Genomic DNA, 57671 nt, shown 5'->3' with positions numbered 1-57671 from the left:
GACAGCTTGCCCTCTTCCATAGTTGGCGAGAGTGCTGGCATCAAAATATCTACAGGCATGATCGCGCCTCCCTTAGAGCAAAATGTCGGTGTAGAGCTCGGATGCATCCGGCTCCGGATCGGACTGCGCAAAATCAGCTGCATCTGCAACGATATCGCGAACGTCCTTATCGATCTTCTTCAGATCGTCCTCTGTGGACCATCCTTTTTCGATCAACCGGTTCTTCACCTGCTCAATTGGGTCATGATCGGAGCGCATCTTCTGCACTTCGTCCTTCGAACGGTATTTGGCCGGATCCGACATGGAGTGACCACGATACCGGTATGTCTGCATCTCAAGGATCATCGGGCCTTTGCCGGAACGGGCCCAGGCTGTTGCTTCCTCGCCCGCAGCGTTAACGGCACGAACATCCATACCATCAACCTGAATACCGGGAATATTGAACGAGAGACCACGCTTGGAGAAGTCAGTTTCGGCAGATGCACGAGAAACCGAGGTGCCCATCGCATAGCGATTGTTTTCAATGATGTAGACGACAGGAAGCTTCCATAGCGATGCCATGTTGAAGCTTTCATAAACCTGGCCCTGATTGGCGGCGCCGTCGCCGAAATAGGCAAGCGAGACATTGCCATTGTCGCGGTAGCGATTGGCGAATGCCAGACCTGTACCGAGCGAAACCTGTGCACCAACGATACCGTGACCGCCGTAGAAATGCTTCTCCTTGGAGAACATATGCATCGAGCCGCCCTTGCCCTTCGAAAGGCCTCCTCGTCGTCCGGTCAATTCAGCCATCACTCCCCGCGGACTCATGCCGCAGGCGAGCATGTGACCATGGTCACGATAGCCGGTGATGTTCTGGTCACCTTCCTTGAGCGACATTTGCATGCCTGTGACGACCGCTTCCTGTCCGATATAAAGGTGACAGAAGCCGCCGATAAAGCCCATGCCATAGAGTTGACCAGCCTTCTCTTCGAAGCGGCGGATCAACAACATCTGCCGGTAGGCTTCCAGCTCTTGCTCTTTGGTGAATTCGATTGGTTTTGGTGCTTTAGCAGCAGAAGTCTGCGCGGAACGCGCAGGGCTTTTTTTCGCCCTCGTGGCCATATCTCACTCCCTGTGACTTGGTCGCAAGAGAATAGCAGCAGAGACAGAACTTACAATACGCAGAATCGAATAAGTGCTATGCAAATAAGACGTTCAAAATACACAACAAAATAGCTATTAACCGGATATCAGTTAATAGCCAAATCTCCGGAACCACGCATTATCGTGACCTCATCCGGACGGGAAACGTTCAGTGCTTTGCGAGCTTGCTCGTCCAGCATATCCTTCTCAATTGTCCCATCATGCATAAGTTTAACCTGTCGTTCAAGCTCCTTGCGATTCTCGACGACAGCAGCAAGCTGAGCCTGAAGCAGCTGGGTTCGCTCCTGCAGTTTAATGGTGGAATAAAGACCATATTCGCCGTGATAGGCATGGAAGCCGAAATAGGCGAAAAACAGGGTGGCGAGCAGCGGAACAATTAAGCGCCCCCGCCTGGTTTTACGTCTCTGTTTTGTCCACATTGTCTTATCCGGATCGCTACGGAATCAGGTCACGATGGCCTGATTTGTCACACACTCATAAAACAGTGTTTTGCTTAACAGGCGATTACCAGCCACCTCAAAACCATGTTACGAAGTCCGGGCATCTTTTGACAAACATCTAATGGCGCCGGTATGAGCATTCGAAACATCAGCGCAATTGCTTTGCCGGTACTGGCAGTTCCACTCGCCATAATAGCACTAATAACAACACCAAATGAGTACACGGCGATGGGGCAATCCGGTGTGGATTGTGACGGGCCATTTGGGGTTCTCGTTTTCGCGCTGCCGGCTCTTGTTGTCTATGTACTGGGTATTGGCATTTTCGCGATATCCGGATTTCCGAAGTCGCCAGCATTGAGAATCCTGATAGCCGCACCCAGCCTGATTATTAGCGGTGCGCTTGGCATTCAGATCGCCTTGAGCATTCATGAGCTTCAAACTGATGCGTATCAGGAAACATGCGGCAGCGGGCTCTAATCCGCCCAAAAAAATGGCGGACCTGAGCCCGCCATTTAAATTCGATAGGTTCAAATATTAGATGAAGCGGAAAATGCCGCGGCCCGCATAGCTGGCCTGCGGACCAAGCTCTTCTTCAATACGGATCAACTGGTTGTACTTCGCGATCCGGTCGGAACGTGACAGCGATCCGGTCTTGATCTGTCCGCAATTGGTAGCAACTGCAAGATCCGCAATGGTTGAATCTTCGGTTTCGCCAGAACGATGCGACATCACAGATGTATAGCCAGCGCGATGGGCCGTTTCCACAGCGTCAAAAGTTTCAGACAATGTGCCAATCTGGTTGACCTTGACGAGGATCGAGTTGGCAACACCCATCTTGATGCCATCACGAAGACGGGCCGAGTTGGTCACGAAAAGATCGTCGCCGACGAGCTGGCATTTCTTTCCAACAAGATCAGTGAGGTGCTTCCAGCCTTCCCAATCATCTTCCGACATGCCGTCTTCGACCGTTATGATGGGATAATTGCCAACGAGCTGAGCGAGATATTCAGCTTGCGCCTTCGGGTTACGGCTCTGGTTGTCGCCTTCGTATACGTAATTTCCGCCTTTGAAGAACTCAGTGGCGGCACAATCAAGACCGATCGCGATTTCTTCACCTGGCTTGAATCCAGCTTTTTCAATCGACTCCATGATGAAATCGAGCGCTTCTTCAGCAGACTTCAAATCTGGAGCAAAGCCGCCTTCATCGCCGACATTTGTGCTATGGCCCGCATCCTTGAGGCGCTTCTTCAGCGTGTGAAACACTTCCGAACCATAACGCACGGCTTCTGCCAAAGATGACGCGCCGACTGGCAGGATCATAAATTCCTGAAAGTCGATTGGGTTGTCGGCATGGGCGCCGCCATTGATGATGTTCATCATGGGCACTGGCAGGACATGAGCGTTTGGACCGCCGAGGTAGCGATAAAGCGGCAGGCCCGATGCCTCAGCGGCGGCCTTGGCAACAGCGAGCGAAACGCCGAGAATGGCATTGGCACCAAGACGGCTCTTGTTCGGCGTGCCATCAAGTTCAATCATGGTCTGATCGATATGGATCTGGTTTTCTGCTTCTAGACCGCCAATCGCGTCAAACAGTTCGCCATTCACTGCGTCAACAGCTTTTTGAACGCCCTTGCCGAGATAACGGGTTCCGCCGTCGCGCAACTCAACAGCTTCATGTGCGCCAGTCGATGCGCCCGAAGGTACAGCAGCGCGGCCCATGGAACCATCTTCGAGGATGACATCGACTTCCACAGTCGGGTTACCGCGACTATCCAGAATTTCACGGCCAATAATATCGACAATCGCAGTCATGGGAGTTCCTTTTGAAAACGTGGGACAGCATAAGCTGGCCCCTGAATAGCGAATGAAGATGACAAGGAAAACCCTGACAAGTCGATTTGTGCATTAAAACGGAAAAAAGGCCGCTCGAAAGCGGCCTCTTTTGAAGATCAGCGACGTTAAGCCGCCTTATCGACCTTATAATAAGAGAACGACATATCCCTTACCTTGCGGCCATCATTTTCCGTAAGCTCGGCGATTGTGTTCACAGGAGCCTGTTCCAGCTGCTGGCGGGTGAACCCAACTGTGTAACCGCCATTGTTTTTGTCATAGTCGAGCAGTGACCAAGGTATGGCGTGGTACTTTTCACCAATGCCCAAGAAACCTCCGAAGCCGACAACTGCAAACATTATCTTATCGGATGTCTTATCAAGCATGACATCCTCAATTTCGCCCATCTTTTCGCCGGCAGTGTTATAGACATTGGTGCCAATAACACGTGAAGCGCGGATAGCTGTTGTATGACCTGAACTGGTTGGCATTTTGCTTCTCCTTCTTGCTTTTGCATGAAGGGTTAATGAGTGAATTGGCCCATGGTTGCAAAAAACTCAAACTTTAATTGCGGAACAATGTCGCGCGTGGTCAAACAGCTTTGGCTATGCGGTCGAATTCCAGCAGTTTTTCAAGCAAACGAGGCATCTGATCCAACGGCACCATATTGGGACCATCTGACGGGGCGTTGTCGGGATCCTGATGCGTCTCGATAAAGACACCCGCCACACCAACGGCCACTGCCGCGCGCGATAGAGTTTCAACGAACTCGCGCTGACCGCCAGTCGAACCACCCTGGCCACCCGGCTGCTGCACGGAGTGAGTCGCGTCAAAAATAACCGGCGCGCCAAAGCTTGCCATAATTGGCAGGGATCGCATGTCGGACACCAACGTGTTGTAACCGAAGGAAGCACCGCGCTCGGTCACCATCACATTCGGGTTGCCGCTCTCTGTCACTTTGGCCACGACATTCTTCATATCCCAAGGCGCAAGAAACTGACCCTTTTTGATATTCACGATTTTACCGGTCTTGGCGGCAGCAATCAGAAGATCGGTTTGGCGGCAAAGAAAGGCTGGAATCTGCAAAACATCGACAACCTCGCCGAGAATTGCACATTGCTCTTCCGTGTGAACATCGGTGAGCGTTGGAAGACCAAGCTCCTTTTTAATATCAGCAAATACCGGCAAGGAATTTTCAAGGCCAAAGCCGCGCTTGCCGGAGAGCGACGTGCGATTCGCCTTGTCAAAGCTGGATTTATAGACGAGGCCAATGCCAAGCTTTTCGGCCATTTCTTTCAATGCGCCTGCCATGTCGAAAGCGTGCTGGCGGCTTTCCATCTGGCAAGGGCCCGCAATGAGCGAAAGTCTGCCGCTATTGGAAAATGCGACATTGCCAGCGGAAACGATGGAATTCTGGGACATATCAGAGGGCCTCAAATGCGATGGCAGCGCCCTGCCCTGGTGCCTTGTGCACGATCAGGCGGGAGCCACGCTTTTCGATTGGAATATTGTTGCTGATGAGCAAAGATTCAACTGCCGCCAGATCACGAACGCCAAGCACGAACGCTTGCAGGCGCAGACCGCGCTCGATTGTTGATGATTCTATACCGGTGAAAGCCTTCAATCCGGATGGCGTAAGCACGGTAATATTTGCATTGGCCGCAGCCATATCCATGCCGAATGAATGCGCGTTGACGTCCCGCTGATTGATCACTTCCTGCAAAGGATACTGGAAATCCGTGGGATTGACCTCAGAAAGAACCACTTCCCGCAAAACGGCAGCACCATTTGCATGTAATTGCAACGCGCTCCGATCTACCTTTGGGGTGTTTATGCGCTCGCAAGTGAAGAAGAATATATCGGGCGCGCGCAGATCCGCGGCAAAAGCCAAGCGAAATCCTGCACGGTCCTCTTTGCCATCCGGCAAAATGAACGGCCGGGAAAAATCCAGAATATTGCCGGCAGAAATCCCTGCCTCTGCGAAAGATTGATGGTCGGCTTTTGCGTTCTCGCTGCCCATGACGAGTGCAGAAAAACCTTCCTGCCCGTTACGGAACCGATAGGCCTGATCCCGCGCGACAAACACATTGCCTTTAATCGCCTCAGCCTCGCATGTCTCGCGCTGACCTATGGCCAAAAACTCAAGGAAACTATTATCGCCGAAGAATACGCAAACATTCTCGGTTCCGAACGGATGTACTCCTACAGGCGCGACCGTGAACCCAAGTTGTTCCAATCGCACGCGTGCGATTTCCAGATCTGCCGTGGGCAAAACCAGATGGTCGACAGGACGGGGCGTGCGGGGTGACAAATTACTCATGATGAAAGGGTGTGCCTCAATGCTGACTGCAATTCAAGTCACACCCTTGCCGATCAAACGAGCCTGCTTTGCGCCATCGCCGCATTGATGAACGATGCAAACAATGGATGTGGCTCAAACGGACGCGACTTCAATTCCGGATGATACTGTACACCGATGAACCAGGGATGGTCAGGATATTCCACCGTTTCAGGCAGAACGCCATCCGGCGACATGCCCGAGAATACCAAACCACATTCTTCAAGACGGTCCTTATATTCGATATTCACTTCATACCGATGTCTGTGCCGTTCGGAAATGTCGGTAGAACCGTAAATATCAGCAATCCGTGTGCCCGACTTGAGCAACGCATCATAGGCGCCAAGACGCATCGTTCCGCCCAAATCCCCGGTCTGCGCGCGCTTTTCAAGCATATTGCCTTTAAGCCACTCGGTCATCAGGCCAACAACGGGCTCGCTCGCTGGGCCAAACTCGGTAGAAGATGCCTTTTCGACGCCAGCCAAGGAACGAGCGGCTTCAATCACAGCCATCTGCATGCCAAAACAAATACCGAAATACGGAACCTTCTTTTCGCGGGCGAACTTGGCGGCAAGTATCTTGCCTTCCGAACCGCGCTCGCCAAACCCGCCAGGCACGAGAATACCGTGAACCTTTTGCAGGTAAGGCGCAGGATCTTCCTGTTCGAATATTTCGGATTCGATCCAGTCCAGATTGACCTTTACCTTATTGGCCATGCCGCCATGATGCAGCGCTTCAATCAGCGATTTATACGCATCTTTCAGGCCGGTATATTTACCAACAATGGCAATCGTAACCTCGCCTTCCGGATTGTGGATGCGCTGGCTGACTTCGTCCCAACGCTCCATGCGAGGCTTCGGTGCCGGATCGATCCCAAATGCGGCCAAGACTTCTGAATCCAGACCTTCTTTATGATAGGCCATAGGCACATCATAAATTGTATCCACATCAAGCGCCTGAATAACGGCAGAAGCCCGGACGTTGCAGAACAGCGATAGCTTGCGGCGCTCGGATTCCGGAATCTCGCGATCAGCGCGAATGAGAAGAATATCGGGAGCAATACCAATGGAACGCAGCTCTTTTACCGAATGCTGGGTTGGCTTGGTCTTGAGTTCACCCGCAGCCGGTATGTAGGGCATGAGGGTCAGGTGGATATAAACAGCGCTGCCGCGCGGCAAATCATTGCCAAGTTGGCGGATCGCCTCAAGGAAGGGCATTGCTTCAATGTCACCGACCGTACCGCCGATTTCACAAAGAACGAAATCATAATCCTCATTGCCTTCGACAATGAAGTTCTTGATCTCATCAGTGACGTGCGGAATTACCTGAACCGTCGCACCGAGATAATCGCCCCGGCGTTCCTTTTCGATAATGTTGCGATAAATCCGCCCTGTCGTGATGTTGTCCTGCTTATTGGCGGGACGCCCCGTGAAACGCTCATAATGACCAAGATCAAGGTCAGTTTCGGCGCCATCGTCGGTTACAAACACTTCGCCATGTTGATAGGGCGACATCGTTCCGGGGTCGACGTTGAGATAAGGATCAAGCTTGCGAATCCGTACACGGTATCCACGAGCTTGGAGGAGTGCCGCCAAAGCGGCTGCAGCGATGCCTTTTCCGAGGGAAGAAACCACGCCACCAGTGATGAAAACATATCGGGCCATGGGCTTATCTCGTTAGTCCTTTGCAAGTGATTTGGCCACAAAAAAATTCGGCTGAAGCGCCGTTTTCCCGCACAAATCTTTTCTTCATTTCAAACAAAACGGCCAGACGCAAAGTCTGGCCGTTCAATTAAATCCGGTATTAGTTGTTATAGAACAACAACTTCCGTACCGATTTTCACGCGATCATAAAGATCGATAACGTGATCATTGACCATGCGGAAGCAGCCATTGGAAGCTGAGCTTCCAATGGTCCAAGGCTGCACGGTGCCGTGGATACGCACATAGGTGTCACGATTTCCCTGTGACAGATAGATTGCACGGGCGCCCAAAGGATTACCAGGACCGCCATCCATGCCGTTCTCATACTTGGCATAATGAGCTGGCTCGCGCTTGATCATTTCCTTGGTTGGAATCCAACGAGGCCATTCGCGCTTTGTCTGGACAACAGCCGTACCCTTGAACTCGAGCCCTTCCTTGCCAACGGCAATACCATAACGGCGGGCAGAATAGGCGCTTTGGACCAGATAGAGAAATCTTGCTTGCGGATCGATCACGATCGTGCCCGGCTTGTATCCGGAGAATTCAACTTCCTGCGGCATGTATTTTGGATCAATGCCATATTTTGTTTTCTTCGGGCGGGCTGGCGTGCGCACCTCCGCCACTTCTACCGGCTTTGCTGCATCGCGTTCGCCAGTGAAAGGCTTTGTAAGTTTCTTGAGGATCGGCTCGGCAGATGCAGGGCCGGCCAAGGCCAGTACCGACATTCCAATAAGCAATGAGCGACGTGACAACATGATGTGTATTCCCGAATGGATTGCAAAGCGTCCCAAGCGACGCTTGCCGGGCCCCCTAGGCCAACTTGATATTGCGATAACTGAAGACAGGGCCCTTCTCAATGCAAATCGCTGTGATCATTCCTGACGAATGATGGATGCATCAAAGAAGTTGCGGAACCGCAACACATTGTTGTGGTTCCGCGTAACTATATAACCGTATGCGTTTTACTGCGAGTTCGGAACAGGATTTGCAGGCTGCGCAGGAGTAACCGGTGCTGTAGGCGCGGGCGCGGTCGATTCGGGGGCTGGTGCCGCTGGCGTTGCCGGGGCAGTCGACGATGCGCCGCCCAACTGATTAAGAACACCGCCGCTTGAAGGAGGCTGCTGACCGGCAGGCTGACTGCCTGTCGTCGTCGGAATACGATTGAGAATGTCAGTGGGCGTTTCGCTATAGCGCGAAAGAATGCCGAGCGCCAAGGAAGTGATAAAGAACCCTGTTGCCAGGATGGCTGTTGCGCGGGTCAGCACGTTTGCAGCACCCCGTGCCGTCATCAAACCGGACCCGCCACCAATACCCAGACCACCGCCTTCGGAACGCTGCACGAGCACAACCCCAACGAGGGCAAGTACTATCAGAAGATGAATCACAATAAGGACGGTTTGCATGGGTATTTTCTGCTTCTCAAGTGTCGGACGCGGCTCTTTACACCGTATCGGTCGATAAACCAAGCCCGGTTTTACGCTTAGAGCGAATGATATGCTTCACAGATGGCTAGAAAGTCCGGTGCTTTCAAGCTCGCACCACCCACAAGTGCGCCATCGACATTCTCTATACCAAGAAGTTCAACAGCATTGGATGGTTTTACCGACCCGCCATAGAGGATGCGCATTACCTTGCCCTCATCACCAAAGCGATCGCTTAATGCCACCCGAATAGATGCATGGACTTCACGCACGTCTTCGGCGGTCGGTGTCAGTCCGGTTCCGATTGCCCAGACGGGCTCGTAGGCGACAATCGTATTTCCGGCGGTGGCATTATCGGGAACTGACCCAGCAAGTTGCGTCGCGATGATTTCCAGCGTCGAACCTGCTTTGCGCTGCAACTCGGTTTCTCCGATGCAAATAATGGCAGTAAGACCAGCTTCCCAGCCAGCGCGCGCCTTGGCATTGACGATGGCATCGGTCTCGCCATGGTCGGTGCGGCGCTCCGAGTGACCGACGATGACGTGCGATGCTCCCGCGTCTTTCAGCATGCTGGCAGCAATATCGCCTGTATGAGCGCCAGACTGCTTTGCGTGGCAGTCCTGACCACCAATGCTCAACTTCTCACCCTCTACGGATTGCGCAGCTCGCCAGACAAGCGTTGCAGGCACGCAAATGAGAGCATCTATTTTTTCGCCGATTGCCGAGTTGGGACGATTAATGATCACGCGAAGTTCATCAAGCTGATCTCCCATGCCATTCATTTTCCAGTTGCCGGCGACGAGAGGGCGAATATTGGGGGTCATCTTCTCTTCCTTAAGTCACGAAAGTCATGGTTTGGGCGATTTTCTGAAGTCTTTGATTGCCTGACTAGCAAATTCACTTGATAAAGCAATCGACACAAGCTTTGCATCACGCTATTCCCGCTAGGATTCAACTGCGTTTCGTTTAATACGGTGACTTTAATATGCTCGACTCCCTCCGCAATGTTGCCCAGACCTGGGTAGCCAAGTTGCTTCTCGCTCTTCTCGGACTCAGCTTTATAGGCTGGGGCGCGTCGAGCACCCTGCTTGGCGCCATTAACGGCAATGCTGCCATCAAGGCGGGAGATTCCGAAGTATCGCCCCTCGATTACCGCTTGGCTTATGACCGCGAGCTTGCGTCATTGTCGCAACGCTTTGGTCAACGGCTGACACGCGAACAGGCTGATGCCATCGGCATTAGCAATCAGGTCCAGGGGCGGCTTGTTGCCGGCGCCTTGCTTGATGAGCAGGCCCGCAAGATGTCTTTGGGTCTGTCAAAAGACCGTTTGGCCCAGCTTGCAGCCGAAGATCCCGCATTTCGGGGCGCAAACGGACAGTTCAGCAGCGCACAGTTTGACGCCGTTCTGCGCAATGCTGGCATGACGCCGCAAAACTATCTGGACAATAGCGCCCAGGTTGCACGCCGCCAACAGATCGTCGAGGCTGTCGCAGACGGGATCAAGGCTCCAGAAACGCTGGTTAAAGCCATCGCTATTTACAAAGGCGAATCGCGCACCATTGAATATGTAGCTATGCCGAAAAACTTCGTCTCAAGCGTTGCCGACCCAAGTGATGCGGACCTGAAGACATATTTCGAAGCCAACAAAGAAGTCTATGGCGCGCCGCAATACCGCAAGGTCAGCTACGTCAAACTTGAGGCCTCGGATATTGCAAACCCGGCAACGGTAACGCCTGAAGAGATAAAGGCAGAGTACGAAAAGAACATTGCCCGCTACTCCACACCGGAAACGCGCACTATCGAACAGCTGTCATTTGCCGACGAAGCTGCCGCGAAAGCCGGATTGGAAAAACTTAAAACAGGCATGAGCTTCGAGGATTTGGTCAAGGCCGAAGGCAAGAGCATGAATGATGTGCATCTTGGCACATTCCCGAAAAGTGCCCTGCCCGACCAATCCATCGCCGAGCCGATCTCCGCGCTTCAAGCCAATGGCGTAAGCGACGTATTGAAGGGAACGTTTGGTCCTGTGATTGTTCGCGTCACTGCGGTCACACCTGAAGTAGTCAAGCAGCTTCCTGAAGTTGAAAAAGAAATTCGTGAGAATATTGCCCTTGTACAGGCGACAAATGCCGTAGCGGATGTCCATGACGCCTACGAAAATGCGCGCGCTGATGGCCAGACCATGGCGGAAGCTGCCGCAGCTCAAAACCTGAAGGTGGTAACGATCGATGCGGTGGACCAGAATGGTCGCTCGCCCGACGAAAAAGACGTTCCAAACTTGCCGTTTGATGAAAACCAGATGGCCGCAATTTTCCAGGCTGATGTCGGTTTTGACAATGAGCCGTTCAGCCTCGGCACGAATGCCTATCTCTGGTACGATGTCGACAGCGTAACGCCAGCCCGTGAACGGCCATTGGACGAAGTTAAAGCCAAGGTCATCGAGCATTGGAAGACAGCCGAACTTGAAAAACAGCTGAATGCGAAAGCTGAGGAAGTTCGCAAGCGCGTTGCGGATGGAACGTCACTCGACGACATTGCCACTGAGTTCAAATTCACCAAGGAAACCAAGCGGGGGATTACGCGCGAAAGCAAGGATGCTGACCTCGGTGAAGGTGGCGTAGATTCTGTTTTCGATGGCCCTCAGGGCTTGGTTGGAATGAGTGAATCGGCAAGCGATGGATCGAAGTTGATCTTTAAGGTTACCGAGGCAATCGAACCCGCCAATGTCGGTCCTGAATCTCTTACAGCCGCGGAGAAAGATGCATTTGGTTCGCGTCTTGCAGATGATCTCCTCGACCAGTTGATAGCGCAATTGCAGACCGTCTATCCGGTGACAGTCAACAAGACAGTCATCGATCAGGCGCTCGCCCGGTAAGAATGTGTGAATAATGGCTGAGCTAAAGCGTTTCATTGGTATTGCCGCTTCCGGCAACGCACTTTCCCAAGACGAGGCGGTTGAAGCTTTCGACATCATGATGTCGGGACAGGCTACCCCGGCCCAGATTGGTGCGCTGCTGATGGCTTTGCGTGTTCGCGGTGAAAACATTGATGAGATCACAGGCGCCGTTGCTGCCATGCGCTCGAAGATGCTCAAGGTTGCCACTTCCGTCGACGCGATTGATATTGTTGGCACCGGCGGTGATCAGTCAGGGTCCTACAACGTTTCGACATGTGCTGCCTTCGTCGCTGCAGGAGCCGGGGTGCCGGTCGCAAAACATGGCAACCGGGCGTTATCATCCCGATCAGGGGCCGCCGATACTCTAGCGGCGCTTGGTATCAACATCGAAATTGGTCCAGAACTCATAGCAACCTGCATTGAGCAGGCGGGGATTGGCTTCATGTTTGCGCCCATGCATCATCCGGCGATGAAGCATGTTGGCCCTGCGCGCGTTGAGCTTGGAACACGTACTATTTTCAACCTTTTGGGCCCGTTGACAAATCCGGCAGGCGTAAAACGTCAATTGGTTGGCGTCTACGCACCCGAATGGGTCGAGCCAATTGCGCATGTGCTAAAAAATCTCGGCTCTCAGTCGGTTTGGGTGGTGCATGGCGACGGTCTGGATGAAATCACCACCGCAGGGGTGACGAAGGTCGCCGCGCTCGAAAACGGTACAATCCGCACTTTCGAAATTGAACCGGAAACGTTTGGTCTAAGGCGGGTCGACCCCCAGGACTTGAAAGGCGGAACAGCCGATGAGAATGCTGTTTCCTTGCTTTCCGTGCTGGATGGGGCACATGGCGCCTATCGCGATATCACACTGTTCAACGCCGGTGCAGGACTTGTAATAGCCGGAGCTGTAAACGATCTGAAGGCTGGTATTGAGATGGCCGCTCATTCCATTGACAGCGGCGCGGCGCGAAATGTGCTAAAAAATCTCGTCCAAGTGTCAAACAGCAGGGTTGCCTGACCATGGTAGATATTCTTCGCAAGATTGAGGCCTATAAGCGCGAGGAAATCGCAGCCGCAAAGGCCACCGCGTCGCTGGAAGATCTCAAAGCCTATATCGCCGATCAAGATAGCTGCCGTGGCTTTCTCGATGCTCTGAAGTCGAAACGCGCCAAGGGCGAATTTGCCCTGATTGCCGAAATTAAAAAGGCTAGCCCATCCAAGGGCTTGATCCGGGCAGACTTTGATCCGCCTGCTTTGGCAAAAGCCTATGAACTTGGCGGTGCAGCATGTCTTTCGGTTTTGACCGATGGCCCATCATTTCAAGGTGCGCCGGAATTCTTGAAGACAGCACGTGCTGCGGTGAAGCTCCCTGCCCTGCGTAAAGATTTTCTCTTCGATACCTACCAGGTCTATGAAGCGCGGAGCTGGGGTGCTGATTGCATTTTGATCATTATGGCCAGCGTGACTGACGATCTGGCGATTGCGCTTGAAGAAACTGCGTTCTCGCTCGGTATGGACGTACTTGTCGAGGTTCATGACGAAGCAGAGATGGAGCGCGCGCTGAAACTATCCTCGCCGCTTCTGGGTATCAACAATCGCAATCTGCGCACCTTTGAAGTTGATCTGGCTGTATCAGAAAGACTGGCTGCCATGGTGCCGGACTCTAAATTCCTTGTCAGCGAAAGTGGCGTGTTCACTCATGACGATTGTCGGCGGTTGGCACAATCCAATATCGGCTCATTCCTCGTTGGCGAAAGCCTGATGCGTCAAGTCGACGTAACAGCTGCAACCAAATCACTTCTATTCGGCAATACATCGCAAACGGATGCCGCATGACGCCCTCCAAACTGTCCCATCTCGATGCGACAGGCGCAGCCAATATGGTGGATGTTGGCGACAAGACTGAAACCGTGCGTCTGGCAACAGCTGAGGGGTTTGTTTCCATGCTCCCAGAGACGCTAAAGCTTATCCAGACCGGCAATGCCGCCAAAGGCGATGTTATCGGCACCGCACGCATCGCTGGCATCATGGCCGCCAAGAAGACGCACGAACTCATCCCGCTATGCCATCCACTGCTGTTGAGCAAAATATCGATCGATATTGAAGCCGATGAGACATTGCCCGGTCTGCACGTCACTGCGACCGTTAAATTGACGGGCAAGACGGGTGTTGAGATGGAGGCTCTAACCGCTGTTTCCGTGGCCTGTCTGACGATTTATGACATGGCAAAAGCCGTGGACAAAGGCATGAATATTCAAAACATTCGGCTCTTGCAGAAAACCGGCGGAAAATCCGGCGATTGGTCTGCCAATATTGCTGCCAGCGAGCGTTAAATGGCTGGACTCCTCCCCGTTGATGAAGCCCTGTCGCGCATCGTCGGTGCCGCTGTCAGAACAGATGCGGAAACAGTTCCGCTAAGCGAAGCCGGGGCGCGTGTTCTGGCTGAAGACCTTTACGCGAAACGACAACAACCGCCCTTCGCCGCATCGGCGATGGATGGCTATGCTGTTCGCGCTGCTGATATTGCAAACGTCCCCGTCAACTTGAAACTGATTGGCCAATCTGCAGCGGGTCATGCCTTTCAAGGTTCGTTGGGCGTTGGAGAGGCTGTTCGAATTTTCACCGGCGCGCCCGTTCCTGCTGGTGCTGATAGCGTGGTAATTCAGGAAAATACCATTGCCCACGGCTCCCAAGTCGAAATCAAAGAGACGATTACCCTCGGCAAAAATATTCGCAAGGCGGGACTGGATTTTCAGGAAGGTGATCTGCTGTTGAAAAATGGCCGGACGCTCGATCCTTCGGCCCTTGCACTGGCTGCCGCAGCAAATTATCCCGCAGTGCGGGTATATCGGCAACCAAAAGTTGCAGTTCTTGCAACCGGCGATGAATTGGTGAATCCCGGCGAAGTCTTCCGGCCCGACCAGATCATTGCCTCAAACACTTTTGGTCTGGCCGAAATCATACGCCAGGCAGGTGGTTTGCCTATTGATCTTGGCATAGCAGAAGACCGACTGGAAGCTTTGAGCGAGGCTGTAGACCGCGCCGTGGTAGCTCAAGCGGATATTCTAGTAACGCTCGGCGGCGCATCCGTTGGTGATCATGATCTGGTTCAGCCTGCTTTAGCTGCCAAGGGCATGAAACTCGATTTCTGGAAGATTGCTTTGCGCCCCGGCAAGCCACTCATGTTCGGGCGATTGAACGACATGAATATTCTGGGCCTGCCGGGTAATCCCGTATCCAGCTTGATATGCGGTCACATCTTCCTGGTACCGCTGATCCGCGCGATGCTTGGGCTGGAGCACCACCCCAACCTGCGTGCAGCAGTTTTGGGTCGTGACATGGACACGAATGATCAACGTCAGGACTATGTGCGCGCCACGCTTGCACGAAATGCCGACGGCACGCTCACAGCCACGCCTTTTCCCTTGCAGGATTCGTCAATGCTGAAGTTTTTGAGCGATGCCGAATGCCTTATCATCCGCGAACCACATGCCCCCGCCCTCAGGGCCGGAACCATGTGCAAGGTGATGTTGCTACGCTGAGTTTTCTTCAAGCTGATGTTCCTTGCGATCGATCTCCGTGATCGTGGCAAGGTCTATTGCTTTTTGCAATTTTGCGGCGTGGCGGAATGACGGCTCTAATGTTCTGCCCTGTCCAACCGCTTCAACGAAACGCTGATAATTTGTTGAGACCGGCTCGACATCAAGTTCTTTCCACGTTGCAGCTTCGACATCGTCGCCAAGGCAAACCATCAATTTTGAGCCATCATGCCGATGCTGGATTTCCAGCGATCCCTTGTCGCCATAGACCCGCAACCTCAATTCATTGACATGGCCCGTTGCCCAACGGCTTGAATGCACGACGCCCAGCGCGCCGTTTGTGAAGCTGACTGTCATGGTAAAGCTGTCGTTCGCATCAAGATCATATTCGCCGATTCTGTTGCCGTCAGCCTTGTCGAAGGCTTTCAACCGGCAGAATATTTCGTCAATTTCTGTGTCGGTGGCATAAACCACAAAGTCCAGAATATGGACGCCAACGTCGCCCAGAGTTCCGTTTGAGCCGTGCTTTTTCGACAGCCGCCAAAGCCAACGACTTTCAGTGCGCCATTCGCCCCACATTTTCGCAACAAGCCAGCTTTGCAGATATGAAGCCTCGACATGCTTGACCTGCCCGATCTGACCGCTGGTCACGAGTTTGCGAGCAGCCTGCAACTGCGCGACATTGCGATAGGTCAAGTTGACCATACCGACCAGATGCGCCGCTTCCGCCGTCTGAGCCATCTCCATCGCGTCCTGATGGTTCACGGCCAGAGGCTTTTCACAGAAAACATGCTTGCCAGCCCTTAGGCATTGCATAGTGGTTGCATAGTGAATGTTGTCGGGCGTGATATTGGCAACCGAATCAAAATCACCCCATGCAAGCGCGTCATCGAGCGATGTGAAGGCCCGCTCAATATTGTATTTTTCGCGGAACGCTTCGACACTATTGATGTTCACGTCGACAGCACCCGCAAGTGTCACCCCCTCAATTTCAGAGAAATTCTTTGCATGGGCATTGGCCATGCTGCCGGTTCCTAGGATCAATAAACGCATGCTTGCGGTCCTTTAAACGCGCGCTGCACTCCCCGAGTGCAAGCGCCGCGATCGATATTCATCATCTCTAATCGTACTTGGAGGTCTAGCGGAAGCCTTCTTCGCCAGCCTCGTGCAAACTTCCACCCCGAGCCTTGATAGGCTCCAGAGCCTTCTCTACAGGCACATTCGGAGCATCCGTAATGTGCGGGAACCGATTGGAATTATATGCCCAATTGACGGCATTTCTTAAGATCAGGCCCACTGTCTCATCATGATAGGTAGGATAGGTTTCATGACCAGGACGGAAGTAGAAAACGTTACCCGCGCCCTTGCGATAGGTCAGTCCCGAGCGGAAAACTTCGCCACCCTGAAACCATGACACGAAAACTGTTTCCAGAGGTTCTGGAACCGAAAACGGTTCGCCATACATTTCCTCATTCTCGAGCTCGAAATAGGCTGGCAACCCCTTGGCAATCGGATGTCCTGGATTGACCACCCAAAGACGCTCGCGTTCCCCTGCCTCACGCCAGTTCAGGGCGCAAGGTGATCCCATCAGACGCTTGAAAATCTTGGAAAAGTGCCCGGAGTGAAGAACAATAAGGCCCATTCCCTCCCAAACACGCTTTGCAACACGCTCTACGATTTCATCGGCAACATCGCCGTGAGCGCGATGGCCCCACCAGACCAAAACGTCCGTCTCTTCAAGTGCCTTGTCGGTCAAGCCATGTTCGGGTTCCTGCAACGTCGTGGTCTTCACACTGATATTGGCATCCTTGCCAATCAATTTGGCTATCTGGTTGTGCATACCTTCCGGATAGATGTCGGCAACGGTCTTGTTGATATGCTCGTGAACGTTTTCACCCCAGACGAGCGTACGAATCGGCATGATTATTTCCTTACTTTATGCTGTGTGCTGCTTTTGCTTCATGCCCGGGCCGGGTAGCCCGATTGGTCGAAGCGGTGAACATTGTCGTTGATGGGCGAAACATGGAGAAGATCCCCCGGCTGCCGGCTTGGCTTCCCGTCCTGACGAACGACAAGCGGTTCCTTTGCGCCAATATCGATATAGAGATAGCTTTCAGAACCGAGATTTTCAGAATGGATGAGCTTTCCAGCCCAAGTGCCAGCCTTTTCCCGAACTTCAAGATGCTCCGGACGCACCCCAAGCGTGTGCGCCTTATAGGCATCGGCGAATTTTTCAGTCAGGAAGTTCATCTTTGGAGATCCTATAAATCCGGCAACGAAAGTCGATTGCGGTTTCTCATATAGCTCCATCGGCGTACCGACCTGCTCCACATTGCCATCACGCAATACACAGATGCGATCAGCCAACGTCATGGCTTCCACCTGATCATGCGTGACGTAGATCATCGTCGTCTCATGCATTTTCGCGTGGAGCTTGGCGATTTCAAGACGCGTTTGCACCCGCAATGCGGCATCGAGGTTCGAAAGCGGCTCATCGAAGAGAAATACTTTCGGATCTCGCACGATCGCCCGGCCAATGGCGACGCGCTGCCTTTGCCCTCCTGAGAGTTGTTTGGGCAATCTGTCGAGGTAATCGGTGATTTGCAGCATTTCCGCCGCCTCGTTCACCCGGCGCTTGATTTCGTCCGCGCCACCCTTTGCCAGCTTCAGCCCGAAAGCCATGTTGTCGTAAACAGTCATATGCGGATAAAGCGCATAGGATTGGAACACCATGGCGATGCCGCGCTGCGATGGAGTGAGGCTGTTTACAACCTTCTCGTCGAAAGCCAGCGTGCCGGAGGTGATGTCTTCAAGCCCTGCGATCAAGCGAAGGAGCGTCGATTTTCCGCAGCCGGACGGCCCCACGAAAACCATGAACTCGCAAGGATTGATTTCGAGATCCACGCCCTTGATCACATCAAAGGTACCGAAGGATTTGCGTACATTGTTCAAACGAATAACTGTCATTTTTGAAACTCCCCTGAGCGCAAGGCTCTAGCCTTTGACGCCGCCGGCGGTGAGACCGGAAATGATCTTGCGTTGGAAAATAAGCACTAGAACCACCAGCGGTACCGTCACGATGACGGACGCAGCCATGATCAGACCCCACGGTACCTCGTGAGCACTGGCGCCGGATAGAAGTGCAATGATGACGGGAACCGTTCGCGTTTCCGTGGACGATGTAAACGTCAAGGCAAACAGAAACTCATTCCAAGCAGCGATGAATGCCAGAAGGCCTGTTGTTACCAGCGCTGGCCACATGAGCGGCAGGAATACTTTGGTGATGATCACCCAAGGCGTGGCACCATCAACAATAGCTGCCTCCTCGATTTCAATCGGCAGATCGCGCATGAATGTGGTGAGCACCCACACGGTAAAAGGCAATGTGAAGATCGTGTACGAGAAGATCAGACCCCACAATGTATTATAAAGCCCGAGGAGACGGATAACCTCAAACAGCCCCGCCAGCACTGCAATCTGCGGAAACATGGAAACCGAAAGAATTGTCAGCAATAGAAGCGAGCGGCCACGAAACCGCACACGCGCCAAAGCGAAGGCTGCCGTAACCGCCATAAGCAGCGACAAGGCTACAACGAGGCCGGAGACAATAAGCGAATTCAGAAGATTGCGGGGAAAGCTGCCCGCTTCGATAACACTGACATAATTGGCCAGGGAAAATGACGTCGGCCAATATTCAATCGTGAAAAGCGCACTGCCCGTTTTGAAGCTCGTGATGATCGCGTAGTAAAATGGGAACACCGCAAACAGGACAATGAGCACCACAAGCGCATAAAATGCTGTATTCTTGATAGCTACGGGCATCAGCGATCTCCCCCATCCAGCCGAACTCGGCCGACCCAGATTGCGACAATGGTCATGAGAGCAATAACGACGAAAAGCAGCGTCGATTGCGCCGAGCCATAGGCAAACTTGTCGAATTCAATGAGATTTTCGCGGGCCAGCACCGACATGGTTTTCGTCTGAGCACTGTTTGGCGTCAGGACATAAATCAGGTCAAAAATACGCATGGCATCAAGCAGCCGGAAGATGATTGCGACCATCAGCGCCGGTTTGACGAGAGGGAGCGTTATACGGAAGAACTGCTTTACGGGATGGACGCCGTCAATCTTGGCAGCCTCGTAAACATCGTTCGGAACCATTTGCAGACCTGCAAGGATCAGAAGCGCCATAAAAGGTGTGGTCTTCCATACATCCACGATCAACACGGCGATCATTGCCGTATCGGAACTTGCGGTCCATGCGATTGGATTGTCGATAAAGCCAAGGCGCATGAAAAGGTCATTGAGAATGCCGAACTGATCGTTCAGCATCCAGCCCCACATGCGGGCAGAGACGATAGTCGGTATCGCCCAAGGTATAAGAATTGCTGCGCGGACAATGCCCCTGCCCTTGAATTCGGCGTTCAGCACGAGGGCGATAATCATTCCGAAAAAGGCTTCAAGCGCCACTGAAATGACGGCAAAGCGTACTGTGTTCCAGACTGCATTCCACCATGCTGGATCGACGAGCAGGCCGGAATAAAGCGTGCGCCCGCTTTTCAGCTGGACCCATGAAAGATAGTTCTTGAATCCCACCCATTTAGCTTCCCCCATATTTGTGAGCGAAGCATCAGTGAAGGAAAAATAGATGGTTCGGATCAATGGCCAGCCAGCCACGATTGCTAAAGCAATGATCATCGGTATGAGGAAAAGCTGAGCCGAGCGGGATCGCTGGCGTAACAGATCTGATCGCAATGCTGTTGAGGTCATGTTTGAATTCCTGCCCAGGAAAAACATCGGGATGTGAACTCAGGCAGTCGGTGCGAGCGGGTTGTCAGGAGGCCTCCAACCGCTCGCACCGTGCCCTTATGCTGGCAGAAAACTACCAGCTACCTCCCTGAAGCTCGGCGATCTTGGCTTCAAGTACTTCAATGTTTTCAGCGGCGGTGCCATTTCCGGACAATGTGTCGTGAACAGCACTCCAGAACATTGAGGAGACTTCGTTATACTTGACCTTTGTCGGAGCAGACGGTCGTGGAACAGCCGTTTCAAAAACCGGCTTCCACAATGGGATCAAAGGCTGCGCCGCAGCGATATCCTTGTCATCGTAGAGCGATTTGATGGTCGGCAAATGAGAAATATTGATTGCCATTTCCTTTTGCTGCTTTTCATCTGCCAGGAACAAAGCAAGCTTTATGGCCTCATCCGGTGATTTGGAATATTTTGAAACAGCCACATTCCAACCGCCCAGCGTTGCGGCAGATTTCTCGCCCTCTTTTCCCACGGGCAGCGGCGCAACATCGAACTTACCTTTGACGGCGCTGTCAGCGCCTTGGCTCAATGAATAAGCGTAAGGCCAATTCCTCATGAAGACGGAATTGCCTGTCTGCCAGACCCCGCGGGACTCTTCTTCCTTATAGGCCAGCGCACCCTTTGGCGATATGGTGTCTATCCAGCCTTTGGCACGATCAATCGCAGCAACCGCCTCCGGATTATTGACCGAGATCGTACCGTCAGCCTCAACAATCTGGCCGCCGCCGGATGATTTTATCCATTCCAATGCATTACAGGTTAAACCCTCATAGGCATTTCCCTGAAACACAAATCCGAACATTCCCTTGTTTCCGGCTTGGCGCTCGCCATCCTGCACTTCCTTGGCGGTCGCAGCCATCTCATCCCATGTCTTGGGAACCGGCTTCTTGTACTTTTCGAGTAGATCCTTGCGATAATAAAGTGCTGGCGCATCTGTGTATAATGGCAGGGCAACCAATTTGCCGTCCACTGTCTGGCTTTCAATGATCGACGGGAAATGCTGGTCGACCACGCCTTTTGCCGCTTCGGTCAGATCGAGAAATTGCTCTGATAGCTGAGGCGCCCAAACCACATCGGTCTTATAGACATCGATATCCGAGTTTCCGGCTGCAAGCCAAAGGCGATACTGACCGAAATTGTCAGAACTGCTTGATGGCATCGCCACAATGGAAACCTTGTTGCCCGTTTCTTTTTCAAAGCGGTCAAGCTGCTTGCGCAACTCGGCATTTTCATTGCCGGTCGAGCTGTAAACAATAGAAAGATTGGCTGCATAGGCACCTGAAGACAACAGCGCTGTAAGCAGGATGCCCGCCAAAACTGAACTCTTTTTCATAAATCCTCCCAGAAATATTTGATGGATCAACCCATGCCGGACGGCACTCAATCCCCAGTTGACGATCCTCCTCAAGCACATCAGATAGTGAAATTAACCTATCCAAAGCGCTTTGGATAAAAGGTGTCAAAACGCAAAACGAATGTCAATAAATAGTTTATGAACGCCATTAATCAGGCAAATAAAATTGTGCAGATCATTTAAAGCGCTTTGAAGTATGATTATATTACGAAGGCAAAGACATCGAACGACGCAGATAGGAATACAGTTTTGGACCGTCCGGCATGAAGCTGAAAGAACTCGCTGAAAAGCTCAACCTCTCCCAGACGACCGTTAGCCGCGCGCTGAACGGTTATCCGGAAGTGAATGAGGCTACGCGCGAGCGCGTCAATAAAGCGGCATTGAAATTTGGCTATAGTGCGAATGCAAATGCCCGGCGGCTTGCCATGGGCCGTGTCGGTGCTATCGGCCTGGTTATCCCCGCAGATTCCAGCCAGCGATTTGGGCCTCATACCGCGGAATTTCTTGCCGGTTTGGCGGAGCGCCTTTCCCGGGACGAGATTGATTTTCTGCTCAGTCCCATTGTCGATAATGACGAGATTTCGGTTTATAAGCGCCTGATTTCGAGCAAACGGGTTGATGCGATCATCGTCTCCGGGCCTGTTTTGGTCGATGAGCGCGTATCCATGCTGATCGATGCAAACTTTCCTTTTGTTCTGCATGGCCGTACGAACATAGACAGGCCCCATGCCTGGCTGGATATCGACAATCAGGGCGCATTCTATCAGGCCGCAAGCCACCTCCTCGACCTTGGACATCGGCATATAGCCATGATTGACGGGTTAAGAGGGTTTACGTTCTCTGAGCATCGCGAGCTCGGATATCGCCAAGCGCTAAGCGAACGCGGCGTCGAAATCGACCCGCGCTTCATCGTACACGACTACTTCTCTGATGAAATCGGCTTTCGTGAAACGCAACGGCTGCTTTCATGCACTCCGCAACCGACAGCAATCATTGCAGGATCAATGATGACCGCTTTGGGCGTGTCACGTGCAGTTCGCAACAAGGGTTATCAGTTGGGCAAACAAGTATCGCTCATCACCCATGACGATGTCTTTCCATATCTCAATGCCAGCAACATGGTTCCATCCATGACCACCACACGATCATCAATGCGCTCCGCCGCCACGAGAATCGCTGAAATGCTCGTGCGCGTCCTTGATGGCGAACCCGTGGACAATATTCATGAATTATGGCCCGTGGAACTCACATTACGCCAGTCGAGCGGTCCTCCGATAGGCGGATAGGCCCATATTTTGCGTCATTCCATCTGATTTTCAGAGTAATTGGGCATATAGGGCTGGTTTATACCAGATATTAATCCTTGTGGAACACAACTGGAACATATAGTGTTTGTTCTGGTTTTGTTTTTCCGATTCCACACTTAAGGATCGCCCCTATGCTGACGCGCAAACAACATGAACTTCTGCTCTTCATACATGAACGGTTGAAGGAAACGGGCATTCCCCCTTCTTTTGATGAAATGAAGGACGCACTTGATCTCGCATCCAAATCCGGCATTCATCGCCTGATTACCGCACTGGAGGAGCGAGGATTTATTCGTCGGCTAGCAAATAGGGCACGGGCGCTGGAAGTGCTTCGCCTGCCCGACTCGATTGCGCCGGGTCTGAACGCGCAACGCAAATTTTCTCCGAGCGTTATTGAAGGCAGTTTGGGACGAAATGTTGCGCCGCCTCGCCCGCAAGCAAGCACTGCCGATATTGTTGCTGCCAACATGATCAGCATTCCTGTTATGGGACGTATCGCTGCCGGTGTGCCGATCGCTGCAATTCAAAACCAGACTCACATGCTCAATCTCCCGCCCGATATGATCGGCAGCGGTGAGCATTATGCGCTTGAGGTCAAAGGTGACTCCATGATCGAAGCGGGTATTTTTGACGGCGACACTGTTGTTATCAAGCGCGGAGATACCGCGAGCCCCGGTGAAATCGTTGTGGCACTCGTGGATGATGAAGAAGCAACGTTGAAGCGTTTTCGCCGAAAAGGTGCATCCATTGCTCTCGAAGCAGCAAACCCCGCCTATGAAACCCGCATCTTTGGACCGGACCGCGTTCAGGTACAGGGCAAGCTGGTCGGTCTGATACGCAGATATTGATGGCGTTTACGCTTCGCTGGACGGTGTGCTTTTGTTCGTAGGCTCCATTCGAACAGCCACAGAATGGCAGCTAGCGAAAAATGTTTAGGACTACCATAAACGCCGAACTACATTTTCTTGCCTGTATCCGGTGGTTTCTTGGATAGTTGCCGCTCTTCAAGATTGCGCGCGGCGCGGGAATAGATGCGGTAATTATTCCAAGGGCGGTTGGGCGTGCCAATCGCATATTTTATATCAACCGAATTCAGGCGTTGAGAAAGCTCTTGTTTTGCCAAATCGGTGCCAACTGGTGTGGAATCGGCTTCGACAGAGTCAGATTGTGGAGCATCAAACCTGATCTCCGCAGCGCCTTTGAGCGCCAGCATTTGCGATGAAAGCAACAATTTTCCAGCATTTGGACAATTTGCAGCCCTCGCGGCAAAAGCCAAAATGATGATATCCCCTTCTAGGCATGCATCTGCTGTTCTTGTTGCATCATCGGTATAGGCAACGATTAATCCTCCCGGCTCCCGGGCAGTGCAAAGCTTATTGTTACATTCGAACTGAACGCCGCTTGCAACATCGCCTTTCATTGCCGGCTTAATAATCTGCCCGGCCCTATACCCCAACTGCCAATTATCGAGGCTGAAGGCGCTGCCTGCTTGTTTATTGATCGCCAGATGGTCGTCGTCCGTTCTTAACGCGACCAGTTTTCCGTCTTCTGAGACCATAATCGCAGGATAGGATGCCCGTCCCGTCAAACCAATTGCCAATGCTACCAATGGCAAGGCAAGCAGGCGCAACCACGTTGAAAGAAATAGAAGAAGCAAAAGCCCTATCGCCATAAGAATAAGCGAAGTTTCGGACATCAGCCCAAGATTTCCACTTGGTGAATGCGACGCCACGGCTTTTGCTATGGCGATAACAATCTCGATGCCCCATCCCATGATTTTAAACGGAAGCCAATCGAGGTCAAAAGGCATGGCGAGCAGGCCAAGCACTGCGAAGGGCATCACGAGAATTGAGACAATTGGTAGCGCCAAGGCATTTCCGACAAGGCCAAAAGGAGCGGTATTATTGAAATGATAGGCAGCAAAGATCGAGCTGGCTCCGCCAGCAACCAGCGAGGTCATGGCAATGCCGCCAATATAGGCCGTTGCTTTTGATGGAAACAGCCATATGCCGGCCTTGGCACTTGTCTGTTTCCGTAGGCCTCGTCTCAAATGGTAGCGTGACCACCAGCCATAGAAAGCTATAAGGGCAGCAGTTGCTGAATAGGACATCTGGAAACTTGGTCCGAGAATTTCATGTGGTGAAACCGCAATTGTAATTGAGGCGGCAATTGCGAGATTACGCATCGATATCGCCGCGCGATCAACGGTCATTGCAAGCAACATGACTGCCAGCATCACAAAGCTGCGTTGTGCGGCAACGTCGGCGCCTGAAAGCAGAAGATAGAATGCCGAGCCAAACAGGGCGATGACAGCCGCGAGTTTCTTGACGGGATAGCGGGCCGATGCACTTGGAAAGAATGCGAATACAGCGCGCAGCGAACCTATGCTGATTGCAGCCACCAATGCCATATGGAAGCCGGATATGGACAAAATATGTGACAAGCCGCTGCGGCGCATGGCATTGTTGGTCTCCTCGCTTATGCCGTCGCGCTGCCCTGTCACCAGCGATGTCGCAATATCGCCCGGCTCCCCTTTAATGCTTTTCAATATGCGATGGGTGAGTTGCTGGCGAATATTGCTAATTGTCAGGAATGCCGCTGCTGCTATTCCGGCCTTTGGCGCGACATCGGCTTTTTGAGGCAGGCCCAGCAAAAAGCCGTTGGCTCCAATGCCGCGATAATAATTGTTAAAGGCAAAATCATAATTGGCTGGCCGAACCGGGCCCGATTGCGGACGCAGATGGACCAGTGCTTTGAGTCCATCGCCAATGCTCAAATCTCGCGGCAAATGACGTGCAGAAACCGCAATACGCTCCGGTCCATAACGCAATGAAGGACGTTCGGTGCCTATGACGTCAAGGATCACCCGCCATCCTCCGTTTGCATCCTTTGCCAATGCTGAAATACGCCCCGTCACCCGGGTCGTCACTTCAGACCCAAGCATAGGCGTCGCTGCTCTGTTGGTTTCCAGCTTTGCGCAAACCATGCCCGCCGTGATTGCCATGAAGCCGAGACAGACCATCCTTATCGAAGGTCTGTTGTGTGCCAGCAGATAAAATACGACAAGCAGCGTGATTCCCAGGATCATCGGACTTAGTCTTGGCTCTCCGCTTGCGCCGAAATAAAGGATAGCTCCAGTTCCAGCGAACACCGGCAAAAACAAGAATTTCGCGCCTCGCGCAATCTCGTCGTTGATTGCCGCCGGAATTCCATGGGCAATGGCTTGCAGCTTACCTTCGACTGACCGTTTGAATACGGCGACGCGGTCATTCGAGCCAACGCCATAATGATCGATCGTTCCGGTGCCAGACGTTTTGACAAGCGGCTGTCCAAGACTTTCCGATTGAAACCAGAAAAGCCTTTCGCTCGTTTTCTCGTCGGTTGACGGTTCGGCCATTGATCCCCATTTCTGCCAATGCCCTTGCACGACAGCACCGCTATGGTACATCAACGCCAAATCAATTCGATTGGACGTTCGACTAATAGCCCGAACTGCCCTGGAGACCCTATGTCATCTTCTGTCGTTACCCGTTTCGCTCCCTCGCCCACCGGCTTTCTGCACATTGGCGGCGCCCGTACAGCCCTGTTTAACTGGCTTTATGCCAAGCATACTGGCGGGAAAATGTTATTGCGCATTGAGGATACCGATCGCGAGCGTTCGTCCGAAGCAGCTGTAACCGCCATACTTGATGGATTGAAATGGCTTGGTCTTGATTGGGATGGCGAGGTTGTCTCCCAATTTGATCGTGCTCCGCGCCATCGCGACGTAGCTGAAGAACTGGTTACCAAAGGCAAAGCCTATTATTGCTATGCATCACAGGCCGAACTGGAGGAAATGCGTGAAAAGGCCCGTGCCGAAGGCCGCCCGCCCCGCTATGATGGCCGTTGGCGCGACCGCGATCCGAAGGAAGCCCCTGCTGGCGTGAAGCCTGTCATTCGTATCAAAGCACCCCAAGAGGGTGAAACCTTGGTGCGCGATCAGGTGCAAGGCGATGTGCGCTTTCCCAATAAAGACCTTGATGATTTCATTATCCTTCGCTCGGATGGCAACCCGACCTATATGCATGCGGTCGTCGTCGACGATCACGATATGGGCGTCACGCACATTATCCGTGGCGATGATCATTTGACCAATGCGGCACGGCAAACTGTTATTTATAACGCAATGGACTGGGCCGTGCCTGTCATGGGCCATATCCCGCTCATCCATGGCGCAGACGGTGCAAAACTCTCCAAGCGCCACGGTGCGCTCGGCGTTGAAGCCTATCGTGCCATGGGATATTTGCCAGCAGCTCTGCGGAACTATCTCGTACGGTTAGGCTGGAGCCACGGCGATGACGAGATCATGTCCGATGCGCAAATGATCGAATGGTTCGAAATATCCGACATTAATCGCGGCGCATCACGCTTTGATTTTCAGAAACTCGAGGCGATTAACGGTCACTATATGCGAATTTCCAGCGATGCCGATCTGGTAAAGGCCATGATCGACGTTTTGCCGGAGATCGAAGGTGGGGCTGACATAATTTCCCGCTTGAATGATACAACCAGGGCACAGCTTCTCGCCGCCATGCCCGGCTTGAAAGAGCGCGCCAAGACACTTGTGGAACTTGCCGACAGTGCCAAATATCTGTTTGCTGAACGACCGCTCCCGCTTGACGAAAAAGCCTCCACCCTGCTCAATGAGGAAGGTTTGACCGTCCTTCGAGGCGTATTGCCCGATTTGGCTGCAGTTAGTGATTGGAACGCCGAAGCTCTTGATGCGGCTGTTCGTGTTCATGCTGAAAAAACCGGCCTGAAACTCGGAAAGATCGCTCAGCCACTACGTGCCGCACTGACGGGAAAGGCAACGTCTCCGGGAGTTTTTGACGTATTGGCTGTGCTGGGCCGGGATGAATCACTCGGTCGGATAGAGGATCAGTTAAAAGCGCAATAGTGAGGCGCTTTTCATCGAATTTTGCATTGCAACATTATGCCTTTCGGGTACGGTGCACTGCCTGCAAAAATCACGGAAATAACCTCATTTGAGGAAGGTGCTTTTGCGCTGGTTCAGCGCAAGTCAAAGCAAGAAAGGAACGGCAATGTCTGAGAACAGCGTAAACATCGATCTCAATGGTCACGCATTCGCTTTACCCATAAAAAAGGGGACCATCGGACCGGATGTCGTAGACATTGGGACTCTATACAAGAACACTGGCGCATTCACGTATGATCCGGGCTTCACCTCGACAGCGTCTTGCGAGTCGCAAATTACCTATATTGATGGCGACGAGGGTGTACTGCTTCATCGCGGCTATCCAATTGAACAACTCGCCGAACATGGCGATTTTCTGGAAGCTTGCTATTTGCTGCTTTACGGCGAACTGCCGACAAAGAGCCAGAAGGCTGATTTTGATTTTCGCGTGACGCGCCACACCATGGTGCACGAGCAAATGTCGCGCTTTTTCAGCGGCTTCCGCCGCGATGCGCATCCAATGGCAGTCATGGTCGGCTGCGTAGGCGCCCTATCGGCTTTCTACCACGACTCAACAGATATTTCCGATCCGCATCAGCGCATGGTCGCATCGATCCGCATGATCGCAAAAATTCCGACGCTGGCCGCCATGGCTTATAAATATCATATCGGTCAACCCTTCGTTTACCCGAAGAACAATCTCGATTTCGCAACCAACTTCCTACACATGTGTTTTGCAGTGCCTTGCGAAGATTACGTTCCAAATCCCGTGCTTGCCCGTGCAATGGATCGCATCTTCATTTTGCATGCTGACCACGAGCAGAATGCCTCGACATCGACAGTCCGCCTTGCAGGCTCGTCGGGCGCAAATCCGTTTGCTTGTATTGCAGCGGGCATCGCCTGCCTTTGGGGTCCAGCCCATGGCGGAGCCAACGAGGCTGCGCTGACCATGCTTGGTGAAATTGGCACTGTTGATCGTATTCCTGAATATATTGCCCGCGCCAAGGATAAGAACGACCCGTTCCGCTTGATGGGCTTTGGCCACCGCGTCTATAAGAACTATGACCCGCGCGCCAAGATCATGCAGCAGACCACCCGTGAGGTTCTGGCAGAACTGGGCATCAAGGATGATCCTTTGCTCGACGTTGCAATGGAGCTTGAACGGATTGCGCTAACTGATGAATATTTCATCGAAAAGAAGCTCTATCCAAACGTCGATTTCTATTCCGGGATCACATTGAAGGCGCTCGGCTTCCCCACCACCATGTTCACAGTGCTGTTTGCTGTTGCACGTACTGTTGGCTGGATTGCCCAGTGGAAAGAGATGATCGAAGATCCACTTCAGAAGATTGGCCGTCCGCGCCAGCTTTATACTGGCGCAACGCAGCGTGATTATGTGAGCGTTGAAAATCGCAAATAAATGAAGACAAAGAAAAAGGCGCCAGATGGCGCCTTTTTCTTGAGTTATGAACGGCAATTATCGCTTTGCAAGCTCAAGAACTTTTTCAGCGGCAATTTCGCCGGCAGGCCGATCCGTTTGCATCAATCGGCTGATCTTGTCGAAACTCTCAAGCTGAGCGTCACGCCGCAGACCTGGCATCAGCAATTGCTCAACTTGGCGGGCAAGTGATCCTGCGCGCACGAATATATTGAAATATTCAGGCACAGCAGGTTCATCGGCTATGATATTGGGAAGCGCGGCGCTCCATATTTTGATACGTGGCGCAAGAAAAGTGCGCGCTAGCCAATCCGCCTTATAGGAAAGTACGGTTGGTATGCGAGCCAGCGCCAATTCAAGCGATACCGTGCCCGACGCGGCAAGCGCTGCATCTGCTTGCGAAAAAGCGCGCAGCCTCTCGGCTTCACCAACAACAATATTCGGGCGGACCGTCCAGTTTGCCGTTAATTCACGAACCATTGTCTCAACCCGGGGCAATGTCGGTATAGTGACATTTATGCGATTGCCCCGGCTCACCAGCAATCCTGCCGTTTCACCGAATACATCAATCAGACTGGCGATTTCCGATCTTCGCGAACCCGGCAAAATCAGGATATTCTTGATATCTCGATCGCCAAGTCCCGCATTTCGTGCCCGGTTTTTTTCGGCTGCTTCCAGCAGCGGCGCATAGGAAACCAGCCTATGCCCGACATAGGTGGATGGGGGTCCTTCCAGATCCTTTAATGCCTGTACTTCAAAAGGCAAAATAACCAGAACGTGATCTATGTACGAGCGCATTGCCTTCGCACGCTCAGGACGCCAAGCCCATACGGATGGGCTGATGTAATTAACGATGGGGATGGATGGATCAGCGGCCCTCACCTTGCGTGCCACGCGGTGCGTGAAATCGGGACTGTCGATAATGATAAGACAATCCGGCTTTGCAGCGACAATTGAGGCAGCAAGTTGAGATATCCGGCGAACCAACTGAGGCAATTTGCGTATGATCGCACTAAGCCCGACAAGCGCTATCTCGTGCTGGTCAAACAGGCTATCAAGCCCAAGCTCAGAAAGATGGTCGCCACCAACGCCGGTCAGCGTAATCTCTCCATCATAATTTTTGCGCAGCGCCCTGACCAGATCGGCTCCCAACTGATCACCGGACTCCTCACCGGTTATGATAGCCAGACGCAGTGTTTTTCGAGCTGTCATCAGCTTTTCTCCTGCTCAAAAGTCTGGATAAACAGGCCGGCCGCATTGGCAGCGGCAAGGGTATCTTCGTAGGAAAGTATAAGGGTGCGGCCAGCTTCCACCGCAATTCCGCTGAGACCGGCCTTCACCGCGTTTTCAACAGTGCTCACACCAATAGCAGGGAGATCCGCCCTAACCTCCTGTTGCGGCTTGGCACATTTGACCAAGACACCACCTTTGCGGTTTATCCGCTTTGCCTCACGCAGGTCGGCCACACGCTGCAGCATCGCATCCGTCCCTTCGACGCCCTCCAGCGCCACGACGCGCCGGCCTACGGCAATAGCCGCCTGACCAATATCCAGAGAACCAATCAATATCGCTGCTTTACGCGCGGCTTCGATGTTCTCATGTCCTTCCTGAGTAGGTTTCTTACGTGTGATGCATCCCGGCGCCGGCGCGAGAATATCAGGCACGACTTCGTGCGCTCCCAGCACGCGAAAACCATAGGATTCAATTGTCGAGATGACAGCCCGGAGCAACCCATCATCTCCAAGCCTGAAAGCGCGCATAAACCGATAGAGCGCCACAAGATTACCGTTTCCGGGCTTAAGTGCGGCACTGAACTCCGGCCGGTGCCGAATACCACCAGCAAGAACAACATTTGTGATGTTCTCCGCTTTCAAGATTCTCATCAACCCGCCAAGTTCCACAATGGATATCTCGGCATGCTCGCCGGCATAAAGTTCAGGATCAGCCTCCCCTTTGATTGTTACAATCAAAGGGTTAGCGCCTTGCTTTCGCAAACTGGCTGCAACTGCGACCGGCAGAGAACCATTACCCGCTACGATGGCGGTGCGGCCAATAATCGGCTCTGGAGATTTCTTCGCTCTAGCTGACGTCACTGTCACTGATCTCGATTGCAGAATCGAGCGGCGGTGTACAGAAGGCGCGCTTTGTGTCGGTGCTGATGAAATCGATGAGATCAGCCACGGCAGGCGATTCCGGAAATGCGGTACGAACATCATCGGCACGATTTTTGATCGATTTCGACCGATCGAACAGCATGCGCACGGCATGGCGTAAATTATGGATTTCAGGCCGCGCCATGCCCGAGCGCTTCATCCCGATAATGTTAAGACCACCAAGATAAGCATGATTACCGATAGCCATGCCATAAGGCACGAGATCGCTGGCCAACGCCGCGAGGCCGCCAATAAAGGCGTGATGGCCCACACGTACAAACTGATGAATACCCGCACCGCCGCCAATAATCACATTGTTTCCAATAGTGACGTGACCGCCGATCATGACATTGTTTGAAAACGTAACATTATCGCCGATGATGCAGTCATGCGCGACATGGGAATAAGCCAGAAACATGCAATTGTCGCCGATCGTCGTGATGCCGCGGCTCCCATCAGTCCCGCGATGCATAGTGACGCCTTCGCGAATAACGCAGTTCTTGCCGATAACAAGGGTGGTATGCCCACCCTTATGTTTGGTATTCTGGGGCTCGCCGCCAAGCACCGCATTGGGATAGACTTTAGAGCCATCTCCGAGCGTAGTTGGCCCCATGATGACGATATGGCTGAGAAGACTAACATTGTCGCCAATAACGGCTTGGGAACCAATATGGCAAAACGGGCCGATGGTTACGCCTTCGCCGATTTCTGCGCCCTGCTCAATGATGGACGTGGGATGAATGCTCGACATTAAACCCCGGTCTCTTCAACAGGGAAGCTAACCATGGCCGCAACTTCGGCCTCGGCGACCTTGAATCCGTCCACCTCGGCAACGCAGGCGTATTTATGGATATTGCCGCGTTGCTTGAGCTTTGTGACGCGCAATTTCAATTGGTCACCCGGTACAACCGGCTTTCTGAACTTGGCATTATCGATGGTCATGAAGAAAACCTGACCAGGCTTGCCGCTACCATTGTTGAACAACACAATAGCACCCGCAGTCTGGGCCATAGCTTCGATGATCAGCACACCAGGCATAATGGGCAGTTCCGGAAAATGTCCGGCAAAATGCGGCTCATTGATGCTGACATTCTTGATCCCAGTCGCTGATCTGTCTGCGTCAATATCAACGATCCGGTCGATCAACAGGAACGGATAGCGATGTGGCAAATTGGCCAGAAGTTTCTGGATATCCGCAACGCCAAGGCTCTCTGTTTTTATGGCATCAGTCATCTGAACTGCTCTCCTTCTTGGTCCGGGTCATGGCGCGAACGCTGGCAATCTCACGGAACCACTGCTTGAACGGTTGGGCAGGCGCTCCAGCCCATCTCTCACCGTCCGGAATATCATTCATAACGCCGCTTGCCGCGGCAATCTCAACACTCGCCCCAATCGTGACGTGATCTTTAATTCCGACACTGCCGCCAAGCCGCGTCATATCGCCGAGAATGACGCTGCCGGAAATACCGCACTGCGCCGCGATAACGCAATGGCGGCCGATCTGCACATTGTGGGCAATCTGCACCAAATTATCGATTTTCGTGCCTTCGCCAATGACAGTATCAGCCAAAGCACCCCGATCTACGGTCGTATTTGCGCCAATTTCCACATTGTCCTGAATGATCACGCGGCCAAGTTGCGGCATTTTATCAAGACCGGCTTTGCCCGGCACATAGCCGAATCCATCCTGTCCGATGCGCACGCCTGGATGCAGCAGCACCCGATTGCCGAGAAATGCATATTGAACGGAACTACCTGGGGCAACATAGCAATCGCGTCCAATCTTGCAGCCATTACCAATGACCACATTGGCGCCAATCACAGTGCCGGAGCCTATGGACACATGACTGCCGATAATTGCACCCGGTTCAATTGTTACGCCGTCTTCAATTTCAGCAGTTTCATGAACAATAGCATGCGATGAAATGCCGGTTTGCCCGCTCCACAAATGCGCATTGACAGCATTCGGATAAAGCGCACGTCCGATAGCGGCAAATGCCTGCTGTGGGTGGCGCGTGACAATGATCGCGACATTTTTTGGTATGCTGGGTCTGACTTCTTCGGTGCAGAGCACACAAGCGGCATTCAGACCGCTCAAATCCAATGCACTTTTTCTGCTTTCAACGAAAACGAGTGCATCAGGACCGGCATCATTTAGCGAGGCTAAACGGGAAATTGGCCGGTTGGCCAGAGAACTGTCCACAAGAACGCCATTGGTCAGATCGGCGATCTGACCAATGGTTACGTTTGACAGTGACTCATAAAAGATCGGATCGGCCATCGACTAACTTTCTCCCCCGGGGAAACTTGCTCCCCCCGGGAGGTCAGCAATCTATCAGAACTTGCTCGACATGCCGAAGTTGAAATTCTGCACCTGATCGCCATCAACTTTCTTGACCGGCACGGCATAATCGAAGCGCAACGGACCGAATGGTGATGCCCACATGATGCTGGCGCCGACAGATGCACGCCATTCCATCTTTTCGCCTTCAACGTCGATACCGTCGCTACCCTTCAAATCACTACCGAACAGGGTCGCAGCATCGGCGAAGAATGCACCACGAATACCAAGACTTTCTGGAATAACAGGTATCGGGAACTGGGTTTCAACGCTTGCATTCAGGTAGGTATTACCACCAAGGAAGCTACCCTTCTTGTCGTCTGTATTGGCGTCACGAGGACCGATACCGGCATATTTAAAGCCGCGGATCATGTCTTGCGTGTTCTTGAACGTATCGAACACGCGCAGATCATCGCCGCCGAAGCCTTCAATGTGGCCTGCACCTACACCAACCAAGCCGACAACATCCAACTCATCAAGCAATGTCTTGTAATAGCTGGCTTTAACCGTTGTCTTCAGGAAGTTGGCATCACCGCCGATACCGGCATATTCCTGATTGAACTTCGCATAGATACCATCACGCGGGTTCTTCAAATCATCAATTGTATTGTAGGTAAGCGACCAGCTGACCGATGACTTGATCCAAGGGCTTTTCTCCGCAGCATCAGCAAATGCCTTGGATATCTCGGATGGGTCATAAACCTTTGGCGTATCCGGGTTACCGTCATCATCATACATGGCATCGCCGTCAATCTCATACTCTTCTCGAGTAAGATTATAGGCAACGCCTGCAGTCAGCTCTTCTGTGATCGGCAGACCAAAGCGGATTGTACCGCCGGTCAAATCGGTGTCGTACTTGTCCTTGACGCCTGACTGGCGCTTGAAGATATCAAAGCCGGCAGAAACGCGTTGTCCCAAGAAATAGGGCTCTGTGAACGAGAACGAATAGGTTCTATTATTGTCGAGACCGCCACCGGCGCCAAGACGAATATACTGACCGCGACCAAGGAAGTTGCGCTCCGTGATGGAACCTTCCACTGTAGGCCCTGGGCTTTCACCGCCGGTCGTGTAACCACCACCGATGGAGAATTCACCTGTCGGCTTCTCAATAACGTCAACGACCAGAATTACCTGATCCGGCTGCGAACCAGGCGCAGTCGAAATATTGACGGTCTGGAAGAACTCAAGGCGCTCAAGACGACGCTTTGCGCGCTGAATGAGAACCTGATTGAATGCATCGCCTTCGCTCACATCGAATTCACGGCGAATAACGAAATCGCGGGTCTTTTCATTGCCGCGGATTTCAATACGCTCAACATAGGCGCGAGGGCCCTGATCGATCGCATAAGTAACGGAAATCGTGTGATTTTCGAAATTACGATCACCGCGTGGCTCTACTTTCGCAAAAGCATAACCCTGACCGGCAACCTTTTCGGAAACCTTGATGATTGAATCTTCAACATCCTTGGCGCTGTAGGTGTCGCCTTCGCGAGACTTTACCAGGCCATTCAATTGCGCAGTATCAACGCCCTCGACAGAGCTTTCGATCTGCACGCCGCCAAACGTATACTTCTCACCCTCTTCGACGGTGATATTGATTGTATAATCATTGGTTGCCGGATCGAGATCGGCAGTTGAGGAAACAACGCGGAAATCAGCATAGCCGCGGTTATAATAGAAACGGCGCAGCGCTTCCTCATCTGCACGCAGACGATCTTCGCTGTAAACGTCGTTACGGGTCAACCATGACAATGGGTTGGATTTCTTTGTCGAAATCACGTCACTTAGACGGCGATTGCCGAATGCCTGGTTACCGACAAAGTTGATCTTGGCAATCTTTGTACGGTCGCCTTCATTGATTTCGAAGACAACATTAACGCGGCCTTCGCCCAGATCCATCAAACGCGAATTTACAGTTGCATCGCTGCGGCCAACATTGCGATAGGCTGCGCGGACTGCTTCTGTATCTGCATCAAGCGTTGCTTGATCGAAAGCGGCACGAGGCTTCAACTGAACAGCGTTTTGCAGCGCCGGGTCTTTGATCTTCTTGTTGCCCTGGAAAATAACCTGGTTCACAACCTGATTTTCATTGACGGTAACAACAAGAGCACCGCCCGACTGGCTGATGCGCACATCACTGAACAGGCCAGTAGCGAAAAGACGCTTGGTGGCAGCATCGATATCTCCATTGGAGAATGGCTTGCCAGGCGTGATACCGATATTGTCGCGCACAGTCTGCGCATCAACACGTGTATTGCCCCGCACCTCGATACGGCTGACAGTAGCTGCCTGAGCTGTAGCAACGCCTGCGACCGTTGTTACGATCGCACCCGAACTGACGAGTGCCGCTGAAATGGCGAGCGCTGACGCCGCACCTACAAATTTTGAACTTGCCGCCATAGGCCTTATGAACCTTCGTTTCTCGTTATACCCGGGCGAGATCCCGGACTAAGCATTACTCGTACACCGTCATAGCCGGTTTTTATATACACGCAAGGCTTACGGTTAAAAACTGTTTACTTCCCACATAACAGTGGCATCCATGTCACGCCATTCAGCACGTATAGTAAACAGATCATGTCGTTTTGCCATAACACGCCTCAAATTTTCACTAATGTTTAATTTTCGCATCAGCAAGCGAACAGATCATTGAAGATGACGAATCCCATAAATCCGAGCACAAGGAAGAACCCTGTACGGAAAAACAACTCCTGTACAGCCGGTTTTACGGGCCTGCCTATAACTGCCTCGGCAGCATAAAAAACCAGATGCCCTCCATCAAGCGGAGGCAATGGGAAGAGATTAAGCAGCCCGATACCAATTGAAAGCATGGCAGTAAGCTGAATCAGCCAATCAATGCCCTGACTGGCCGCCTGCCCCGCCATTGTCGCAATCTTGACCGGACCACCCAACTGGCATTTATCTTCGCGACCTGCGAAAAAACGGCTGAAGAATTGTCCTGTGCGGGCAATGATAAAGCCACTTTCGCGCACGGCCTGACCAACCGATTCGATTGGGCCATACTCGATACGACGAATATTCCCCGCCTGCAAATTGGTAACAACGCCGATTACTGCAACCTTTACCTTGTTGCCCAACGCGTCTTCCTGCTCGGAAAGCTCAGGCGTCGCAGTCAGATGTACTTCTTTACCTGCACGTTCGACCACAAAATCAAGTGCATCCCCGCCCCTTGCCGAGACATGGCGCTGCACATCCGCAAAAGTCACGATCTTCTCGCCATCAACGCTGACGAAGCGATCTCCCGGCTGGAAACCGGCAATGGCTGCCGGGCCACCAGGACGCACTTCGGCGACCATAGGATCGGAAATCATCCTCCCATAGAGCGCAAAAAACACCGAAAAAATCGCGACCGTGAGCAAAATATTGAACGCCGGGCCTGCAAATACCGTTGCGGCACGTTTCCATACCGGTTGAGTGTGAAAGGCTACAGCACGCTCAGCATCCGTCATGGTCGACGCATCGGCTGCGGTAGAACTGGTTACGTCTTCGTCACCGGCAAATTTTACATACCCGCCGAGCGGAATAGCCGATAGCTTCCAGCGCGTCCCTCTGGAATCATTAAAGCCTATCAACTCAGGCCCAAAACCGATCGAGAAAGCTTTTACGCCGATACCGCACCACCGGCCCACCAGATAGTGTCCCATCTCATGAACGAAGACAACAACCGTTAAAACGATAAGAAACGGTACGATTGTTCCAACGAGCACGCTTTGAGTACCAAATATGGTGTGCAACAGATCTGTCAAATTATCCTCCGGGCCCGCAACAGAATAAGCCAAAAGGCTTCGAAAGCTCAGCCGTCTAGAAAAGTATGTCGTATGGGGTTTCTGGCGTTACCAGAATTGCACCGATGACGTATAGTAATGCAGCGGCAGCTACAAGCCCATCCACACGGTCCATCACGCCACCGTGACCGGGAATCAACGTCCCTGAGTCCTTGGCTCCAAACTTTCGCTTCATCCAGGATTCACCAAGATCACCCAACTGGGCGATAATCGAGATCAACAATGCGATGAAGGGCAGAGACATCCCGCCACCGGGAGTGATGAACGAGGCGCATGCCACACCGGCGGCAACGCCCGCCGCTGTCCCGCCGATCGCTCCCGACCATGTCTTGTTGGGTGAAAAACGTGGAGCAAGCTTGGGCCCGCCAAGTGCTTTTCCATTGAAGTAGGCAAAAATATCCGTTGCCCACACCACGGCAAACAAAAACAGAATCGCCGCAAAACCATCACCAGTATCGCCGCGCAACAATGTCAGGGAAATGGCGGGAAATCCCGCATAGACCAGACCTGCCGCTGGCCAATAGCCGGATTGGCGCCCGCCCAGCATGGCCACAACTGCCGCACCAACGAATAGAATGAGAAACATTGACAACACATGCTGAGTGAATAACAGAGCCAGCAATGTGGCGATCAGAACCACCCAGGATAATCCGCCGGTCAAGCCGCTCATCCGCCCTTTTGACATTAACTGCCACTCAAACATCACGCCAAGCGCTATTGCGCTGGCAAGCAGACCAAAACCGAAGCCGCCCGCCCAAGTAAGAATGACTGCAACGACTACCAGAACTATCGCACTAAGGATGCGCTTTTGCAGATTGGAAAGCCCATTGCCGGAAAGTTTCACAGAGCGATTTCCTGTGCCGTAACCCCGCCAAAACGGCGTTCACGCGATTGAAACACTTCAATCGCTTCTGACAAATGCGTAGGACGAAAATCCGGCCAGTAGCATGGCAGGAACATGAACTCCGAGTAAGCTGCCTGCCAGAGCAGGAAATTGGAGAGCCGCATCTCGCCGCTCGTCCGGATAATCAGATCCGGATCTGGCATTTCAGCCGTATCGAGACGGGCCGATATCGCCTCCATCGTGATTGCTGTACTTGCGATAATGCCGGCTGAAACGTCATCGACCAGCTTCTTGACCGCGCGGGTAATTTCGTTGCGCGAGCCATAGTTAAAGGCAATTACCAAGGTCAGGCCCTGGTTCTTTTCCGTCAATGTTTCGGCTTCGTTTAAAAGCCCCAAAATGTCTTTTGCCAGTCCGTCGCGTTCTCCGATAATTCGAACGCGAACATTTTCCCTGTGCAAATCCGCCAGATCGCGGCGAATGAATAGTTTTAACAGGCCCATGAGATCGGAAACTTCCGATCGTGGTCTCGACCAGTTTTCAGAGGAGAAAGCAAAAAGCGTGAGGAAAGGAATACCCATCTTCCCGGCGGCCCGGATTGTCTCGCGCAGCGTTTCCACCCCGGCCTTATGTCCTGCAGCGCGCGGAAGGCCTCTCGCCTTCGCCCAACGGCCATTTCCATCCATGATGATGGCAATGTGGCGCGGGTTGGACATGGGTGTAGACCTCCTATGAGTATTAGAACCGGGCTATAGTTCTAAACCTGCATAATTTCTGCTTCTTTAACAGCCACAACCTTATCCATCTCAGCGATGGTGTCATCTGTCAGCTTTTGAACTTTTTCAGACAAGATACGGTTATCGTCCTGACTGATGTCGCCGTCTTTTTCGAGTTTCTTCAGCTCGTCCATTCCATCGCGGCGAACATGGCGTGCCGCCACTTTTGCCTGCTCGACATATTGGTGAGCAATCTTGACGAGTTCCTTGCGGCGCTGCTCGTTCAACTCAGGCAAAGGAATGCGTAAATTGTTTCCGTCAGTAATCGGATTGAGGCCAAGCCCGGATTCGCGGATCGCGCGCTCTACTTTGCCAACCATCGACTTGTCCCAAACGGATACGGACAACATGCGCGATTCTGGCACAGTAATATTGGCAACCTGATTGAGGGGCATTTGCGAGCCATAAGCCTCAACAGTAATCGGTTCGAGCAGGCTGGCAGAAGCACGTCCCGTGCGAAGTCCGCCCAAATCATGTTTCAACGCTTGCACGGCACCATCCATACGGCGCTTCAGATCGTTCAAATCGAGTGCATCACTCATACTCAATGCTCCTATATTCTTGGGCGGCAAGGCTGGTTAGCTATCGGATACTACTGTTGCGCGTCCTTTACCCTGCAACACTTCTGCAAAACCACCTTTTTCGTGGATTGAATAGACGATAATTGGAATGTTGTTCTCGCGTGCAAGAGCGACCGCTGTTGTGTCCATGACTGCAAGGCCGCGATCCAGGACATCCTTGTGAGTCAATCGATCAAATCGCACAGCATTCGGGTCTTTTTTGGGATCGGCCGAATAAATTCCATCGACCTGCGTTCCCTTGAACAAGGCATCGGCGCTGATTTCAGCAGCGCGAAGCGCAGCGGCGGAATCTGTTGTGAAGAATGGATTGCCGGTGCCACCGGCGAATATCACCACCTTGCCCATATCCATATAGGCAGTCGCCAGACGCTGTGAAAAAGTCTCGCAGAACTCCGGCATGGCAACAGCAGATAGGACAACGGTATCAATGCCGAGCTTAACAAGGGACGTGCGCAGCGCCAGCGAATTGATCACTGTTGCAAGCATCCCCATATGGTCGCCGGTTACGCGGTCGCCGCCTTTGGATGCCACTGCCACACCGCGAAAAATATTCCCGCCGCCGATAACGACGCCAACCTCGACGCCAAGCGCCCGCGCCTCGGCAATGTCGCTGGCAATGCGGTCAGCAACCGCAACGTCAATACCAAACCCCTGGTCGCCCATCAGAGCTTCACCGGAGGCTTTCAGCAGAACGCGTTTGTAAACAGCCGTACCAGCCATGGAGTCTCCCTCAGGGTCTTGTCTAATTGAATGTGAATTCCGGATACACGAAGGGCATCGCGTTGTCACGCGATGCCCTTTCATTTCAACTATTGAATATTACTTCTTAACAGCCGCTGCAACTTCTGCTGCGAAGTCTGTTTCTTCCTTTTCAATGCCCTCACCAAGAGCAAAGCGTGCAAATGCGGTGATCTTTGCTGGCGCGCCGATTGCCTTTTCCGCATCCTTCAATGCAGCTTCGACAGTCAGGTCAGGGTTGATCACGAATGCCTGCGAAAGAAGTACGACTTCTTCGTAGAACTTACGAAGGCGGCCTTCAACCATCTTCTCGATGATGTTGTCTGGCTTGCCGGACTGACGAGCAGACTCGGTAAATACTGCCTTTTCGCGTTCAACTGCTGCCGGATCAACCTCAGCGGCGGTCAAAGCAAGCGGGTTAGTAGCAGCAACATGCATCGCAACCTGGCGGCCAAATGCGTTTGCAGCATCTGCATTGCCTGCTGTCTCGATAGCAACAAGAACGCCGAGCTTGCCGAGGCCGTCGGAAACGGCGTTATGAATGTATGTTGCAACGACGCCTTCACTGACGCTCAAAGCGGTGGAGCGGCGGAATGAAAGGTTTTCGCCGATTGTGCCGACAGCGTCCTTGATTGTGTCTACAATCGACTTGCCGGTTGAAGGATAGGTTGCAGCCGAAACAGCAGCAGTCGAACCGTCTGTTGTCAGTGCAACACTGGCAACATTGCGAACGATATCCTGAAACGCATCGTTGCGGGCAACGAAGTCTGTTTCAGAATTCACTTCTACAACAACCGACTTGGTGCCGTTTGTTGCCACGCCAACCAGACCTTCGGCAGCGGTACGGCCAGCCTTCTTGTCGGCCTTGGAAATACCCTTCGCACGCAGCCAGTCGACAGCGGCTTCCATATCACCATTGGTTTCTGTCAGGGCTGTCTTGCAATCCATCATGCCAGCGCCGCTGATTTCGCGGAGTTCTTTTACTTGTGCTGCGGTAATGCTCATTCTAATCGCCTCTTCTCAAAGCAATCTCACGAAAACCGATACGGCCTTCCGTTTGAAACTGCGTGAAAACAAATAGATAAAGTGTCTTCAGAATCTACCGAAACCAAAACCACTTTAAAAACGAAGGCATACTGGTGAACCAGCATGCCAACTATGCGGCGCATCATGCGCCAGTCGAATCGTTTTTAAACACCCGATAAGACGGGTGTATGAAGCCTCAAGCGGAGGCTTCACCTTCCTGTGCAGGTGTTTCTTCAGCCGCTGCTTCGAGTGCTGGTTCAACAGGAGCTTCTTCCTGTGCGCCAACATCGATGCCGAGCGAGCCCTGCTGACGCAGAATGCCATCGAGAGCTGCCTTGGCAATCAGATCGCAATAAAGCGAAATAGCGCGGGAAGCATCATCATTGCCGGGGATCGGGAAATCGATCTGGTCCGGATCGCAGTTGGAATCGATCACTGCAACAACTGGAATACCAAGACGCTTGGCTTCCTGAATTGCAATCGCTTCCTTGTTGGTATCAATGATGAAAATAAGATCCGGAACCGAACCCATGTTCTTGATACCGCCAAGAGCGCGGTTGAGCTTCTCGCGTTCACGGTCAAGGTTCAGACGCTCCTTCTTGGTGAAGCCCTGTGCTTCGCCGGAAAGAAGTTCGTCAAGCTTGCGCAGACGCTGGATGGAATTCGAAATGGTCTTCCAGTTGGTCATCATGCCGCCGAGCCAGCGCGCGTTGACATAATACTGGGCAGACCGTGTTGCGGCATCGGCAATGATGTCCGAAGCCTGACGCTTGGTGCCGACGAACAGAACGCGGCCGCCACGGGCAACGGTGTCCGAAACCTTCTTCAGCGCTGTATTCAGCAGCGGATAGGTCTGGGCAAGGTCAAGAATGTGGATATTGTTACGGGAACCATAAATATATGGTGCCATTTTCGGGTTCCAGCGATGTGTCTGGTGTCCGAAGTGAACGCCAGCTTCCAAGAGCTGACGCATGCTGAAATCAGGCAATGCCATCTTGTGTTTTCCTTTTCCGGTTGAACCTCCACGGGAAGAGGCGGGAAACCCGCCACCGGAGGCCATATCGGATTTCTCCCGATATCAACCCAAATCCCGTGTGTGGAATGAAGCGGCTGTTAATGGATATTTGCGGCAAACGCAAGGGCGTCCGGCACAAAAGACCTCAGCCTTGGTCTACTTCTTGCATTTCGGCGTATCAAACAGCTCGAGATTGACCAGCTTGCCGGTCATGGAAAAATCACCATAATCCATTTTCAGGTCGCGGGTTACACCGTTGCGATACATCTTGAAATTGATGCGGTAGCTTGGCAGTCCTTCTGCCTTTTCCTTTTCGTCGAAGTAAGCGATTGATACAGGCCAGGTCGCATCTTTCGCCAATGGGCCCATGTGCTTGATCTCGTCATCAGGCTCGGTAACTGCTGATTTACCGATAACGACAGTCGTCGCCATGATCTTGTTGGCATCTTCCGAGCCATCGAAAAGCTTGGTTTGATAGAAAACCTCGCCAGCAAGCGCCTTCTCAATCAATTGCTGCATGTGACGTGTGGGAAATTGGGAAAGATCAAGATCTTCTTTCGAAGCAATCGGCTTTGTCAGTGAAATTTCCGTCTTGTCTTTCAACAGCGATGCATCGCCGCGAACTTCCTTGGTCAGGCTTTGATCGACAAAAGTTTTATTGACGAAGCGAAATTTCTCACCATTTGCGGTTTCGAACGTCGTCGTTTGTTGATCTGTCACCCTTTGCGGCTGCTCTTCCATATCGACGCGCGTCACAAAGCGGAAGTTCGTCGTGTAGCCTTCGCAATCCGATCCATTGAACTCGTAGACCATACGCCCCGTCAATCCGGTAATGCCGCTAGAATCCTGTGCATTGTCCAATTTCAGGTCATAAATAGCGCGATGAGGAACAAGCGTTGCAGTTCCGGCAGCAAATGACATGGTAGAACCACTCAAAGCCATGACGCCGAGACTGTAACCAAGGATTGAAAATACGCGCATCAAAAGATTCTCCACTATTTGAACGTGCATATTAAAAAAACTCTTGGCGGAAGCGAGGCAAAAATCGCAACTTCCATCACAATCAATTGCGATTCCGAAACACAAGGACAATAACCATGAGCAATCCTGTCGAATCCCGCCTTGCCGAGCTCGGCATCAGCCTCCCCGTCGCCGCAGCGCCGGCAGCAAATTATGTGCCCTATTCGCAAACAGGAAATCTTTTGCTCACATCGGGCCAGTTGCCTTTGGTCGGCGGCAAGCTCGTTCATACGGGATTGCTCGGTGCGGATCTGGATGTGGCACAGGGTCAAGCCTGTGCTCAGGCGTGCGCCGTCAATATTCTGGCTCAGGCAAAAGCTGCACTTGGCGATCTTGAAAAGATTGTTCGCGTCATAAAGATCACTGTTTTTGTCGCCTCAACGCCAGGTTTTACCGAACAGCACCTTGTCGCCAATGGCGCTTCTGATCTTCTTGTCGCGGCATTGGGCGATATTGGACGCCATGCACGCTCTGCAGTTGGCACAGCGGCACTGCCCCTTAATGCTCCTGTCGAAATCGAAGCTATCATTGAGGTTCGCTGATTATGCCCTCAATTGACTGGTTGAAGAAAACTCCAATAGCCCATCGTGGCTTGCATGATTTGAACAATAAGCGCTGGGAAAACACGCTGTCTGCTTTTGACGCCGCAGCAAGCGCGGGCTTCGCCATAGAATGCGACGTTCATCTATCCGCCGATGGCAAAGCGGTTGTTTTTCACGATGGCACCTTGGACCGCGTCACGGGCCAAAAGGGCAATATTGATGAACTGACTGCACAACAGGCCAGCGAAATCCGCGTCGGCGGAACCAAGGACCATATCCCTACCCTTGCCGAAGCCCTGAAGCTGATTGATGGCCGCGTACCGATTATCATCGAACTGAAGGGCATTGCCGGACGCGACGACGGTCTGGTCAAGGCTGTCGCAAGTGATTTGGCGGCTTATCAAGGTCAAGCCGCGATTATGTCGTTCGATCACCATCTCATTCGCCTTTTCGGCAAGGACGCACCGGGCATTCCAGCCGGGCTGACAGCCGAGGGCCTGCGCGATGAGGATATGGAAGCGCACTTCTCAATGCTGGCCTACGAAATCGACTTCATTTCGTATAATGTCCATCATCTGGAAAATCGCTTTCTGGAGTTTGTAAGCTCGCATCTCAACCTGCCTGTGATCTCCTGGACTGTGCGTAGCGCGACAGACAAGGTGAAAAGCGATGCTCTTGTAGACCAGATCACATTTGAAGGCTTTGATCCTCGCTTGCCATAAGGCTGGCTTTGCCTCTTGTATCGGCAAATCAATCACCTAGCTTATTGATTGAACCGGAATCGTTGCTTCCGGTTCGTCTTCGCTTATGGAAAGCCCAATTTGCTGATGCAAAATCTTGAACACGGCAATTTCACCTTGCGTGCCTGCGAAGGCATTGGCGCATTCACGCCAGCCGAGTGGTCGCAGCTGACTGACACCTCCCGTGATCGACCGGGTTACAATCCATTCATTTCGCATGCCTTTTTGTCGTCGCTGGAAGATTCCGGCTGCGTTGCCACCAAGGCAGGCTGGCTACCGCAGTTCTTGCGCCTTGAAGATGAATGCGGCGTGCTCGTCGGCGCCGTTCCTTGCTACTTAAAAAGCCATAGCCAAGGGGAATATGTATTCGACCATGGTTGGGCTGATGCATTTGAACGGGCGGGCGGGCGCTATTACCCGAAATTGCAGGCAAGCATACCGTTTACGCCAGCCACCGGCCCACGTCTGCTAGTCAATTATGATTGGGATGGCGATGCAGTCCGCGCCGCGCTGGCTAATGGGTTGCAGCAACTCGCCACGCAGCTGAACGTTTCGTCCGCACATTCAACTTTCGTGAATGAGACCGATCTTGTGTCTTTCACTGAAGCCGGGTTCCTGCATCGCGTCGACCAGCAATTCCATTTCATCAATGATGATTATGCCAATTATGACGAATTCCTTGATACGCTTGCATCCCGCAAGCGCAAGGCTTTGAAGAAAGAACGCCGCGAAGCCGTGGCGAATGGTATCACCATTGAGCGACTGACCGGCACCCAACTCACTCAAGAGGTTTGGGACGATTTTTATACGTTCTATATGGATACTGGCAGCCGCAAATGGGGTCGCCCCTATCTGAACCGCAAGTTCTACCAACTGATTGGTGAGCGCATGCCCGACGATATCATGCTTGTCATGGCTCGCCGTGAAGGTCGCTATATCGCGGGAGCCATCAATTTCATCGGCTCAGACAGATTATATGGCCGGAACTGGGGCTGTATCGAAGACCACCGATTCCTGCATTTCGAGGTTTGCTATCATCAAGCCATTGATTTCGCTATTGAGCGCAAATTGCGTGTCGTCGAAGCGGGTGCGCAAGGCGAACACAAGTTGGCACGTGGCTATCTGCCCGTCATTACAAATTCAGTGCACTACATTGCCCATGAGGGGTTGCGGCGCGCAGTCAATGATTTCCTCAGGCATGAACGCGCTGATGTTGCTTTGATGAGCGATGCGCTCAATGAACATGCGCCATTCAAAAAATCCGAACAATGAGCTTGACCCGCAAAACGGGCATGATCAAAAACATCAGCCATGATTTTGTAAGGACACGCACAGAATGAACCAGCAATATGAAAGCACCAACATATTCGCGCGAATCCTCCGCGGAGAAATTCCGTCTCATAAGATATACGAAGATGACAGAACCTATGCGTTGATGGATGTAATGCCGCAGGGAAAGGGTCATTGCCTCGTATTAACCAAATCTCCAAGCCGCAACCTGCTCGACGCCGATACAGAGGCGCTTTCCGCCGCCATCGCTACAACGCAGAAAATTGCGCAAGCCGTGGTGAAGGCTTTCAATGCCGATGGGGTCGGCATTGCACAGTTCAACGAATCTGCCGCAGGACAAACGGTTTTCCATCTGCATTTTCACGTCATTCCGCGCTTTGAAGGAATTGCGCTGAAACCACACAGCGGCACGATGGAAGACAACGCCGTACTGGCGGCCAACGCGGAAAAGATCAGGGCAGCTTTGGCAGAGCTATAAAAGCAAGCCGGCAATCAAAATAGCTTCCCCGACGACAACGCCAATAATGACCCGTCGGCCCAGGTAGAGATAGGCGAGAAATCCTGCCAAGGCGGCGCCTACTCTCAAATAGACGGACGACTCTGCTAAAGCGCCGCTTGGATAAAGTATCAATTGGGCGATAACGCCTGCCACAAGCGATGTTGCAACAGCGCGCACAACCGTCAGTGCTTCTGAATCTTCGCTAACGCGCCCACCAATAAATACGCCGATGAAGCGCCAGATATAGGTGGGAAATGCTCCTGCCAGCAAAATGAAAACGTAAGGCCACCACCAATCGGAATAGCTTTGCCAAGTCATGACGACCTGCCCCGCATAGCTGCAAATCGCACATATGCCATTGTCACCAAACCACCGGCAAAGCCCGTTAACAGCAGATCATAAGCCGGGGCGATGGTATGGATCAGCGGGAACAGCAACAGCCCCGAAACCATGGCAACATGCACAGAACGATCATGCGCCGATCCCCAAAGGGAAGCCAGGAAGTACATCGGCGTCAAAAAAAACAGCGCAGCAAAGACAAGTGGCGGAAAACTGGCCGAAAGCCAATATACCAACGCCACGACCAATGTGTTCACAGTGGTTAGAGTAATGCCCAGACCTGCGAAAAATATCAGGCGCATGTCGCGCGGCACATGCTTGAGCTTTTCCATGCCCACCACCCACGCAGTAATCGCAATGAAATGCGCAATGGGCAGAAGCGCTCTTTTCCTGGTTTTTGGGCCGCGCACCTCAGGGATGAACGCCGCAACCATTGGCATTAGCCTGATGGATGAAAGCCCTACTGCAATGGCTGTTGCGACAATGGAATAGCCACCCGAAATGGCACCTATCAGCACGATATTAGCCGGAAGCGCCCAGATTGAAGCTACCATGAACGTCGCTTGCAGCATCGAGACGCCATTTTCACTGGCAAAGCCGGCGAAGCCAACATGAGCGGTCATGAGGATAAGTGCCGGGATACTTGCGATCAACGAAGCACCTGCCAGAAACCACTGAAATGGTGTCCGCTCGGTCATCTGTGTGTCTTCGGGGGCAAGATCGGAATCAGACATGCTTCAAGCGTTAAACGCAACTTTCATAGGGGGCAAGAAAAAGGCCACCCGAGGGTGGCCTTTCTGTTATTTCTTGCGCGGAACCTTTGGCACTGATGCCTTGGGGGGCACAGGGGTGGAGCGTTCCCCGCTGACCGCATCCGCTGAAGCTTTCTCGAGCACCGGTTTTTTAGGCGCTGGCTTCTTACGTGCCAGCGGCTTTTTCTCTACCGGCATTTCCTTCTTCGGCTTTACCACAACCTCGTCGGCTATGTAGTCGAGTACCAGACCGCGTGAACCATCCGGCTTCTCGGCAACGGAAACCTTGACGGTGCCGCCCTTCTTGAGTTTTCCGAACAGCACTTCATCAGCTAATGGCTTCTTGATGTACTCCTGGATAACGCGACCCAGCGGACGCGCGCCCATGCGATCATCATAACCTTTGTCGGCCAACCAGGCGATTGCTTCCTGTTGCAGATCGAATGTTACGCCGCGATCGGCAAGCTGTGCCTCAAGCTGGATAACAAACTTCTGCACCACCTGATGAATGACCGGAACAGGTAGAGGACCAAATGGCACGATCGCATCGAGACGGTTGCGGAATTCTGGCGTGAACAGGCGGTTGATGGCTTCCAGATCATCGCCTTCACGCCGTGAAGAGCCAAAACCTATAGCCGCCTTTGCCGCATCCGAAGCGCCGGCATTCGTCGTCATGATCAAAATGACATTGCGGAAATCGATCTGCTTGCCATTATGATCTGTCAACTTGCCGTGATCCATGACCTGCAAGAGGATGTTGAACAGATCCGGATGCGCCTTCTCGATTTCGTCCAGCAGCAGCACGCAATGCGGATGCTGATCGACGCCATCGGTCAAAAGGCCGCCCTGGTCAAACCCGACATAGCCGGGAGGCGCGCCTAGCAGACGCGACACCGTATGGCGCTCCATATATTCCGACATATCGAAACGCAGGAGTTCCACGCCAAGTGATGCAGCCAATTGTTTGGCAACCTCGGTCTTGCCGACGCCGGTAGGACCGGAGAACAGATAAGAGCCGATCGGCTTTTCCGGTTCGCGCAAACCTGCACGGGCCAGCTTGATTGATGAAGACAGCGCTTCAATGGCCAGATCCTGACCATAGACAACCCGCTTCAATTCCGCCTCAAGGTTCGAAAGGACTGCTTCATCATCTTTCGAGACAGTTTTCGGTGGAATGCGCGCCATTGTTGCAATGGTTGCTTCTATTTCCTTGACGCCAATCGATTTCTTGCGCTTGGCCTCCGGCAGCAGCATCTGGCTTGCACCAGTCTCATCGATCACGTCGATTGCCTTGTCCGGCAATTTGCGATCATTGATATAGCGTGCTGAAAGTTCTACAGCCGATTTGATCGCCTCCACAGTGTATTTGACCTTGTGGAAGTCTTCAAAATATGGCCGCAAGCCCTTCATGATCTCAATTGCATCAGGAATTGAAGGCTCGTTCACATCGATCTTCTGGAAACGGCGTACAAGCGCCCTGTCCTTCTCAAAGAACTGGCGGAACTCCTTGTAAGTCGTTGAACCAATGCAACGAATCGCCCCTGATGACAAAGCCGGCTTCAACAGGTTCGACGCATCCATAGCGCCTCCAGATGTAGCACCGGCACCAATGATGGTGTGAATTTCGTCGATGAACAGGATTGCACCCGGAAACTCTTCGAGTTCCTTGATGACCTGCTTCAAACGCTCTTCGAAATCGCCACGGTAGCGCGTTCCGGCCAGCAATGTACCCATATCCAGGGAGAACACTGTTGCATCCTGAAGTACACTTGGAACCTTCTTTTCCACAATACGCTTTGCCAGACCTTCTGCTATTGCCGTCTTGCCGACGCCGGGATCACCGACATAAAGCGGATTGTTTTTCGAACGGCGGCAAAGAATCTGGATGGTCCTGTTGATCTCCTGATCACGGCCGATCAATGGATCAATCTTGCCAATCTTGGCGCGGTCATTCAGATTGATGCAATAAGCCGTCAGGGCATCCTGCTTTTTCTTCGTCGTTTCATCGGACTCCGAAGCATGTGATTCTTCATTATTGCTTTCAGTGCCGAGCGGTGTGCGCGGCTCCGACATGCCTGGACGCTTGGAAATCCCGTGGGAAATGTAGTTGACCGCATCATAGCGGGTCATCTGCTGTTCCTGCAGGAAGAAGGCCGCATGACTTTCACGTTCGGCAAAAATCGCGACAAGCACGTTTGCGCCGGTCACTTCCTCGCGGTTGGAAGATTGCACATGGATAACAGCACGCTGGATTACGCGCTGAAAAGCGGCAGTCGGTTTTGAATCTTCATCATAGCCCGTAACAAGATTATCGAGCTCATGATCAACATAATCGTTCACCGTACGGGTAAGTTGCACCAGATCGACATTGCACGCGCGCATGACACTGCTTGCGTCCTGATCATCGATCAGGGCAAGAAGCAGATGCTCCAGCGTGGCATATTCGTGATGATGCTCATTGGCGATGGTCAGCGCCTGATGCAGGGCCCGCTCAAGACTAGGTGAGAAAGATGGCATGAAACCTCACTTTTTCTCCATCACGCATTGCAGCGGATGTTGGTTTTGCCGCGCATAGTCCATGACTTGGGTCATCTTGGACTCCGCGACCTCATAGGTAAAGACACCGCATTCACCGACTCCATGATTATGCACATGAAGCATGATTCTGGTGGCATCTTCTTTGTTCTTCTGGAAAAAACGTTCCAGAACATGAATGACGAATTCCATGGGAGTGTAATCGTCATTAAGAATCAACACACGGTAGAGACTCGGCTTTTTCAGCTTTGGTTTTGTACGGGTAATAACAGCCGTGCCCCGACCGGGACCGTTGCCATTGCCTTGGTCCTCATCCTGCATTTTGGGTGAAAACGTATTCATGTTGTTGCTGCCTGCATTCTGATCGCCATGTGTCGCTCTGTACATTCTATGTAGGTCGCGATGAGCTAATTTTAAGCCCTATCCTGAAGCTTGCAATATCAAGTTACACTTGGCAAAGGCGATTTGCTGCTTCAAGGATAAAAAAAGCCCGCTTGCAGGGCAAGCAGGCTCAAAATCAACCTTGTGAGAGCGTGTCAGCTCCGCAGTTTTACCAGCACTGCTTCATAAGGCTTGAACGCTTCTTTCGCGATATCCGCGTAAAGCTCACTAAATTTGGCAGCTTGCGCCACGAATGCTTCGTAAGCATTCTTGGTGAAAATGCTGTGAGCATGGAAGGCCTGCTCGACGGACCGAGTGGATGCGAGCTTTTGAACCAATGCTGAGCCATCCTGGAGCGATTTTGTCGAATAATCGGTAGCTTCGCCTACAATCGTCTGCAAGCCTTCGTTCATTGCAGAAACGCTGGCCATACTATTGCCCAGAAATTCTCTGCTTTTCTCGTTCAGCGCGCTGAGTGAGGTGACCATAATTCAGACCTTTCAAATGAACTTTTGTTATTGGCGTGGAGTTAGTGTGCACTGCACAAAAAGTCAAATTCAAGGTAGCTGCGATTTTAACCTTAAAAATTAATCAAAATCGACGGAAAACCGTGAACCTTCCGGTTACCATAAAGGGTTTGGTAACGCTGATACGGCTAAAGTCTACACATCCGTTCTGATGCCTTTGATCATCAGTAAATTTCGACGCATATACCGAGCAGGTGTTGATTGTGCTTTACCCGGCCCGCCAGACTTCAAAACTAATTACAAAAATGGCTTATGCCCTGCTCGCAGTGGCAATCATATCCGGGTTGAGTTTGGGCATCGCCACACAGGCCGAAGCTCAAAGCAAGGCTGCCTCGATCGTCGTGGATGCCAATACGGGCAAGACACTCTATTCATCCAATGCAGATGCAAAGCGTTATCCCGCTTCACTGACCAAGATGATGACCCTCTATATGCTCTTTGAAGCGATGGCGGCAGGCAAGGTTTCAAAATCGACGCCAATCGCTGTGTCGGCTTATGCTGCCTCCCAGCCGCCCACAAAGATCGGTTTCAAACCCGGCCAGACAATCAGCGCCGAAGCTGCAATTCTTTCTCTGATCACCAAATCCGCCAACGATGCTGCAACTGCCATAGGTGAACATCTTGGCGGCTCAGAGCAGCGTTTCGCAGTGATGATGACCAACAAGGCACGCCAGCTTGGCATGCGCAATACTCAATTCCGCAATGCGAGCGGCTTGCCTGATGGTCAGCAATATTCGACAGCACGTGATCTGGCGGTCCTCGGCATCGCGCTCCGCGAGCATTTCCCACAATATTACAGCTATTTCTCAACCCGCAGCTTCAGCTATCGTGGCCGCCGCATCGTTGGTCACAACAGGCTTCTCGGTAAAGTCGAAGGCGTTGATGGAATCAAGACCGGCTACACCCGCATGTCTGGCTTCAATCTTGTTTCGTCGGTCAATACAGGCGGCAAAAAGCTCGTAGCCGTCGTAATGGGCGGATCAAGCGGGGGCTCACGCGACGCTCAAATGGCCAAGTTGATTGCGCAATATCTTCCTTCTGCATCGCGCCGCGATGGTGGAAATCTGCTCGCATCGCGCAAAAACAGTCAAATCAGCGTTGCTGCTCTCGAATTGCCTGAAAACGATAATGTTCCTGTCCCGGTCCAGCGCGAAGTCGCCGCTGCTCCAGTAGAGGCTGAAGAAGTTGTAACAGCCTATGCGGCACCTGCCCCAGCCGCCTCACCGGCAGCACAGATTTTGCGCATACCAGCCCCAACACCTAAAGAGGAAGTCGGCGAAGGCGATCAGTCTGAGGTTGATCCTGTAACGACTGCTTCGGCATCTCCCGGCGGCTGGATGGTGCAGATTGGCTCCACAGGCAGCCCTCAAGAAGCAAAGGCTCTGCTGTCCAAGGCCGTCTCACAGGTTGGCGCCCCTGTTGCAAGCCTTTCGCCCTATACGGAAAAATTCCAGAAGGGTTCCATTACCTATCACCGCGCGCGCTTTGCTGGCATCTCCTCCGCCAAGGCTGCCAACAGCGCTTGCGCCGCTCTGAAGCGTCAAAGTTTCAACTGCTTTGCGATTGCACCACAATCGTAAGGCGATTGATGAAGAAGGCCCCGATTGTTTAGCGTTAAGGGTTTAGGTCATGTCGAGTATCATAGAACAAGATAGTTCCTTTGGTTTTGCCCCCAAGTCTGCCAAGCCACGGCTGAGCGGTATTGGAGCATTGCAGCAGGCAGCATTGCGTCTTGCCGATCTGCGCCGGGGCGGTACTAACGCCTTCAAAACCATGGATCTCGTCAATGTGTTGTTGTGTCAGGCAGCACGGACCCGCCGCGCGGCTTTGCCACCGGTTCGTCTGCACCTACGTTCGGAAAGTCGTAATGGAGTAACCGCAGTTCGCCTCCGCCTCTACTGAACAAGCACACGGCCAATGCGCTGTGTTTATGTCTGGTGACAACGGCTTTGTACGTGTTCGCCCTTCGAAAAGCTCAGGGATCTCACCAAAGGTGAAATAGTGGGCGGCATGATAATCGCAAGCGTTTCAAAGCTTGACTCTTACAATCTCCAACCATCCTCATGGTGAGCTTGTCGAACCACGCGCTGAATTAATGCACCAAGCTAAACGACTAAAGTAACCCGAGCGAGGCCAGCTCATTCCGCAGCTCCGGTGGCAGTTTGGCACGGCCGGATTTGCCCTGCCCCTCATCCAACGGTGCGTCTTCGCTCGTAAGATAGCGCCACCCCTGAAATGCCCGCCTCGGCTGCCATTCGGTTACGATAATGCGCGGCTCCAATACGAGATTGCAGCGCGAAATTCCTTCATCATCCGTAAATGTTCGCAGATCGGTCAGGCGCTGGCGGCACTGAATATTGCCCTTGATGACCCAATAGAGCGATCCGCCATCCAGAAGCTCTTCAGCACGCTTTGGCACCATGCGCGTTGTATGAAACTGTTCCGCAGGCAGACCCGCGCGGCGGCGTTCATCCAGACGGAAATCAATCCAGGCGGCCAGATCTTCGATTGCCGTACAGCCGACACAGAGTTTCACGAGGTTAAGAGCCATAGGCTAGCTTTTACGCTTCCGGGTTGTTCGGTCAACCTTAAGCAACGTTTCGTCCACAGCGGCAATGAATCAGCATTCCACCACATTGACAGCCAGACCACCCAAGCTGGTTTCCTTGTACCGCTCATTCATGTCCATACCTGTCTGGCGCATGGTTTCGATACAGGCATCCAGCGGGACAAAATGGGTTCCGTCGCCTTTAACCGCCAATGAAGCCGCCGTAACCGCCTTCACCGCGCCAAGCGCATTGCGCTCGATACAGGGCACCTGCACAAGGCCAGCGACAGGATCGCAAGTCATGCCAAGATGATGCTCAAGGGCAATTTCGGCAGCATTTTCAATCTGCTCCGGCGTTCCGCCAAGAACAGCCGCCAAGCCGGCAGCGGCCATGGCTGATGCAGAACCGACCTCACCCTGACAACCGACCTCAGCGCCCGAAATGGAGGCATTGGTTTTGACGATCCCGCCAATGGCTGCCGATGTCAGCAAAAAATCCCGAATGCCATCCTGATCTGCATCCTCGTGGAAATGTAGATAATAGCGCAGAACTGCCGGAACAACGCCAGCGGCGCCATTTGTCGGGGCAGTTACAACACGGCCACCGGCAGCATTCTCCTCGTTCACAGCCATCGCATAAACTGACAGCCAATCATTGGCCAGCAAGGGATTAATGCGATTTTGCCGCCACTCTTCCTGAAGGCGATCATGCAGATAACGGGCACGGCGCTTGACCTTGAGGCCGCCCGGCATAATGCCTTCCTGCTCCAAGCCGCGATCAATACATGAGCGCATGGCCGACCAGATGCGATCAAGACCAGCATTCAAATCAGCGCGGCTCATGAACATTTCTTCGTTGCGCCGCTTCATTTCAGCGATGGAAAGGCCGCTTTCCTTTGCCATGCTCATCATCTGCGCGGCATTTTTAAAAGGAAACGGCACCGAATGATCTGCTTTGGGCGCCGTGCGTGTCTTCGCTGATTCCAATTCTTCTTCGGTTACAACGAAACCGCCGCCGATTGAGTAGAAAATCCGGCGGAGCAACAATCTGTCATCAACATCATAAGCCTCGAAAGCCATGCCATTGGCATGGCCGGGAAGCGCAGTGCGACGATCCATGATGAGGTCCATAGCCGGATCAAAGCGATAGACGGGATGACCTTCTGGTGCGAGCGTCTTTGTCTGCTTAACTTTCTCAAGCAGGGCATCCATCTCGTTTGGATCAACAGTTGCCGGCAAAAGCCCGCATAAACCCAGAATCACCGCCCGGTCCGTAGCATGCCCGATACCAGTAAAGGCCAAGGATCCATGCAGATGCACACGCAGCCTGTGGACTTTCACACCCGTAGGGCGCGGCCACTGGCCATTCTTCAATTCATCAAGAAATTGTCCACCGGCAGTCATCGGTCCCATCGTGTGGGAACTCGAAGGACCAATGCCGATTTTGTACAGATCGAAAACCGACAGGAACATCAAGCAACCTCAAAAGGTGGAATCCGGAATATTCGATAATGGCTGGTCGGCGAGGAAAGGCGCAGCCAGCCACCGACCTAGCCTTGCATTTATACGACATAGGGTGTGTGAGACGAAAGTCCAATAGCTATTTGTGTCAGCAATTATTGACACGAAACAGAACTGCCCGAATAAAGGTTGAATAGTACCCCATTCTCGGAGCCTGCACATCCTGGGGTCCGACCCCAAGGGTGATGGAACAATGACGAATCCGAATATGTCCTATTGGCTCGATGTTGTGGCGCTAGTGTATTTTTTCGCCGTCTGGGCGCTTTATTCGCACACCACGGCCAATGGCTTTGGTGGCAGAAAATCCCTGACATCCGAGATGAATCACGCACGAAGCCAGTGGATGACGACAATGGCCACGCGCGAGCTGCGCATGATCGATACCAGCATCATGATCGGGTTGCAGCAAGGCACAGGATTCTTTGCCTCAACTTCGATCCTGGCAATCGGCGGCTGTTTCGGCCTTCTCAACTCTTCGGGTCGCGTTCTGACCCTGTTTCACGAACTGCCATTCATCAGCGAAACAACGCAACAGCTGTTTGAGACAAAGATACTTGGTCTGCTCATCCTGTTCGCCTATGCGTTCTTTAAATTTGCCTGGTCGTACCGGCTGTTTAATTATTGCTCCATATTGATCGGCAGTGTGCCTATGGCCCGCGATAGAGGTCCCGATGATCCGCAGGTGGTTGCCGGAATCAATCGCGCCGCCGGGATAAACATTCAGGCCGGGCAGCATTTTAACAGCGGCCTTCGCGGCATATTCTTCTCGATAGGATATTTAGGCTGGTTTCTTCACCCGGCGCTGTTCATGGTCACGACAACACTGGTTGCCTTCGTGCTTTTACGCCGGCAGTTCTTCTCAAAAGCGCGCGACGTTCTCATCCGCAATGCCCAGACTGGCCTATAAACGGCGTGGCAGATATCGCCAGACGAATATGGCTGTGAACAGCATCAACGCTGCCAATGCGATAAAGATCGAGCCGAAGCTGAAGAATGTCAGGATGATCGAGTAAAAGAAGGCGGGCAGTATTTCGGAAAAATCGAGATAAGTCCGATATACAGCGGTCATTTGGGCTCGTTCATGCGGGTGTACAGCCCGAATGAATGTCGTGGATGCCAATGTATCGAGCGCGACACAGAAAAATGAACCGGAAAGCAGCATGAGTGCTGCAATCATCGGAAAACTTTCGCCAGCAATTCCCGCACCGATCAGGGCAATAGCCAATAGGATGAATATGCCGGATATTGTTCGCGTTAAACCGTGCGCCATTCCGATTTTGCCCCACAGAATGGAACCAAGAAGAAACAGATTGCCTAAAGATACGAGCAGCCCGCCGGCGAGCGATCCCTGCCCCGTCGCTACCATGAGGATCGGGCCGTAGACGAAGAAAGTGCTCCAATAACAAGAGCGGGAAAAGGCAATGAGCCAAGCCAGTCGCAACCTCGGCTGAACGACAAACCGGCGCACATTTGCAATGGGGTTTGCCGGACGGCTGGGGCCCTTTTGCAAGGCCGGGTTATCGCTAAGCCGGAAATACCAGAACAGCGTCAGCAAAAGAATGGAAAAACCGATCGATAACAAAAATGGAGCGATCATCCCGATGCGGGTGTAAAGAAAAACACCCAAAAAAGGCCCGGCCGTCCAGGCGAGCGTCGCCGTTGCCATACGTACGGATTCGGCCCGGACAAGTTCGCCTTTCTTGATATGGTCCATAATGTAAAGGCTGAGCGTTATCGAAAGCGTTCCTGCCCCGAAGGTTCGAAGGAACAGTCCAATTGCCTGTCCTGATATTGTATCAAGCGCAAATGCGATGCATCCCAGCATCAGAGAAACTGAACCAGCTGTGTACACCCATCGCCGTGGAATGCGCACGATCAGCAGCGGGATCGATAAGGTTGAAATAAGCCCGAGCAAAGACATACAGGTATAAAGAATGCTGACGCTGCGTTCGCTTTGCAAAAGATCATAGGTCTGGATCGGCACCACACTAGTAATGATCGCACGGGCCATCGATTCGATGCCGAAAAGGATGGCAAATACCCGCGCTGTTGGACGCTTGGCCGTGTTGATCCAGATGGGATGACGAACTTGATTTATCACGATGGGACTTTGAAGCTTGATTCGAACGCTGCAGGAAGCATCGAACGAGAATCCATCGATAGCAGTCAATTAGGCGACATAACATGCAACTTTCGATGGATTTTTCACAATCCGTGATGGGATTGCTGAAACGTCATGGATTTTAAGCGCCAGCTCCAATAGCTTGCGGCAAACTTTAGCTACGAGATTCCATAAAATGAGCCAAAACGCTGTCTCAAATCCTCCGGTAAAAGCACGCCTTGGCAAACTCGATGTGTTGCGCGGCATCGCTCTTATTGCAATGGCGACATATCATACCGGTTGGGATTTTGAGTTCTTCGGCTATTTGGAGCCCGGCACAACCGGACATGGTATGTGGAAGCTCTATGCCCGCTGTATTGCATCGACATTTCTGGTGCTTGTCGGCTTCAGTCTCGTTCTGGCTC

57 protein-coding genes and 1 pseudogene (2 of these 58 only partly in view) are annotated in these 57671 nt (G+C 52.5%); 18 read left to right on the top strand and 40 right to left on the bottom strand.

Features of this window, described 5'->3' with window-relative positions; translation table 11 throughout:
* The 3 genes from V9K92_RS19865 to V9K92_RS19855 form a co-directional block, all read right to left on the bottom strand.
* Positions 1-59, bottom strand: partial view of a pyruvate dehydrogenase complex E1 component subunit beta gene (locus V9K92_RS19865; RefSeq protein WP_115053047.1) — the 5' end (the start) only. The gene continues 1345 nt to the left of window position 1, outside the view; 59 of the gene's 1404 nt are visible here — the first part of the coding sequence; it begins with the start codon at positions 57-59; its stop codon lies off the left edge, out of view.
* A gap of 13 nt (positions 60-72) precedes the next feature.
* Positions 73-1104: a pyruvate dehydrogenase (acetyl-transferring) E1 component subunit alpha gene (gene pdhA, locus V9K92_RS19860; RefSeq protein WP_115053046.1), complete on the bottom strand. Its 1032-nt coding sequence runs from the start codon at positions 1102-1104 to the stop codon at positions 73-75.
* A gap of 128 nt (positions 1105-1232) precedes the next feature.
* A complete protein-coding gene (locus tag V9K92_RS19855; RefSeq protein WP_115053045.1) occupies positions 1233-1565 on the bottom strand; it encodes an FtsB family cell division protein in 333 nt (110 codons plus the stop codon).
* Positions 1566-1718: 153 nt separating this feature from the next.
* Between V9K92_RS19855 and V9K92_RS19850 the strand changes: the two genes are divergently transcribed.
* Entirely contained in the window at positions 1719-2063 is a 345-nt protein-coding gene (locus tag V9K92_RS19850; RefSeq protein WP_337354739.1) for a hypothetical protein, read from the top strand.
* A 57-nt stretch (positions 2064-2120) separates the two neighbouring features.
* Here the strand turns inward: V9K92_RS19850 and eno are convergent, their stop codons facing one another.
* The 8 genes from eno to tpiA all read right to left on the bottom strand — a co-directional run bounded on the left by eno (position 2121) and on the right by tpiA (position 9702).
* A complete protein-coding gene (eno, locus tag V9K92_RS19845) occupies positions 2121-3398 on the bottom strand; it encodes a phosphopyruvate hydratase (RefSeq protein ID WP_115053043.1) in 1278 nt (425 codons plus the stop codon).
* Positions 3399-3544: 146 nt separating this feature from the next.
* A complete protein-coding gene (locus V9K92_RS19840) occupies positions 3545-3907 on the bottom strand; it encodes a PRC-barrel domain-containing protein (RefSeq protein ID WP_115053042.1) in 363 nt (120 codons plus the stop codon).
* A gap of 100 nt (positions 3908-4007) precedes the next feature.
* Positions 4008-4838, bottom strand: a complete 831-nt coding sequence (gene kdsA, locus V9K92_RS19835) for a 3-deoxy-8-phosphooctulonate synthase (RefSeq protein ID WP_115053041.1) — start codon at positions 4836-4838, stop codon at positions 4008-4010.
* A gap of 1 nt (position 4839) precedes the next feature.
* Positions 4840-5736, bottom strand: a complete 897-nt coding sequence (locus V9K92_RS19830) for a VOC family protein (RefSeq protein ID WP_337354738.1) — start codon at positions 5734-5736, stop codon at positions 4840-4842.
* Positions 5737-5789: 53 nt separating this feature from the next.
* The gene (locus V9K92_RS19825) at positions 5790-7418 is read right to left on the bottom strand and encodes a CTP synthase (RefSeq protein ID WP_307285123.1); all 1629 of its coding nucleotides are present in this window, start codon (positions 7416-7418) and stop codon (positions 5790-5792) included.
* Between the two features lie 146 nt (positions 7419-7564).
* Positions 7565-8212: a L,D-transpeptidase gene (locus V9K92_RS19820; RefSeq protein WP_115053038.1), complete on the bottom strand. Its 648-nt coding sequence runs from the start codon at positions 8210-8212 to the stop codon at positions 7565-7567.
* 207 nt (positions 8213-8419) lie between these two features.
* Positions 8420-8860, bottom strand: coding sequence for a preprotein translocase subunit SecG (gene secG, locus V9K92_RS19815; RefSeq protein ID WP_115053037.1), 441 nt, complete (start codon positions 8858-8860; stop codon positions 8420-8422).
* Positions 8861-8937: 77 nt separating this feature from the next.
* Positions 8938-9702, bottom strand: a complete 765-nt coding sequence (tpiA, locus tag V9K92_RS19810; protein WP_115053036.1) for a triose-phosphate isomerase — start codon at positions 9700-9702, stop codon at positions 8938-8940.
* Between the two features lie 161 nt (positions 9703-9863).
* Here tpiA and V9K92_RS19805 point away from each other — a divergent pair, with 161 nt between their 5' ends.
* From V9K92_RS19805 to V9K92_RS19785, 5 genes are read left to right on the top strand one after another with little or no spacing between them, the layout of a single operon-like run.
* A complete protein-coding gene (locus tag V9K92_RS19805) occupies positions 9864-11753 on the top strand; it encodes a SurA N-terminal domain-containing protein (RefSeq protein WP_337354737.1) in 1890 nt (629 codons plus the stop codon).
* Between the two features lie 13 nt (positions 11754-11766).
* Positions 11767-12786: an anthranilate phosphoribosyltransferase gene (trpD, locus tag V9K92_RS19800; protein WP_115053034.1), complete on the top strand. Its 1020-nt coding sequence runs from the start codon at positions 11767-11769 to the stop codon at positions 12784-12786.
* A 2-nt stretch (positions 12787-12788) separates the two neighbouring features.
* Complete coding sequence (gene trpC / locus V9K92_RS19795; RefSeq protein ID WP_115053033.1) at positions 12789-13604, top strand: indole-3-glycerol phosphate synthase TrpC; 816 nt, start codon at positions 12789-12791, stop codon at positions 13602-13604.
* Entirely contained in the window at positions 13601-14101 is a 501-nt protein-coding gene (gene moaC / locus V9K92_RS19790; RefSeq protein ID WP_337354736.1) for a cyclic pyranopterin monophosphate synthase MoaC, read from the top strand. Before trpC ends, moaC begins: the two co-directional genes overlap by 4 nt.
* The gene (locus V9K92_RS19785) at positions 14102-15310 is read left to right on the top strand and encodes a molybdopterin molybdotransferase MoeA (RefSeq protein ID WP_337354735.1); all 1209 of its coding nucleotides are present in this window, start codon (positions 14102-14104) and stop codon (positions 15308-15310) included.
* Here the strand turns inward: V9K92_RS19785 and V9K92_RS19780 are convergent.
* The 6 genes from V9K92_RS19780 to V9K92_RS19755 form a co-directional block, all read right to left on the bottom strand.
* Complete coding sequence (locus V9K92_RS19780; RefSeq protein WP_115053030.1) at positions 15302-16360, bottom strand: Gfo/Idh/MocA family protein; 1059 nt, start codon at positions 16358-16360, stop codon at positions 15302-15304. The two genes, V9K92_RS19785 and V9K92_RS19780, sit on opposite strands and share 9 nt — an antisense overlap.
* Before the next feature lie 85 nt (positions 16361-16445).
* Complete coding sequence (locus tag V9K92_RS19775) at positions 16446-17228, bottom strand: ThuA domain-containing protein (protein ID WP_337354734.1); 783 nt, start codon at positions 17226-17228, stop codon at positions 16446-16448.
* A 38-nt stretch (positions 17229-17266) separates the two neighbouring features.
* Positions 17267-18274, bottom strand: a complete 1008-nt coding sequence (locus tag V9K92_RS19770; protein ID WP_115053028.1) for an ABC transporter ATP-binding protein — start codon at positions 18272-18274, stop codon at positions 17267-17269.
* Positions 18275-18301: 27 nt separating this feature from the next.
* A complete protein-coding gene (locus tag V9K92_RS19765) occupies positions 18302-19129 on the bottom strand; it encodes an ABC transporter permease subunit (RefSeq protein WP_115053027.1) in 828 nt (275 codons plus the stop codon).
* Positions 19129-20076: a carbohydrate ABC transporter permease gene (locus tag V9K92_RS19760; protein WP_115053026.1), complete on the bottom strand. Its 948-nt coding sequence runs from the start codon at positions 20074-20076 to the stop codon at positions 19129-19131. Before V9K92_RS19760 ends, V9K92_RS19765 begins: the two co-directional genes overlap by 1 nt.
* 112 nt (positions 20077-20188) lie before the next feature.
* The gene (locus V9K92_RS19755) at positions 20189-21451 is read right to left on the bottom strand and encodes an ABC transporter substrate-binding protein (RefSeq protein WP_115053025.1); all 1263 of its coding nucleotides are present in this window, start codon (positions 21449-21451) and stop codon (positions 20189-20191) included.
* Between the two features lie 284 nt (positions 21452-21735).
* Between V9K92_RS19755 and V9K92_RS19750 the strand changes: the two genes are divergently transcribed.
* Both V9K92_RS19750 and lexA read left to right on the top strand, forming a co-directional pair.
* Complete coding sequence (locus tag V9K92_RS19750; protein WP_337354733.1) at positions 21736-22758, top strand: substrate-binding domain-containing protein; 1023 nt, start codon at positions 21736-21738, stop codon at positions 22756-22758.
* A 152-nt stretch (positions 22759-22910) separates the two neighbouring features.
* Complete coding sequence (gene lexA, locus V9K92_RS19745; RefSeq protein ID WP_115053023.1) at positions 22911-23627, top strand: transcriptional repressor LexA; 717 nt, start codon at positions 22911-22913, stop codon at positions 23625-23627.
* 107 nt (positions 23628-23734) lie between these two features.
* Here lexA and V9K92_RS19740 read toward each other — a convergent pair whose 3' ends face one another.
* Complete coding sequence (locus V9K92_RS19740) at positions 23735-26176, bottom strand: ComEC/Rec2 family competence protein (RefSeq protein WP_336440069.1); 2442 nt, start codon at positions 26174-26176, stop codon at positions 23735-23737.
* Positions 26177-26287: 111 nt separating this feature from the next.
* On the opposite strand from V9K92_RS19740, the gene gltX reads away from it, so the two are divergent.
* Both gltX and gltA read left to right on the top strand, forming a co-directional pair.
* Entirely contained in the window at positions 26288-27715 is a 1428-nt protein-coding gene (gene gltX / locus V9K92_RS19735) for a glutamate--tRNA ligase (protein ID WP_115053021.1), read from the top strand.
* A 145-nt stretch (positions 27716-27860) separates the two neighbouring features.
* A complete protein-coding gene (gene gltA / locus V9K92_RS19730) occupies positions 27861-29153 on the top strand; it encodes a citrate synthase (RefSeq protein WP_115053020.1) in 1293 nt (430 codons plus the stop codon).
* Positions 29154-29210: 57 nt separating this feature from the next.
* On the opposite strand, the gene lpxB is transcribed toward gltA, so the two are convergent.
* From lpxB to V9K92_RS19660, 14 genes and pseudogenes are all read right to left on the bottom strand, one after another.
* Entirely contained in the window at positions 29211-30386 is a 1176-nt protein-coding gene (gene lpxB / locus V9K92_RS19725; protein WP_443094485.1) for a lipid-A-disaccharide synthase, read from the bottom strand.
* Positions 30383-31270, bottom strand: coding sequence for an LpxI family protein (locus V9K92_RS19720; protein ID WP_443094477.1), 888 nt, complete (start codon positions 31268-31270; stop codon positions 30383-30385). Before V9K92_RS19720 ends, lpxB begins: the two co-directional genes overlap by 4 nt.
* Positions 31251-32075 carry an acyl-ACP--UDP-N-acetylglucosamine O-acyltransferase gene (gene lpxA, locus V9K92_RS19715; RefSeq protein WP_337354731.1) on the bottom strand — a complete coding sequence of 275 codons (825 nt, stop codon included), beginning with the start codon at positions 32073-32075 and terminating at the stop codon, positions 31251-31253. Before lpxA ends, V9K92_RS19720 begins: the two co-directional genes overlap by 20 nt.
* Positions 32075-32557 carry a 3-hydroxyacyl-ACP dehydratase FabZ gene (gene fabZ / locus V9K92_RS19710; protein WP_115053016.1) on the bottom strand — a complete coding sequence of 161 codons (483 nt, stop codon included), beginning with the start codon at positions 32555-32557 and terminating at the stop codon, positions 32075-32077. Before fabZ ends, lpxA begins: the two co-directional genes overlap by 1 nt.
* On the bottom strand, positions 32550-33605 hold the full coding sequence (gene lpxD / locus V9K92_RS19705; RefSeq protein WP_337354730.1) for a UDP-3-O-(3-hydroxymyristoyl)glucosamine N-acyltransferase: 1056 nt from the start codon (positions 33603-33605) through the stop codon (positions 32550-32552). Before lpxD ends, fabZ begins: the two co-directional genes overlap by 8 nt.
* Positions 33606-33659: 54 nt before the next feature.
* Positions 33660-36065 (bottom strand): outer membrane protein assembly factor BamA, encoded by a 2406-nt coding sequence (gene bamA / locus V9K92_RS19700; protein ID WP_337354729.1) that lies wholly within the window; start codon positions 36063-36065, stop codon positions 33660-33662.
* Between the two features lie 230 nt (positions 36066-36295).
* Entirely contained in the window at positions 36296-37432 is a 1137-nt protein-coding gene (gene rseP, locus V9K92_RS19695; RefSeq protein WP_115053013.1) for an RIP metalloprotease RseP, read from the bottom strand.
* 55 nt (positions 37433-37487) lie between these two features.
* Complete coding sequence (locus V9K92_RS19690; protein ID WP_307285186.1) at positions 37488-38315, bottom strand: phosphatidate cytidylyltransferase; 828 nt, start codon at positions 38313-38315, stop codon at positions 37488-37490.
* A pseudogene (locus V9K92_RS19685) lies at positions 38312-39040 on the bottom strand (isoprenyl transferase); the annotation flags it as partial. The gene V9K92_RS19690 and the pseudogene V9K92_RS19685, both read right to left, overlap by 4 nt.
* Before the next feature lie 32 nt (positions 39041-39072).
* Positions 39073-39633 (bottom strand): ribosome recycling factor, encoded by a 561-nt coding sequence (gene frr, locus V9K92_RS19680; RefSeq protein WP_115053010.1) that lies wholly within the window; start codon positions 39631-39633, stop codon positions 39073-39075.
* Between the two features lie 36 nt (positions 39634-39669).
* Complete coding sequence (pyrH, locus tag V9K92_RS19675) at positions 39670-40392, bottom strand: UMP kinase (protein ID WP_115053009.1); 723 nt, start codon at positions 40390-40392, stop codon at positions 39670-39672.
* A 99-nt stretch (positions 40393-40491) separates the two neighbouring features.
* Entirely contained in the window at positions 40492-41415 is a 924-nt protein-coding gene (gene tsf / locus V9K92_RS19670; RefSeq protein WP_115053008.1) for a translation elongation factor Ts, read from the bottom strand.
* A gap of 217 nt (positions 41416-41632) precedes the next feature.
* Entirely contained in the window at positions 41633-42430 is a 798-nt protein-coding gene (gene rpsB, locus V9K92_RS19665) for a 30S ribosomal protein S2 (RefSeq protein WP_115053299.1), read from the bottom strand.
* A 177-nt stretch (positions 42431-42607) separates the two neighbouring features.
* Positions 42608-43393 carry a cell envelope integrity EipB family protein gene (locus V9K92_RS19660; protein ID WP_337354798.1) on the bottom strand — a complete coding sequence of 262 codons (786 nt, stop codon included), beginning with the start codon at positions 43391-43393 and terminating at the stop codon, positions 42608-42610.
* A 155-nt stretch (positions 43394-43548) separates the two neighbouring features.
* Here V9K92_RS19660 and V9K92_RS19655 point away from each other — a divergent pair, with 155 nt between their 5' ends.
* The 4 genes from V9K92_RS19655 (at position 43549) to V9K92_RS19640 (ending at position 46521) form a co-directional block, all read left to right on the top strand.
* Positions 43549-44013, top strand: coding sequence for a RidA family protein (locus V9K92_RS19655; protein ID WP_115053006.1), 465 nt, complete (start codon positions 43549-43551; stop codon positions 44011-44013).
* A gap of 2 nt (positions 44014-44015) precedes the next feature.
* Positions 44016-44735 (top strand): glycerophosphodiester phosphodiesterase, encoded by a 720-nt coding sequence (locus V9K92_RS19650; RefSeq protein ID WP_337354728.1) that lies wholly within the window; start codon positions 44016-44018, stop codon positions 44733-44735.
* Between the two features lie 105 nt (positions 44736-44840).
* Positions 44841-46025 (top strand): GNAT family N-acetyltransferase, encoded by a 1185-nt coding sequence (locus tag V9K92_RS19645; protein WP_337354727.1) that lies wholly within the window; start codon positions 44841-44843, stop codon positions 46023-46025.
* 64 nt (positions 46026-46089) lie between these two features.
* Positions 46090-46521: an HIT family protein gene (locus V9K92_RS19640; RefSeq protein ID WP_115053003.1), complete on the top strand. Its 432-nt coding sequence runs from the start codon at positions 46090-46092 to the stop codon at positions 46519-46521.
* Here the strand turns inward: V9K92_RS19640 and V9K92_RS19635 are convergent.
* From V9K92_RS19635 to V9K92_RS19615, 5 genes are all read right to left on the bottom strand, one after another.
* The gene (locus tag V9K92_RS19635) at positions 46516-46860 is read right to left on the bottom strand and encodes an AzlD domain-containing protein (RefSeq protein WP_115053002.1); all 345 of its coding nucleotides are present in this window, start codon (positions 46858-46860) and stop codon (positions 46516-46518) included. The two genes, V9K92_RS19640 and V9K92_RS19635, sit on opposite strands and share 6 nt — an antisense overlap.
* Positions 46857-47615: an AzlC family ABC transporter permease gene (locus tag V9K92_RS19630; protein ID WP_337354726.1), complete on the bottom strand. Its 759-nt coding sequence runs from the start codon at positions 47613-47615 to the stop codon at positions 46857-46859. The genes V9K92_RS19635 and V9K92_RS19630 overlap by 4 nt, the downstream gene beginning before the upstream one ends.
* A 66-nt stretch (positions 47616-47681) precedes the next feature.
* Positions 47682-50150 (bottom strand): ATP-dependent Clp protease ATP-binding subunit ClpA, encoded by a 2469-nt coding sequence (clpA, locus tag V9K92_RS19625; protein ID WP_337354725.1) that lies wholly within the window; start codon positions 50148-50150, stop codon positions 47682-47684.
* A gap of 6 nt (positions 50151-50156) precedes the next feature.
* The gene (gene clpS / locus V9K92_RS19620; protein WP_162802512.1) at positions 50157-50489 is read right to left on the bottom strand and encodes an ATP-dependent Clp protease adapter ClpS; all 333 of its coding nucleotides are present in this window, start codon (positions 50487-50489) and stop codon (positions 50157-50159) included.
* Positions 50490-50704: 215 nt separating this feature from the next.
* Positions 50705-51037, bottom strand: a complete 333-nt coding sequence (locus V9K92_RS19615; protein WP_337354724.1) for a phasin family protein — start codon at positions 51035-51037, stop codon at positions 50705-50707.
* A gap of 284 nt (positions 51038-51321) precedes the next feature.
* Here V9K92_RS19615 and V9K92_RS19610 point away from each other — a divergent pair, with 284 nt between their 5' ends.
* Both V9K92_RS19610 and V9K92_RS19605 read left to right on the top strand, forming a co-directional pair.
* The gene (locus V9K92_RS19610) at positions 51322-52656 is read left to right on the top strand and encodes a D-alanyl-D-alanine carboxypeptidase family protein (protein WP_354343772.1); all 1335 of its coding nucleotides are present in this window, start codon (positions 51322-51324) and stop codon (positions 52654-52656) included.
* A 49-nt stretch (positions 52657-52705) separates the two neighbouring features.
* The gene (locus V9K92_RS19605) at positions 52706-52978 is read left to right on the top strand and encodes a hypothetical protein (RefSeq protein ID WP_115052998.1); all 273 of its coding nucleotides are present in this window, start codon (positions 52706-52708) and stop codon (positions 52976-52978) included.
* 211 nt (positions 52979-53189) lie between these two features.
* Here V9K92_RS19605 and V9K92_RS19600 read toward each other — a convergent pair whose 3' ends face one another.
* Together V9K92_RS19600 and V9K92_RS19595 are read right to left on the bottom strand one after the other, a co-directional pair.
* Positions 53190-53627 (bottom strand): DUF1489 family protein, encoded by a 438-nt coding sequence (locus V9K92_RS19600; protein WP_115052997.1) that lies wholly within the window; start codon positions 53625-53627, stop codon positions 53190-53192.
* A 69-nt stretch (positions 53628-53696) separates the two neighbouring features.
* Positions 53697-55097: an L-serine ammonia-lyase gene (locus tag V9K92_RS19595; RefSeq protein ID WP_337354723.1), complete on the bottom strand. Its 1401-nt coding sequence runs from the start codon at positions 55095-55097 to the stop codon at positions 53697-53699.
* Between the two features lie 241 nt (positions 55098-55338).
* On the opposite strand from V9K92_RS19595, the gene V9K92_RS19590 reads away from it, so the two are divergent.
* Positions 55339-56052, top strand: coding sequence for a DUF599 domain-containing protein (locus V9K92_RS19590; RefSeq protein WP_307285235.1), 714 nt, complete (start codon positions 55339-55341; stop codon positions 56050-56052).
* On the opposite strand, the gene V9K92_RS19585 is transcribed toward V9K92_RS19590, so the two are convergent.
* Positions 56047-57246, bottom strand: a complete 1200-nt coding sequence (locus V9K92_RS19585) for an MFS transporter (protein WP_337354722.1) — start codon at positions 57244-57246, stop codon at positions 56047-56049. The genes V9K92_RS19590 and V9K92_RS19585 overlap by 6 nt on opposite strands.
* A gap of 196 nt (positions 57247-57442) precedes the next feature.
* Here V9K92_RS19585 and V9K92_RS19580 point away from each other — a divergent pair, with 196 nt between their 5' ends.
* A protein-coding gene (locus V9K92_RS19580; protein ID WP_337354721.1) for a heparan-alpha-glucosaminide N-acetyltransferase crosses the window boundary here: on the top strand, positions 57443-57671 show its 5' portion. It continues 737 nt past the right edge of the window; 229 of the gene's 966 nt are visible here — the first part of the coding sequence; it begins with the start codon at positions 57443-57445; its stop codon lies off the right edge, out of view.

Origin of the sequence: Phyllobacterium sp. CCNWLW109 (genome assembly GCF_037203905.1) — a bacterium.
In the GTDB taxonomy this organism is placed as follows: Bacteria; Pseudomonadota; Alphaproteobacteria; order Rhizobiales; family Rhizobiaceae; genus Phyllobacterium; species Phyllobacterium ifriqiyense.
This window is presented reverse-complemented; position numbering and strand designations above follow the sequence as displayed.

Coding starts and splice junctions, on each gene's coding strand:
- trpD (WP_115053034.1), top strand. CDS start 11,767: ATGGCTGAGCTAAAGCGTTTCATTGGTATTGCCGCTTCCGGCAACGCA.
- V9K92_RS19775 (WP_337354734.1), bottom strand. CDS start 17,228: ATGCCGATTCGTACGCTCGTCTGGGGTGAAAACGTTCACGAGCATATC.
- lexA (WP_115053023.1), top strand. CDS start 22,911: ATGCTGACGCGCAAACAACATGAACTTCTGCTCTTCATACATGAACGG.
- V9K92_RS19635 (WP_115053002.1), bottom strand. CDS start 46,860: ATGACTTGGCAAAGCTATTCCGATTGGTGGTGGCCTTACGTTTTCATT.
- V9K92_RS19855 (WP_115053045.1), bottom strand. CDS start 1,565: ATGTGGACAAAACAGAGACGTAAAACCAGGCGGGGGCGCTTAATTGTT.
- V9K92_RS19755 (WP_115053025.1), bottom strand. CDS start 21,451: ATGAAAAAGAGTTCAGTTTTGGCGGGCATCCTGCTTACAGCGCTGTTG.
- V9K92_RS19850 (WP_337354739.1), top strand. CDS start 1,719: ATGAGCATTCGAAACATCAGCGCAATTGCTTTGCCGGTACTGGCAGTT.
- V9K92_RS19765 (WP_115053027.1), bottom strand. CDS start 19,129: ATGCCCGTAGCTATCAAGAATACAGCATTTTATGCGCTTGTGGTGCTC.
- V9K92_RS19590 (WP_307285235.1), top strand. CDS start 55,339: ATGACGAATCCGAATATGTCCTATTGGCTCGATGTTGTGGCGCTAGTG.
- V9K92_RS19600 (WP_115052997.1), bottom strand. CDS start 53,627: ATGGCTCTTAACCTCGTGAAACTCTGTGTCGGCTGTACGGCAATCGAA.
- gltA (WP_115053020.1), top strand. CDS start 27,861: ATGTCTGAGAACAGCGTAAACATCGATCTCAATGGTCACGCATTCGCT.
- V9K92_RS19785 (WP_337354735.1), top strand. CDS start 14,102: ATGGCTGGACTCCTCCCCGTTGATGAAGCCCTGTCGCGCATCGTCGGT.
- trpC (WP_115053033.1), top strand. CDS start 12,789: ATGGTAGATATTCTTCGCAAGATTGAGGCCTATAAGCGCGAGGAAATC.
- secG (WP_115053037.1), bottom strand. CDS start 8,860: ATGCAAACCGTCCTTATTGTGATTCATCTTCTGATAGTACTTGCCCTC.
- V9K92_RS19830 (WP_337354738.1), bottom strand. CDS start 5,736: ATGAGTAATTTGTCACCCCGCACGCCCCGTCCTGTCGACCATCTGGTT.
- V9K92_RS19750 (WP_337354733.1), top strand. CDS start 21,736: ATGAAGCTGAAAGAACTCGCTGAAAAGCTCAACCTCTCCCAGACGACC.
- V9K92_RS19650 (WP_337354728.1), top strand. CDS start 44,016: ATGCCCTCAATTGACTGGTTGAAGAAAACTCCAATAGCCCATCGTGGC.
- V9K92_RS19605 (WP_115052998.1), top strand. CDS start 52,706: ATGTCGAGTATCATAGAACAAGATAGTTCCTTTGGTTTTGCCCCCAAG.
- V9K92_RS19595 (WP_337354723.1), bottom strand. CDS start 55,097: ATGTTCCTGTCGGTTTTCGATCTGTACAAAATCGGCATTGGTCCTTCG.
- V9K92_RS19740 (WP_336440069.1), bottom strand. CDS start 26,176: ATGGCCGAACCGTCAACCGACGAGAAAACGAGCGAAAGGCTTTTCTGG.
- V9K92_RS19660 (WP_337354798.1), bottom strand. CDS start 43,393: ATGGCTTTGAGTGGTTCTACCATGTCATTTGCTGCCGGAACTGCAACG.
- V9K92_RS19630 (WP_337354726.1), bottom strand. CDS start 47,615: ATGTCTGATTCCGATCTTGCCCCCGAAGACACACAGATGACCGAGCGG.
- bamA (WP_337354729.1), bottom strand. CDS start 36,065: ATGGCGGCAAGTTCAAAATTTGTAGGTGCGGCGTCAGCGCTCGCCATT.
- clpS (WP_162802512.1), bottom strand. CDS start 50,489: ATGCAGGATGAGGACCAAGGCAATGGCAACGGTCCCGGTCGGGGCACG.
- V9K92_RS19655 (WP_115053006.1), top strand. CDS start 43,549: ATGAGCAATCCTGTCGAATCCCGCCTTGCCGAGCTCGGCATCAGCCTC.
- rpsB (WP_115053299.1), bottom strand. CDS start 42,430: ATGGCATTGCCTGATTTCAGCATGCGTCAGCTCTTGGAAGCTGGCGTT.
- gltX (WP_115053021.1), top strand. CDS start 26,288: ATGTCATCTTCTGTCGTTACCCGTTTCGCTCCCTCGCCCACCGGCTTT.
- pyrH (WP_115053009.1), bottom strand. CDS start 40,392: ATGGCTGGTACGGCTGTTTACAAACGCGTTCTGCTGAAAGCCTCCGGT.
- V9K92_RS19640 (WP_115053003.1), top strand. CDS start 46,090: ATGAACCAGCAATATGAAAGCACCAACATATTCGCGCGAATCCTCCGC.
- V9K92_RS19770 (WP_115053028.1), bottom strand. CDS start 18,274: ATGACAGTTATTCGTTTGAACAATGTACGCAAATCCTTCGGTACCTTT.
- frr (WP_115053010.1), bottom strand. CDS start 39,633: ATGAGTGATGCACTCGATTTGAACGATCTGAAGCGCCGTATGGATGGT.
- kdsA (WP_115053041.1), bottom strand. CDS start 4,838: ATGTCCCAGAATTCCATCGTTTCCGCTGGCAATGTCGCATTTTCCAAT.
- tpiA (WP_115053036.1), bottom strand. CDS start 9,702: ATGACCCCCAATATTCGCCCTCTCGTCGCCGGCAACTGGAAAATGAAT.
- eno (WP_115053043.1), bottom strand. CDS start 3,398: ATGACTGCGATTGTCGATATTATTGGCCGTGAAATTCTGGATAGTCGC.
- moaC (WP_337354736.1), top strand. CDS start 13,601: ATGACGCCCTCCAAACTGTCCCATCTCGATGCGACAGGCGCAGCCAAT.
- V9K92_RS19645 (WP_337354727.1), top strand. CDS start 44,841: ATGCAAAATCTTGAACACGGCAATTTCACCTTGCGTGCCTGCGAAGGC.
- V9K92_RS19760 (WP_115053026.1), bottom strand. CDS start 20,076: ATGACCTCAACAGCATTGCGATCAGATCTGTTACGCCAGCGATCCCGC.
- fabZ (WP_115053016.1), bottom strand. CDS start 32,557: ATGACTGATGCCATAAAAACAGAGAGCCTTGGCGTTGCGGATATCCAG.
- pdhA (WP_115053046.1), bottom strand. CDS start 1,104: ATGGCCACGAGGGCGAAAAAAAGCCCTGCGCGTTCCGCGCAGACTTCT.
- clpA (WP_337354725.1), bottom strand. CDS start 50,150: ATGCCATCTTTCTCACCTAGTCTTGAGCGGGCCCTGCATCAGGCGCTG.
- lpxD (WP_337354730.1), bottom strand. CDS start 33,605: ATGGCCGATCCGATCTTTTATGAGTCACTGTCAAACGTAACCATTGGT.
- V9K92_RS19610 (WP_354343772.1), top strand. CDS start 51,322: ATGGCTTATGCCCTGCTCGCAGTGGCAATCATATCCGGGTTGAGTTTG.
- V9K92_RS19805 (WP_337354737.1), top strand. CDS start 9,864: ATGCTCGACTCCCTCCGCAATGTTGCCCAGACCTGGGTAGCCAAGTTG.
- V9K92_RS19840 (WP_115053042.1), bottom strand. CDS start 3,907: ATGCCAACCAGTTCAGGTCATACAACAGCTATCCGCGCTTCACGTGTT.
- V9K92_RS19780 (WP_115053030.1), bottom strand. CDS start 16,360: ATGCGTTTATTGATCCTAGGAACCGGCAGCATGGCCAATGCCCATGCA.
- V9K92_RS19825 (WP_307285123.1), bottom strand. CDS start 7,418: ATGGCCCGATATGTTTTCATCACTGGTGGCGTGGTTTCTTCCCTCGGA.
- V9K92_RS19820 (WP_115053038.1), bottom strand. CDS start 8,212: ATGTTGTCACGTCGCTCATTGCTTATTGGAATGTCGGTACTGGCCTTG.
- V9K92_RS19615 (WP_337354724.1), bottom strand. CDS start 51,037: ATGGTCACCTCACTCAGCGCGCTGAACGAGAAAAGCAGAGAATTTCTG.
- lpxA (WP_337354731.1), bottom strand. CDS start 32,075: ATGTCGAGCATTCATCCCACGTCCATCATTGAGCAGGGCGCAGAAATC.
- tsf (WP_115053008.1), bottom strand. CDS start 41,415: ATGAGCATTACCGCAGCACAAGTAAAAGAACTCCGCGAAATCAGCGGC.